Origin of the sequence: Microbacterium sp. NPDC056234, assembly GCF_042267585.1 — a bacterium.
In the GTDB taxonomy this organism is placed as follows: Bacteria; Actinomycetota; Actinomycetes; order Actinomycetales; family Microbacteriaceae; genus Microbacterium.
The window spans coordinates 557,742-612,880 of record NZ_JBHJTE010000001.1 but is presented as its reverse complement, the minus strand read 5'-3'; the positions used below and the strand labels follow the sequence as shown (position 1 = coordinate 612,880).

58 protein-coding genes and 1 tRNA gene (2 of these 59 cut by a window edge) are annotated in these 55,139 nt (G+C 68.8%); 36 read left to right on the top strand and 23 right to left on the bottom strand.

Annotation, left to right across the window (positions count from 1 at the left end; all coding sequences use genetic code 11):
- From fdxA to ACFCYE_RS02975, 13 genes are all read left to right on the top strand, one after another.
- A protein-coding gene (fdxA, locus tag ACFCYE_RS03035) for a ferredoxin (protein WP_376176125.1) crosses the window boundary here: on the top strand, nt 1-65 show its 3' portion. The gene continues 265 nt to the left of window position 1, outside the view; only the last 65 of its 330 coding nucleotides appear in the window; its start codon lies off the left edge, out of view; the stop codon is at nt 63-65.
- Entirely contained in the window at nt 58-984 is a 927-nt protein-coding gene (locus tag ACFCYE_RS03030) for an NAD(P)/FAD-dependent oxidoreductase (RefSeq protein ID WP_376176124.1), read from the top strand. Before fdxA ends, ACFCYE_RS03030 begins: the two co-directional genes overlap by 8 nt.
- A 230-nt stretch (nt 985-1,214) precedes the next feature.
- Nucleotides 1,215-2,522 (top strand): ABC transporter substrate-binding protein, encoded by a 1,308-nt coding sequence (locus ACFCYE_RS03025; RefSeq protein WP_376176122.1) that lies wholly within the window; start codon nt 1,215-1,217, stop codon nt 2,520-2,522.
- A gap of 9 nt (nt 2,523-2,531) precedes the next feature.
- A complete protein-coding gene (locus ACFCYE_RS03020) occupies nt 2,532-3,497 on the top strand; it encodes a carbohydrate ABC transporter permease (RefSeq protein WP_376176119.1) in 966 nt (321 codons plus the stop codon).
- Entirely contained in the window at nt 3,494-4,360 is an 867-nt protein-coding gene (locus ACFCYE_RS03015; protein ID WP_376176117.1) for a carbohydrate ABC transporter permease, read from the top strand. The genes ACFCYE_RS03020 and ACFCYE_RS03015 overlap by 4 nt, the downstream gene beginning before the upstream one ends.
- Nucleotides 4,347-6,395 (top strand): GMC family oxidoreductase N-terminal domain-containing protein, encoded by a 2,049-nt coding sequence (locus ACFCYE_RS03010; protein ID WP_376176116.1) that lies wholly within the window; start codon nt 4,347-4,349, stop codon nt 6,393-6,395. Before ACFCYE_RS03015 ends, ACFCYE_RS03010 begins: the two co-directional genes overlap by 14 nt.
- Nucleotides 6,396-6,502: 107 nt before the next feature.
- On the top strand, nt 6,503-7,219 hold the full coding sequence (locus tag ACFCYE_RS03005; RefSeq protein ID WP_376176115.1) for a DUF1684 domain-containing protein: 717 nt from the start codon (nt 6,503-6,505) through the stop codon (nt 7,217-7,219).
- A 62-nt stretch (nt 7,220-7,281) separates the two neighbouring features.
- Nucleotides 7,282-8,775 carry an ABC transporter substrate-binding protein gene (locus ACFCYE_RS03000; RefSeq protein ID WP_376176113.1) on the top strand — a complete coding sequence of 498 codons (1,494 nt, stop codon included), beginning with the start codon at nt 7,282-7,284 and terminating at the stop codon, nt 8,773-8,775.
- Nucleotides 8,776-8,834: 59 nt separating this feature from the next.
- A complete protein-coding gene (locus tag ACFCYE_RS02995) occupies nt 8,835-9,797 on the top strand; it encodes an ABC transporter permease (RefSeq protein WP_376176112.1) in 963 nt (320 codons plus the stop codon).
- Complete coding sequence (locus tag ACFCYE_RS02990) at nt 9,794-10,654, top strand: ABC transporter permease (RefSeq protein ID WP_376176110.1); 861 nt, start codon at nt 9,794-9,796, stop codon at nt 10,652-10,654. Before ACFCYE_RS02995 ends, ACFCYE_RS02990 begins: the two co-directional genes overlap by 4 nt.
- Nucleotides 10,651-11,469: an ATP-binding cassette domain-containing protein gene (locus tag ACFCYE_RS02985; protein ID WP_376176109.1), complete on the top strand. Its 819-nt coding sequence runs from the start codon at nt 10,651-10,653 to the stop codon at nt 11,467-11,469. The genes ACFCYE_RS02990 and ACFCYE_RS02985 overlap by 4 nt, the downstream gene beginning before the upstream one ends.
- On the top strand, nt 11,466-12,224 hold the full coding sequence (locus ACFCYE_RS02980) for an ABC transporter ATP-binding protein (RefSeq protein WP_376176108.1): 759 nt from the start codon (nt 11,466-11,468) through the stop codon (nt 12,222-12,224). The genes ACFCYE_RS02985 and ACFCYE_RS02980 overlap by 4 nt, the downstream gene beginning before the upstream one ends.
- A gap of 129 nt (nt 12,225-12,353) precedes the next feature.
- On the top strand, nt 12,354-13,250 hold the full coding sequence (locus tag ACFCYE_RS02975; protein WP_376176107.1) for a helix-turn-helix transcriptional regulator: 897 nt from the start codon (nt 12,354-12,356) through the stop codon (nt 13,248-13,250).
- 7 nt (nt 13,251-13,257) lie between these two features.
- Here ACFCYE_RS02975 and ACFCYE_RS02970 read toward each other — a convergent pair whose 3' ends face one another.
- Together ACFCYE_RS02970 and ACFCYE_RS02965 are read right to left on the bottom strand one after the other, a co-directional pair.
- On the bottom strand, nt 13,258-13,719 hold the full coding sequence (locus ACFCYE_RS02970) for a DUF3817 domain-containing protein (RefSeq protein WP_376176105.1): 462 nt from the start codon (nt 13,717-13,719) through the stop codon (nt 13,258-13,260).
- 49 nt (nt 13,720-13,768) lie between these two features.
- Nucleotides 13,769-14,962: an MFS transporter gene (locus tag ACFCYE_RS02965; protein ID WP_376176103.1), complete on the bottom strand. Its 1,194-nt coding sequence runs from the start codon at nt 14,960-14,962 to the stop codon at nt 13,769-13,771.
- Nucleotides 14,963-15,215: 253 nt separating this feature from the next.
- Here ACFCYE_RS02965 and ACFCYE_RS02960 point away from each other — a divergent pair, with 253 nt between their 5' ends.
- Nucleotides 15,216-16,049, top strand: coding sequence for a serine protein kinase RIO (locus tag ACFCYE_RS02960; RefSeq protein WP_376176101.1), 834 nt, complete (start codon nt 15,216-15,218; stop codon nt 16,047-16,049).
- A gap of 67 nt (nt 16,050-16,116) precedes the next feature.
- Complete coding sequence (locus ACFCYE_RS02955) at nt 16,117-17,526, top strand: MFS transporter (protein WP_376176099.1); 1,410 nt, start codon at nt 16,117-16,119, stop codon at nt 17,524-17,526.
- 15 nt (nt 17,527-17,541) lie between these two features.
- Here the strand turns inward: ACFCYE_RS02955 and ACFCYE_RS02950 are convergent, their stop codons facing one another.
- On the bottom strand, nt 17,542-18,051 hold the full coding sequence (locus ACFCYE_RS02950) for a MarR family winged helix-turn-helix transcriptional regulator (RefSeq protein WP_376176097.1): 510 nt from the start codon (nt 18,049-18,051) through the stop codon (nt 17,542-17,544).
- 88 nt (nt 18,052-18,139) lie between these two features.
- Here ACFCYE_RS02950 and ACFCYE_RS02945 point away from each other — a divergent pair, with 88 nt between their 5' ends.
- Nucleotides 18,140-18,895 (top strand): hypothetical protein, encoded by a 756-nt coding sequence (locus ACFCYE_RS02945; RefSeq protein ID WP_376176096.1) that lies wholly within the window; start codon nt 18,140-18,142, stop codon nt 18,893-18,895.
- A gap of 37 nt (nt 18,896-18,932) precedes the next feature.
- Here ACFCYE_RS02945 and ACFCYE_RS02940 read toward each other — a convergent pair whose 3' ends face one another.
- Nucleotides 18,933-19,703: a hypothetical protein gene (locus ACFCYE_RS02940; protein ID WP_376176094.1), complete on the bottom strand. Its 771-nt coding sequence runs from the start codon at nt 19,701-19,703 to the stop codon at nt 18,933-18,935.
- 158 nt (nt 19,704-19,861) lie between these two features.
- Entirely contained in the window at nt 19,862-20,509 is a 648-nt protein-coding gene (locus tag ACFCYE_RS02935) for a TetR family transcriptional regulator C-terminal domain-containing protein (RefSeq protein ID WP_376176093.1), read from the bottom strand.
- 73 nt (nt 20,510-20,582) lie between these two features.
- On the opposite strand from ACFCYE_RS02935, the gene ACFCYE_RS02930 reads away from it, so the two are divergent.
- The 3 genes from ACFCYE_RS02930 (at nt 20,583) to ACFCYE_RS02920 (ending at nt 25,247) form a co-directional block, all read left to right on the top strand.
- Complete coding sequence (locus ACFCYE_RS02930; protein ID WP_376176091.1) at nt 20,583-21,530, top strand: alpha/beta hydrolase; 948 nt, start codon at nt 20,583-20,585, stop codon at nt 21,528-21,530.
- 142 nt (nt 21,531-21,672) lie between these two features.
- On the top strand, nt 21,673-23,220 hold the full coding sequence (locus ACFCYE_RS02925; protein ID WP_376176090.1) for a pectinesterase family protein: 1,548 nt from the start codon (nt 21,673-21,675) through the stop codon (nt 23,218-23,220).
- Nucleotides 23,217-25,247, top strand: a complete 2,031-nt coding sequence (locus ACFCYE_RS02920) for a pectinesterase family protein (RefSeq protein WP_376176088.1) — start codon at nt 23,217-23,219, stop codon at nt 25,245-25,247. The genes ACFCYE_RS02925 and ACFCYE_RS02920 overlap by 4 nt, the downstream gene beginning before the upstream one ends.
- Nucleotides 25,248-25,307: 60 nt before the next feature.
- Here ACFCYE_RS02920 and dcd read toward each other — a convergent pair whose 3' ends face one another.
- Nucleotides 25,308-25,913, bottom strand: coding sequence for a dCTP deaminase (gene dcd / locus ACFCYE_RS02915; protein WP_376176086.1), 606 nt, complete (start codon nt 25,911-25,913; stop codon nt 25,308-25,310).
- 235 nt (nt 25,914-26,148) lie between these two features.
- Between dcd and ACFCYE_RS02910 the strand changes: the two genes are divergently transcribed.
- Both ACFCYE_RS02910 and ACFCYE_RS02905 read left to right on the top strand, forming a co-directional pair.
- A tRNA-Gly gene (locus tag ACFCYE_RS02910) sits at nt 26,149-26,222 on the top strand.
- A 160-nt stretch (nt 26,223-26,382) separates the two neighbouring features.
- The gene (locus tag ACFCYE_RS02905) at nt 26,383-27,099 is read left to right on the top strand and encodes a DUF3800 domain-containing protein (RefSeq protein ID WP_376176085.1); all 717 of its coding nucleotides are present in this window, start codon (nt 26,383-26,385) and stop codon (nt 27,097-27,099) included.
- 146 nt (nt 27,100-27,245) lie between these two features.
- Here ACFCYE_RS02905 and xerC read toward each other — a convergent pair whose 3' ends face one another.
- Nucleotides 27,246-28,334, bottom strand: coding sequence for a tyrosine recombinase XerC (xerC, locus tag ACFCYE_RS02900; protein ID WP_376176083.1), 1,089 nt, complete (start codon nt 28,332-28,334; stop codon nt 27,246-27,248).
- Between the two features lie 304 nt (nt 28,335-28,638).
- Between xerC and ACFCYE_RS02895 the strand changes: the two genes are divergently transcribed.
- The 5 genes from ACFCYE_RS02895 to ACFCYE_RS02875 all read left to right on the top strand — a co-directional run bounded on the left by ACFCYE_RS02895 (nt 28,639) and on the right by ACFCYE_RS02875 (nt 31,599).
- Nucleotides 28,639-28,866 (top strand): helix-turn-helix domain-containing protein, encoded by a 228-nt coding sequence (locus ACFCYE_RS02895; protein WP_376176081.1) that lies wholly within the window; start codon nt 28,639-28,641, stop codon nt 28,864-28,866.
- A gap of 396 nt (nt 28,867-29,262) precedes the next feature.
- Nucleotides 29,263-30,027: a hypothetical protein gene (locus ACFCYE_RS02890; protein WP_376176080.1), complete on the top strand. Its 765-nt coding sequence runs from the start codon at nt 29,263-29,265 to the stop codon at nt 30,025-30,027.
- Nucleotides 30,024-30,533 carry a helix-turn-helix domain-containing protein gene (locus tag ACFCYE_RS02885; protein WP_376176078.1) on the top strand — a complete coding sequence of 170 codons (510 nt, stop codon included), beginning with the start codon at nt 30,024-30,026 and terminating at the stop codon, nt 30,531-30,533. Before ACFCYE_RS02890 ends, ACFCYE_RS02885 begins: the two co-directional genes overlap by 4 nt.
- Before the next feature lie 173 nt (nt 30,534-30,706).
- Nucleotides 30,707-30,880 carry a hypothetical protein gene (locus ACFCYE_RS02880; protein ID WP_376176076.1) on the top strand — a complete coding sequence of 58 codons (174 nt, stop codon included), beginning with the start codon at nt 30,707-30,709 and terminating at the stop codon, nt 30,878-30,880.
- Nucleotides 30,877-31,599: a hypothetical protein gene (locus ACFCYE_RS02875; protein WP_376176074.1), complete on the top strand. Its 723-nt coding sequence runs from the start codon at nt 30,877-30,879 to the stop codon at nt 31,597-31,599. The genes ACFCYE_RS02880 and ACFCYE_RS02875 overlap by 4 nt, the downstream gene beginning before the upstream one ends.
- 133 nt (nt 31,600-31,732) lie before the next feature.
- Here the strand turns inward: ACFCYE_RS02875 and ACFCYE_RS02870 are convergent, their stop codons facing one another.
- The 4 genes from ACFCYE_RS02870 to ACFCYE_RS02855 all read right to left on the bottom strand — a co-directional run bounded on the left by ACFCYE_RS02870 (nt 31,733) and on the right by ACFCYE_RS02855 (nt 35,494).
- Nucleotides 31,733-32,839, bottom strand: coding sequence for an MrcB family domain-containing protein (locus tag ACFCYE_RS02870; RefSeq protein WP_376176072.1), 1,107 nt, complete (start codon nt 32,837-32,839; stop codon nt 31,733-31,735).
- A 434-nt stretch (nt 32,840-33,273) separates the two neighbouring features.
- Complete coding sequence (locus ACFCYE_RS02865) at nt 33,274-34,071, bottom strand: SDR family oxidoreductase (RefSeq protein WP_376176071.1); 798 nt, start codon at nt 34,069-34,071, stop codon at nt 33,274-33,276.
- Nucleotides 34,072-34,073: 2 nt separating this feature from the next.
- The gene (locus ACFCYE_RS02860) at nt 34,074-34,640 is read right to left on the bottom strand and encodes a Dps family protein (RefSeq protein WP_376177121.1); all 567 of its coding nucleotides are present in this window, start codon (nt 34,638-34,640) and stop codon (nt 34,074-34,076) included.
- A 77-nt stretch (nt 34,641-34,717) separates the two neighbouring features.
- Complete coding sequence (locus tag ACFCYE_RS02855) at nt 34,718-35,494, bottom strand: alpha/beta fold hydrolase (protein ID WP_376176070.1); 777 nt, start codon at nt 35,492-35,494, stop codon at nt 34,718-34,720.
- 120 nt (nt 35,495-35,614) lie between these two features.
- Here ACFCYE_RS02855 and ACFCYE_RS02850 point away from each other — a divergent pair, with 120 nt between their 5' ends.
- Complete coding sequence (locus tag ACFCYE_RS02850) at nt 35,615-36,964, top strand: DUF222 domain-containing protein (protein ID WP_376176069.1); 1,350 nt, start codon at nt 35,615-35,617, stop codon at nt 36,962-36,964.
- A 264-nt stretch (nt 36,965-37,228) separates the two neighbouring features.
- On the opposite strand, the gene ACFCYE_RS02845 is transcribed toward ACFCYE_RS02850, so the two are convergent.
- Nucleotides 37,229-38,398 carry a MalY/PatB family protein gene (locus ACFCYE_RS02845; protein ID WP_376176068.1) on the bottom strand — a complete coding sequence of 390 codons (1,170 nt, stop codon included), beginning with the start codon at nt 38,396-38,398 and terminating at the stop codon, nt 37,229-37,231.
- Nucleotides 38,399-38,547: 149 nt separating this feature from the next.
- Between ACFCYE_RS02845 and ACFCYE_RS02840 the strand changes: the two genes are divergently transcribed.
- From ACFCYE_RS02840 to ACFCYE_RS02820, 5 genes are all read left to right on the top strand, one after another.
- On the top strand, nt 38,548-38,712 hold the full coding sequence (locus ACFCYE_RS02840) for a hypothetical protein (RefSeq protein WP_376176066.1): 165 nt from the start codon (nt 38,548-38,550) through the stop codon (nt 38,710-38,712).
- Nucleotides 38,713-38,913: 201 nt separating this feature from the next.
- Nucleotides 38,914-39,825: an ABC transporter ATP-binding protein gene (locus ACFCYE_RS02835; RefSeq protein ID WP_376176065.1), complete on the top strand. Its 912-nt coding sequence runs from the start codon at nt 38,914-38,916 to the stop codon at nt 39,823-39,825.
- Nucleotides 39,822-40,649 (top strand): ABC transporter permease subunit, encoded by an 828-nt coding sequence (locus ACFCYE_RS02830; protein ID WP_376176064.1) that lies wholly within the window; start codon nt 39,822-39,824, stop codon nt 40,647-40,649. Before ACFCYE_RS02835 ends, ACFCYE_RS02830 begins: the two co-directional genes overlap by 4 nt.
- A 41-nt stretch (nt 40,650-40,690) precedes the next feature.
- Nucleotides 40,691-41,995, top strand: a complete 1,305-nt coding sequence (locus ACFCYE_RS02825) for a sensor histidine kinase (protein ID WP_376176062.1) — start codon at nt 40,691-40,693, stop codon at nt 41,993-41,995.
- Complete coding sequence (locus tag ACFCYE_RS02820) at nt 41,992-42,648, top strand: response regulator (protein ID WP_376176061.1); 657 nt, start codon at nt 41,992-41,994, stop codon at nt 42,646-42,648. Before ACFCYE_RS02825 ends, ACFCYE_RS02820 begins: the two co-directional genes overlap by 4 nt.
- A gap of 9 nt (nt 42,649-42,657) precedes the next feature.
- Here ACFCYE_RS02820 and ACFCYE_RS02815 read toward each other — a convergent pair whose 3' ends face one another.
- Nucleotides 42,658-43,338, bottom strand: coding sequence for a FadR/GntR family transcriptional regulator (locus ACFCYE_RS02815; RefSeq protein WP_376176060.1), 681 nt, complete (start codon nt 43,336-43,338; stop codon nt 42,658-42,660).
- A 4-nt stretch (nt 43,339-43,342) separates the two neighbouring features.
- Entirely contained in the window at nt 43,343-44,626 is a 1,284-nt protein-coding gene (locus tag ACFCYE_RS02810; protein ID WP_376176059.1) for a serine hydrolase domain-containing protein, read from the bottom strand.
- A 110-nt stretch (nt 44,627-44,736) separates the two neighbouring features.
- On the opposite strand from ACFCYE_RS02810, the gene ACFCYE_RS02805 reads away from it, so the two are divergent.
- Both ACFCYE_RS02805 and ACFCYE_RS02800 read left to right on the top strand, forming a co-directional pair.
- Nucleotides 44,737-45,054, top strand: coding sequence for a DUF2470 domain-containing protein (locus ACFCYE_RS02805; RefSeq protein ID WP_376176057.1), 318 nt, complete (start codon nt 44,737-44,739; stop codon nt 45,052-45,054).
- Between the two features lie 44 nt (nt 45,055-45,098).
- Entirely contained in the window at nt 45,099-45,746 is a 648-nt protein-coding gene (locus tag ACFCYE_RS02800) for a heme oxygenase (biliverdin-producing) (protein ID WP_376176055.1), read from the top strand.
- Nucleotides 45,747-45,748: 2 nt separating this feature from the next.
- Here ACFCYE_RS02800 and ACFCYE_RS02795 read toward each other — a convergent pair whose 3' ends face one another.
- Nucleotides 45,749-47,140, bottom strand: a complete 1,392-nt coding sequence (locus ACFCYE_RS02795) for an ATP-dependent RecD-like DNA helicase (protein ID WP_376176053.1) — start codon at nt 47,138-47,140, stop codon at nt 45,749-45,751.
- 73 nt (nt 47,141-47,213) lie between these two features.
- On the opposite strand from ACFCYE_RS02795, the gene ACFCYE_RS02790 reads away from it, so the two are divergent.
- Nucleotides 47,214-48,275 carry a hypothetical protein gene (locus ACFCYE_RS02790; protein ID WP_376176052.1) on the top strand — a complete coding sequence of 354 codons (1,062 nt, stop codon included), beginning with the start codon at nt 47,214-47,216 and terminating at the stop codon, nt 48,273-48,275.
- Nucleotides 48,276-48,390: 115 nt separating this feature from the next.
- Here the strand turns inward: ACFCYE_RS02790 and ACFCYE_RS02785 are convergent, their stop codons facing one another.
- The 3 genes from ACFCYE_RS02785 to ACFCYE_RS02775 all read right to left on the bottom strand — a co-directional run bounded on the left by ACFCYE_RS02785 (nt 48,391) and on the right by ACFCYE_RS02775 (nt 51,543).
- On the bottom strand, nt 48,391-50,385 hold the full coding sequence (locus ACFCYE_RS02785) for a cytochrome c oxidase assembly protein (protein WP_376176051.1): 1,995 nt from the start codon (nt 50,383-50,385) through the stop codon (nt 48,391-48,393).
- Nucleotides 50,386-50,480: 95 nt separating this feature from the next.
- A complete protein-coding gene (locus ACFCYE_RS02780; RefSeq protein WP_120230127.1) occupies nt 50,481-50,768 on the bottom strand; it encodes an HU family DNA-binding protein in 288 nt (95 codons plus the stop codon).
- 187 nt (nt 50,769-50,955) lie between these two features.
- Nucleotides 50,956-51,543, bottom strand: a complete 588-nt coding sequence (locus ACFCYE_RS02775; protein WP_376176049.1) for a TetR/AcrR family transcriptional regulator — start codon at nt 51,541-51,543, stop codon at nt 50,956-50,958.
- Between the two features lie 142 nt (nt 51,544-51,685).
- Here ACFCYE_RS02775 and ACFCYE_RS02770 point away from each other — a divergent pair, with 142 nt between their 5' ends.
- A complete protein-coding gene (locus ACFCYE_RS02770; protein ID WP_376176047.1) occupies nt 51,686-52,510 on the top strand; it encodes an alpha/beta hydrolase in 825 nt (274 codons plus the stop codon).
- A gap of 119 nt (nt 52,511-52,629) precedes the next feature.
- Here the strand turns inward: ACFCYE_RS02770 and rpsN are convergent, their stop codons facing one another.
- The 5 genes from rpsN to ACFCYE_RS02745 all read right to left on the bottom strand — a co-directional run.
- On the bottom strand, nt 52,630-52,935 hold the full coding sequence (rpsN, locus tag ACFCYE_RS02765; RefSeq protein ID WP_264156413.1) for a 30S ribosomal protein S14: 306 nt from the start codon (nt 52,933-52,935) through the stop codon (nt 52,630-52,632).
- A 3-nt stretch (nt 52,936-52,938) separates the two neighbouring features.
- A complete protein-coding gene (gene rpmG / locus ACFCYE_RS02760) occupies nt 52,939-53,109 on the bottom strand; it encodes a 50S ribosomal protein L33 (RefSeq protein ID WP_046014935.1) in 171 nt (56 codons plus the stop codon).
- Nucleotides 53,109-53,345 carry a 50S ribosomal protein L28 gene (rpmB, locus tag ACFCYE_RS02755; protein WP_120226966.1) on the bottom strand — a complete coding sequence of 79 codons (237 nt, stop codon included), beginning with the start codon at nt 53,343-53,345 and terminating at the stop codon, nt 53,109-53,111. The genes rpmG and rpmB overlap by 1 nt, the downstream gene beginning before the upstream one ends.
- A gap of 117 nt (nt 53,346-53,462) precedes the next feature.
- Nucleotides 53,463-54,119, bottom strand: a complete 657-nt coding sequence (locus ACFCYE_RS02750; RefSeq protein ID WP_376176044.1) for a DNA-3-methyladenine glycosylase — start codon at nt 54,117-54,119, stop codon at nt 53,463-53,465.
- Nucleotides 54,120-54,122: 3 nt separating this feature from the next.
- Nucleotides 54,123-55,139, bottom strand: partial view of a hypothetical protein gene (locus ACFCYE_RS02745; protein WP_376176043.1) — the 3' portion only. Its footprint extends 750 nt past the window's final position; only the last 1,017 of its 1,767 coding nucleotides appear in the window; its start codon lies off the right edge, out of view; the stop codon is at nt 54,123-54,125.

The window sequence follows — 55,139 nt, the reverse complement described above, 5'->3', positions numbered from 1 at the left end:
GCGTGTACACGTTCGACCACCCCGTCATCGCCGCGCTCCCTCCGCAGGGTGACGGACATGACTGACACCCCATACGACGTGCTCGTGATCGGCGGTGGCCCTGCCGGTCTCTCAGCCGCGCTGAACCTCGGGCGCTCGCTCATGCGCGTGCTCGTGATCGACGCCGATCGGCCGCGCAACGCAGCGACGCTGAACTCGCACGGCTTCCTCACTCGCGACGGCATCCCCCCGCACGAGTTGCGCCGCCTCGCCAGGGAGGAGCTCACGGCCTACCCCGACGTCGAGGTGCGCTCGCGGGTCGTGGTGGCCGGTCTCTCACGCGACGACGAATTCTTCACGGCCGGGATCGGGCGCCGCGAGGCGACGTCGACGGTCACGGCACGAACCGTGCTGCTGGCCACCGGGCTGCGCGAGACCCTGCCCGACGTCCCCAATCTGCGCGGCTTCTACGGCATGAGCCTGTTCAGCTGCGCGGCCTGCGACGCGTGGGACCTGCGGGACCGCCCTCTCGCCCTGATCGGCGAATCCGCCGATCTCGCCGATCGGGCACGGCTGATCGCCCGGTGGAGCCCTCGACTCACGGTGTTCACGAACGGCACCGACGTCGTGACGACCGCTGAGGAGGCGGAGCTGGTGGCATCCGGTATCGCCGTCGCGCGGCATCCGATCACAGAACTCGTCGGCGAGCGCGGGAAGCTCGAGGCCGTCGTCCTCGCTGACGGTACGCGCGTGGAAGTCGACGGCGGATTCGTGCGCCCCGAGTGGGACACGAACCTGTCGTTCCTCGAGGGCATATCCCCCGCCGTCGATGGATCGGGGCACCTCGTCACCGATCGCTCAGGCCGCACGGACGTGCCGGGGCTCTACGCCGCCGGGGATGCCGCGGCCCCAGGACCCCAGCAGCTCATCGTCGCCGCGGGCGCCGGCGCACGGGTCGCCGCGGTGATCGTGCACGACGCGATCGGGGTCGCGACAGCGCACTGACCGTCCGCCGTTCTGACCCGAGTCACTCGATCCGGTTTTCGACGGGATCTCGGTCATCATCGACCCGAGGTCGCAAAGCGCCTCGTTCATGAGCGCGCTTGCGCGGCTATATCCAATATTCAATATGTTGACGCCCGCCACAAAAGGGACTAGACAGGTCGTGTCCTCCTCAATGATGAGAGCGGTCGGCCAGCCCGGCCGCGGGAAATGGAGTGTTCTTCATGGATCGCATGACTTCACCTTCAGGTCTGACACGACGCGGTTTCCTGATGTTCTCGGGGGCCGCCGTCGCCACGATGACGCTCGCGAGCTGCGCCCCGAGCGAATCGGGAGGAGGCGGAGGCGGTGGAGGTGGCGGAACGCTCAAGTTCTGGAACATGCCATGGGGTCAGGCGGAGTTCGGCCCGCGGGATGCCGAGATCGCTGAAGCGTACGAGGGTGCCCTCAAGGTCGAGCACCAGGAGATCCAGTGGGCGAACTTCACCCAGACGTTCTCCTCCGCAGTGGCGAGCAACACGGGTCCGGCCGTCAGCTCGGGCGGTGGAACACAGGCCTTCCTCTTCGAATCGCAGGGGAAGATCGCCTACGCCGACGAATTGCTGGATTCGTGGAAGTCGGACGGCCTCTACGACGACTTCCTGCCCGGCCTGATCGACGCGATGAAGGTCGACGGCGGCTATGCCGCCGTCCCGTACAACCTCGACATGCGCGTCATGTGGTACAACACCGTGCTGCTCGAGCAGGCGGGGGTCGAGCCTCCCACCGATTGGCAGAGCTACCTCGACGCGAGCGAGGCGCTGAAGAAGATCGGAGCGTACTCGTTCGGCGTCGGCGCCGGTTCCGGCAGCTTCACCGGCAGCCACATCCTCACGAGCTTCATGATCAACAACGGCGGCGGCCTGTTCAACGCCGACCAGGAACCCGACTGCGTCACCGAGCGCAATATCGAGGCCATGGACTTCGTGCTCGAGATGGTCGCGAAGGGCTACGTGGACCCGGGCAGCGTCACGTACACGAGCGACAACGTGCAGACCCAGTGGCGCGAGCGCAAGTTCGGGATGGGCTGGGACGGCGGCGGCCTCGCGGCCAACGTCGCGGGCGAAGTGGGACCGGAGCTCGCCGTCAACAGCCCCCTCACCGGCCCTCACGGCGACCAGGGCGCGCTGTACTTCCCCAACAACATCATGATGTACACGAACACCCCCGATCAGGCGGAGTCGGAGGCGTTCCTCACCTACTACTTCCAGAACATGGCGCCGCTGTGGACGGAGAACACCGGCATCGGCCTGCCGCCGCTGAAGTCGATCACCGAGACTCCGGAATTCCAGGCCAACACCAACGCCGTGAAGATCATCGAGGAGTGGCAGCCGATCTCGCACACCTGGGGCGCCCCCGGCGGCGATGCGCTGTTCCTCGGCGTGACGGCGGTCGACGGCACGCCGGCCATGAACACCTTCACCCAGACGATCCTCGGCGGCCAGGGCACGGGGAAGGCTGCACTGGAAACGCTGCAGCAGACGCTCGAGGCGAACGCCTAGGTCGCCTCGATGACGACCTCCGCCTCCCTCTCCGAGTCGCTCAGCAAAGCACGACGAGGCGTCGGCGTCGGCGGACCGGGGCGAGCGCCCCGCGCCCGCCGTCGCGCGGTCCTGCCGGGCCGCGGCCTCACGCTGACCCTCCTCGTCCTGCCGTCGATCATCCTCGTCCTGCTCCTCAACGCCTACCCGGTCATCTACGCCGGTCTGCAGTCGGTCCGCGACGGAGATCTGATCCTGCCGGGGGACTTCATCGGTCTGCAGAACTACCAGACCGTGCTGTCGGATCCGGTGTTCTGGGCATCCGCCAGGTTCACGCTCATCTTCACTCTCGTCGGTGTGTTCGGCAGCTGGGCGGTCGGCCTCGGCATCGCGCTGCTGCTGCGCGGGCGCATCCCCGGCGGAGGGCTGTTCAAGGTCCTCCTCCTTCTGCCCTGGGTGGTGCCCACCGTCGTGTCCGCGACGTCGTGGAACTGGCTCGTGGCGACACCGCAGAGTCCGTTCCCCGTGCTCGCCGAAGCGCTCGGGTTCGGACAGGTGCTGTTCCTCGCGAATCCGCTCCTCGCCCAGATCACGGTCTGCGTGTTCAAGGTGTGGATCAGTTTCCCGTTCATGATGATGATGATGAGCGCCGCCCTCGCGGCCGTGGACAACACGGTCTACGAGGCCGCGCGTGTCGACGGCGCGACCGGATGGCAGGCGTTCCGCCACATCACCCTGCCGCTGACCGCGAAGTCGACGTACATCAGCTGGATCCTCATGACGATCTTCTGCGTTAACGACTTTCCGACGATCTTCCTGCTCACCGGCGGCGGGCCGGTCAACGCCACGCAGTCGCTGGTCGTGCAGGCGTACCGCACCGTCTTCCTGGAGTTCCGCACCGGCCCAGGTGTCGCGATCGCATTCCTGATGACGATCGTTCTCGTGATCATCTCGGTCGTGCTCTACCGACGCGTGCAGAAGGCGGATATCGAATGACGCTCACTCAGACCATCGTGACCGCCGACTCGAAGAAGCGGCGGTCCGGCACGGACGAGCAGCTGCGAGGACGGTGGTGGAAATTCACGCTCCTGCTGTTCATCACCGTCGTCGTGACCATTCCCATCGGCGCCGTGCTGTATCTGTCGTTCCAGCCGGCGCTCGGGAGCACGGAGACCGGATTCACGTTCGAGAACTACGCCAAGATCTTCTCCCAGACGAACGTGCTGACCTGGCTGCGCAACAGCCTCGTCGTGACCCTGTGCACCGTCGTGGTGTCCGTCGCCGTCGCTGCGCCGGCCGGATACGTGCTCTCCCGCGGCCGCAGCAAGCTCGTGTCCGGGTACTCGCTGCTGCTGTTCATCATCCAGTCGCTGCCGGTCGTCACCGCCGTGATCCCGCTGTTCATCCTGTTCGCCCAGCTGAACCTCGTCGACAACCTGGTCGGCCTGACGATCATCTACGTCGGCTCGACGATGTCGGTCGCGATCTGGATGATGGCCGCCTATTACGACTCCATCCCGATCACTCTGGAGGAGGCTGCGTGGATGGACGGTGCGAGCCTGTTCGGCGGATTCGTCCGGATCGTGCTGCGCAACGCTCTGCCCGGTGTCCTGTCGACGGCGATCTTCTCGTTCCTGCTCGCATGGAACGACTACCTCGTGGTGCTGGTCTTCATCCGCTCCGAGACGAGCTTCACGCTCTCCGTCGGCCTGCAGACCTTCTTCCAGCAGAACGCCACGAACTGGGGGCTCGTCATGGCGGTCGCGGTCATCGCGATGCTGCCGCCGGTGATCATCTTCGCGGTGCTGAACAAGTACTTCAGCGTCGGCGGGATCGGCGGTTCGCTTGCCGGCCGCTGACGCCGCAGCGCACCCGGCGGTGCGGGCGGCGGTCGCCAGGATCATCCCGGCCGACCGGTGGCGAGACGGCTGGGCGGGCGGGGTCGGCGCGTATCTCGCCGATCCGGTTTCCCGGCGGGACCTCGCGGGGGTCCTGCCGCGTCTGATCGCACTCGGCGATTGGCTGGATCGGCGATCGGGCGGCTTCGCCGAACTGGATCCCGACCGCCAGGATGCTCTGCTGCGGCAGGCCGAAGCCGATCCGGACACCGCGCCGGACTTCGCCGCGCTGCGACGCGTGTGCTGGGAGGGCTATTACGCCCTGCGCCCAGGGCACGAGCCGGACGGGCTCGCGATGGTCGGCTACCGCGCGCTGCCGGAGGGCGTCGTGCCGATCGAACCCGACCCCCTGCCCGACATCGGCTCGCACGGCCTGGCGCCCGCCTACGACGCGATCATCATCGGCGCAGGTCCGGGTGGCGGAGCCGCGGCACGCGTTCTCGCCGCTGCCGGCCGATCCGTCCTCCTCGTCGAGCGCGCCCCCGCACGGACGAATGCGCAGCTGCGCGGCGATCACCTGCACGGAAAGCGCAATGCGCTGTACTGGCCGACCCTCGGCCCAGGACCGGGGTACCCGCGCGAACTGCGCGGAGAGGAAGGGCCTGGTCTGCTGGTCGACAGCATCGGCGACGCGGGTCCGTACGGACTGAACGCCGACGTTCTCGGCGGCGGAACACGCGTGTGGCAGGGGATGTCCTGGCGGTTCCTGCCCGAGGACTTCCGCATGCAGACCGTCTACGGCAATCCCGACGCGGATGCCGCTCTGGCGGACTGGCCGTTCGACTACGACGAGCTCGAGCCGTTCTACACGCGTGCGGAGTGGGAGATCGGCGTCGCCGGCGAGGAGGGTCCGCTCACCGCACGCACCCCTCGCACGCGCGGCTATCCGATGCCGGCGATGGAGACCGAACCCGCCCGCGACCTGCTCGGCTCGGCCGCCGATCGGCTCGGCTGGGGCTGGGGTCCGATCCCGCTCGCGATCAACAGCATCGCCCACGACGGACGCCCGGCGTGCGCCCGATGCCCGCAGTGCGTCGGCCACGCGTGTCCCGTCGATGCGAAGAACGGTGCGCACAACACGCTCATCGCGCGGGCCGTAGCCGACGGATGCAGTGTGCTGCAGGATGCCGAGGCGATCGAGGTCCGCGATGGCGCCGCCCGCGCCGAGGTGACCCTCATGGTGGATGCCTCGACCGATCGCGCACGGGAGGTGACCGTGCGCGCCGACGTCGTGGTCGTCTCCGCGGGTGCCGTCGAGACGGCGCGCCTGCTGCTGGCGAGCGGACTCGGGAACGAGCACGTGGGCCGCAATCTGCACGACCATCGATTCGTGACCGTGCTGGGAGACGTCGTGGATCCGGTGAAGCCCTTCATCGGGCCCGGCCATTCGGTCGCGACGCTCGATCACGTGCATGCCGAGACCGTGCCGTACGGCGGCGGCGTGCTGGTCGACCTCATGGGGATGCTTCCCTTGACGTCGGCGGGGTCTCCGCCGCGGGGCGTCGCGTCGTGGGGCTCCGGGCACAAGGAATGGATGCGCGAAGGACGCGCCCACATCTTCGGCGTCTTCGGCATGGGGCAGGAAGTACCCCACCGCGGATCGGGCGTCGGGCTCAGCCGCCGGGCCAGGGACCGGTGGGGACGTCCTGGGGCGACGATGAGCAAACTGGTCCACTCCGCCTCGCGTGAGATCGATGCAGGGCTCGGCGTGCAGGGCGCCCGATGGCTCGAGGCCGCCGACGCGACGGGCGTGCACATTCCCCGGCGAGGCGGTGCGACCGCGTCGGCCGCCGGTGAGCACTCCTGCGGCACGGCGAGGATGGGCTCCTCTGCGTCCGCAGCGGCGACGGACCCGGAGGGTCGTGTGTACGGCACCCGTCGCATCGTCGTGTGCGACTCGTCGCTGCATCCGACGAACGGGTCCGTGAATCCGACCCTGACCATCGTCGCCAACGCGCTCCGCGTCGCCGAGCACCTGCAGGCGCGCTGGGTCTGATCGCACCGCCGCCCGTGGTCCCGGAATGCTGCGGGCGCTGCGCGTGTTGCCCCTGATGACGTCGCATCGCGACGCCTCTGCCGCGCACTCCTTACCCTGGAACGGTCATGTCTGCACCCGAAGAAGACCACGCCCGCTGGCGCAACGAGCGCCACGCCGCCGTCGCCGCGCCCACCGGCAACCTCGCCCTCGTCGAGACCCGCTGGGTCGGACCTGAGCGACCTGATGTCGACGCCGCGCAGGCATCCGCCCCGGCATCCGTGACGGTGACCCCCCTCCAGCGCACCGATATCTCCACCGGGGAGCCCGAATACGGCCTGCGGTTCTGGGATGCCTCCTCCCCCGCGATCCGCGCGTACGACCGCATCGACGTGTACGACTACGACCCCGCATGGGTCATCGAGGCCGAGTTCGCCCCGGTGGATGCCGGCCGCACCGTCCCGTTCGAGCACATCCGCGACAACGGCGGCACGCGCGACCTCGTCGTCCCCGGCGACATCACCTTCACCCTCGACGGCACCGAGCACCGCCTCGCCGCGTTCGACGACGGCGGCACACTGCTGCTCGTCTTCGGCGACCCGACCAATGGCACCGAGACGTACGGGTCAGGACGCTTCCTGTTCGTCCGGCGGGACGACGGCGCGGGCTTCGGCGACGCCGGTTCCGTCGTCCTCGACTTCAACCGCGCCTTCGTGCCGCCGTGCGGATTCTCGGCGCAGTACAACTGCCCGCTGCCGCCGCCCCAGAACCGGTTCACCCAGCCGGTCCGCGCCGGCGAGAAGAACGTCGTGTTCATGGACGACTTCGACATCTACTCGGCCTGATCCGACGCCGACCCGCGGCATCCGAAACCCGAACACCACCACCCGAACCCAGGAGACCCCCTGTGAGAACTCCGATCGCGCTCGCGGCGACCATCGTCGCCTCAGCCCTCGTCCTCGCCGGCTGCTCGTCGAGCACGCCGTCCGCCGAGGATGCCGCAGACGCCAGCATCTACATCGGCTCGCTGTACGAGCCGCAGAACCTCAGCAATACCCAGGGCGGCGGCCAGGGCGTGACCGAGGCCTTCAACGGCAACGTCTACGAGGGGCTGTACAAGCTCACCGACGACGGCGAGGTGGAGCCCCTGCTCGCCGCGAGCGAAGAGATCAGCGAAGACGGCCTGACCTACACGATCACTCTCCGCGACGACGTGTCCTTCCACTCCGGCAAGCAGCTGACCTCGGCCGACGTCAAGGCCAGCGTCGAGGCCGTGACGGCCGAGGACTCGAAATCCGCCCGCAAGTCGGCGTTCTCCGTGATCGCCGGCATCGAGACACCGGACGACAGCACGGTGGTGTTCACGCTGTCGCAGCGCTCGATCTCGTTCCTGTACAACCTCGCGTACATCTGGATCGTGAACGCGGATGCCGAAGATCTCACGACCGCCGAGGACGGCACCGGCCCCTACACGCTCGACGAGTGGAAGCAGGGCAGCACACTGACCCTGACCCGCTGGGACGACTACTGGGGCGAGCAGGCCGCCAACGGCGAGGTGGTCTTCACGTACTTCACGGATGCGACCGCGCAGAACAACGCGCTGCTCACCGGCGAGATCGATGTCATCACCAGCATCCAGAGCCCGGACGCGCTCGAGCAGTTCCAGTCGAACGACGACTACACGATCAGCGAGGGGACGTCGACGACGAAGGAGCTGCTCGCGTTCAACGACCGCGTCGCCCCGTTCGACGATGCCCTGGTGCGCAAGGCGGTGTACTCCGCCGTCGACACCGAGAAGCTGCTCACCTCGGTCTGGGGCGACTACGGCACCCTGATCGGTTCGATGGTCCCGCCGACCGACCCCTGGTACGAGGACCTCACCGACGTCAACCCGTACGACGTCGATCTCGCGAAGCAGCAGCTCGCCGAGGCCGGCTACCCGGACGGATTCGAATTCACCCTGGACACCCCGAGCTACGACCCGCACCCCGTCGTCGCCGAGTTCCTGCAGTCGCAGCTGGCCGAGGTCGGCATCACGGTGAACATCAACACCATCAGCGCCGACGAGTGGTACACGAAGGTCTTCCAGGATCGCGACTTCGAGGCGACCCTGCAGGAGCACGTCAACGACCGCGATGTCGTCTGGTACGGCAACCCCGACTTCTACTGGGGCTACGACGACGCCCAGGTGCAGCAGTGGGTGGCCGAGGCCGAGCAGGCGGCGACCACCGATGAGCAGACCGCGCTGCTGAAGCAGGTCAACGAGAAGATCGCCGCGGACGCGGCGAGCGTATGGTTGTACCTCTACCCGCAGATCGTGGTCGCCTCCAGCGACCTCAGCGGGTACCCGGTCAACGGTCTGAACTCGCAGTTCTTCGCCTACGACATCGTCAAGTCCTGATCTGCTCGGATCGCGGGGTGGGATGCTGACGCATCCGCCCCGCGATCCTCATGCCACCTATGCTCACGTATCTGCTCCGCCGCTCGGCCTTCCTCGTGGTGTCGCTCGTCGTCGCCATGATGGTCATCTTCGTGCTGCTCCGGCTGCTCCCCGGCGACCCGGCGAACGCCCTGCTCTCGGTCGACGCGACCCCGGAGCAGATCGCCGCTGCCAGGGCCCAGGTGGGTTCGGATCGCCCGATCTTCGAGCAGTTCGCGCTGTGGGCCGGGCAGATGGTGCGGTTCGACCTGGGCGAGTCGTACATCAGCACGCTGCCGGTCGGCCCTGAGATCGCGGCCCGCCTGCAGATCACTCTGCCGCTGACGCTGCTCGCCTTCGGGCTGGCTCTGCTGCTCTCCCTCATGATCGGCATCACCGCCGCGGTGAAGGCAGACACCTGGTACGGCACGGTGCTGTCCGGCTTCGCGCAGCTCGGCATCGCGGTGCCGGTGTTCTGGGTCGGCATCCTGCTCGTCTGGGTGTTCGCGCTCGGCCTCGGCATCCTGCCCTCCGGCGGGTTCCCCCGTGACGACTGGGAGGATCCGGCGGACGCGCTGCGGTCGCTGGCGCTGCCGGTCCTCACCATCGCGATCGTCATGAGCGCTTCGCTGTCGCGCTACGTCCGCGCCGCCACTCTCGACGTTCTGGGCAGCGACTACCTGCGCACCGCGCGCGCCGGCGGCTCCGGACTCGGCGAGGCCCTGCTGCGCCACGGGGTCCGAAACGGCGCCGTGCCGGTGATCGCCGTCCTCGGCATCGAACTGTCGACCACGCTGCTGGGCGCGGTCGTCGTCGAGAGCGTCTTCACGCTCCCCGGACTGGGCAGCATGCTGCTGACCGGCATCGAGCAGCACGACTTCGCGAACATCCAGGGCGTGCTCGTCGTCTCGACGCTGTTCGTCCTGCTCGTCGGCTTCCTCGCCGACATCGCGCAGCGTCTCATCGACCCGCGGCTGCGCGCACGAGTGGCCGGTGCACGATGACGGCCGTCGTGGAGCAGATCGAGGCTGCCGCGACCCGGCGCCGTCGCGGCAGCCACGCGACCCTGGTGATCGGCCTGTGCTTCACGGGTCTCATCGTCCTGCTCGCCATCGTCTCCCTGCTCTGGTTGCCCTACGCGCCGAGCGACGTCAGCGGCGGCCGACTCGAAGGCCCCAGCGGCACGCATCTGCTCGGCACAGACAAACTCGGGCGCGATCTGTTCACCCAGCTCATGATCGGCGCGCGGATCGCACTCATCGTCGGCATCGGATCCGTGGCGCTGGCGGCGCTGCTCGGCATCACGATCGGACTCATCGCGGCCTTCGCGCGCCCGTGGGTGGACGATTCGATGTCCGCGGCGCTGGACGTCATCATCGCCTTCCCCGTGCTGCTGCTGGCGATGCTCGTCGTCGCCGTGCAGGGCGCATCGCTGTGGTCGGCCATCCTCGCGATCGGTCTCGCGATGTCTGCGGTCGTCGCACGGCTCACCCGGATCCTCGCGCATCGTGTGCTGCACGAGCAGTTCATCACGGCGGCCAGGACGAGCGGCACGCGGTGGCCGGGCATCGTGTCCTTCCACGTGCTGCCCAACATCTGGCCGACGCTCAGTGTGAATCTCGCGCTGCAGTTCGGAGCGGCGGTCCTCGCCGAGGCGAGCCTGTCGTACCTCGGTCTGGGCGCTCCACCGCCGAACGCCTCGTGGGGGCGGCTGCTGCAGGAGGCGCAGGGCACGGTGCTCACCGCCCCGGTCGGCGCGATCGCACCGGGAATCGCCCTCGTGGTGCTCGTGCTCGGTGTGAACTTCATCGCCGACGGTCTCCGCGATTTCGCCGATCCGACCCGCAGGAGGACACGATGAGCCTTCTCGAGATCGCCGGCTTGACGGTGACGGCCGCCGGACGGCCCGTCGTCGACGACGTGTCCTTCTCCGTCGCCGCCGGCGAGCGCGTCGGCATCATCGGCGAGTCCGGCTCCGGCAAGTCCGTCACCTCGCTGGCGGCCACCGGACTGCTCGGTGCGGGTCTTTCGGCATCCGGCTCCGTCCGGCTCGACGGCACAGAGGTGATCGGCGCAACGGATCGTGCCCTGCGTCCGCTGCGCGGCCCCGTCGCCGCGCTGCTCTTCCAGGAGCCGCTGACGGCGCTTGATCCTCTGATGCGCGTCGGTCGTCAGATCGCCGAGCCGATGCGGCGCCATCTCGGGTTGCACGGTCGAGGACTGCAGCATGCCGTGCGCACCGCCCTCGCCGATGTCTCGCTCCCCGATGAGCGCATCGTCCGCGCGTATCCGCATGAGCTCTCCGGCGGGCAGCGGCAGCGGGTCGCCACCGCGATCGCGCTCGCCGGGCACCCGAAACTCCTCATCGCCGACGAGCCGACCACGGCGCTGGATGTCACTGTGCAGGACGAGATCCTCACGCTGCTGGATCGCCTCGTCGCCGAACGCGACATGGCGCTGCTGTTCATCAGCCACGATCTCGCTGTGGTCGCGCGCATGACCGACCGCGTCGTCGTGATGCAGCGCGGGCGCTCGGTGGAGCAGGGCCCGATCTCGCAGATCATCTCGGCTCCGGGCGACGCCTACACCCGGGAGCTGGTCGCGAGCGCCAGGGCGCTGGATGCCGCACTCGACGCACCGACGGCGTCCGATGCGTCGGAGGGGAGCGAGCGATGAGCATTCTGGAGCTGCGCGGCGCGCGCTTCTCGTACGGGCAGCGCACGGTCGTCGACGACGTCTCGCTGCAGGTCTCGGAGGGCGAGGCGGTCGGGCTGGTCGGCGAGTCGGGGGCCGGCAAGTCGACGATCTTCTCCCTGCTGCTCGGGCTGTCGGCGCCGCACGAGGGCGAGGTGCTTTTCGACGGTCAGCCGCTGAGTCGGCGCGACCGGGCGCTCATGCGGCGCTTCCGCGCCGACGTGCAGACGGTGTTCCAGGATCCGTATTCCTCGCTCGACCCTCGCCAGCGGATCGACCGCATCGTCGGCGAACCACTGCGTTCGCTCGGCATCGCCCGCGGCGAGGCCGCCCGACAAGCCGTGGCGGAGGCCGTGCGCTCGGTCGGCCTCGACGCCGACGTGCTCGGTCGGTACCCGCACGAATTCTCCGGCGGGCAGCGGCAGCGGATCGCGATCGCGCGCGCGATCGTGTCGAAGCCTCGTGTGCTGCTGGCGGACGAGCCGGTGAGCGCGCTGGACGTCACCACCCGCATCCAGGTGATCGACCTGCTGCGCTCGCTCCGCGCGGAGACCGGTCTGGCGCTGGTGATGGTGTCCCACGATCTGAGCGCGGTGGCGGCGCTGTGCGAGCGCACGGTCGTGCTCCGCGCGGGGGCCGTGGTCGAGGAGGGGCCGACCCGCGGCATCCTTAATGCGCCGCGGACCGAGTACGCGCGCACGCTGGTCGCCGCGATTCCGCGGCTGCCTGCGGCCTGATCGGCCGTCGCGCGCGGGGCTCCCGTCGCACGTGGTGCCGCTTCGCTCCGATCGGAGCGACACGAACGGCGACCTGAGCGTCCCCGCCGGTCCGGAATAGGGCCCGCAGGATCGGGGTTGCATTCAGGCATGACGACTGTCGATCCTGCTCGCCTGGCGGAGGTGCTCTCCTCCTTCGATGTCCGACTCGGTTTCGCGCGCCGCACGACACTCGCACAAGGAGGACTGCTCCCGTTACCGGCCGGTCAGGTCACGCTCGCCTACGTCGTCGAGGGCGAGATCACCGGCGACGTCGTGCTCGACACCGGTTGCACTCTCGATGTGCCCGGCGGATCAACCGGCACCGCCCGTGGCCCGCGCACGCTGCTCGCCGGCGATGCGTTCCTCAGCATGGGGCAGCGGCCGATCGTCCTGGAATCGACCTCCGGTGCGCGCCTGATGACGGCCGACCTGGAACTCGACTCCGCCGCCGTCGACGGCATCCCCGGCTTCGTGTTCGTGACCGGATTCGCAGACCTCGAACCGGCCGCCGCCGCGCTGGCCGCGAATCTCGGTCCCGTGGACCCCGACGTGCACGGACTGCGATCGGGCGATCCGCTCATCTGCCGGATGATGGTCACGACCGTGCTGCTGAGCGTGATCAGGGCGTGGGCGCAGAACGGCTGCGCTCCGCAGGGCTGGCCGTCTCGGGCCGGCGATCCCTTCCTCGACCGTGTCGTCGACGCCATCCACTCCGAGCCGGGGCGCGACTGGACCGTCGACCTGCTCGCCAGCCTCGGCGCGATGTCGCGGTCCGTGTTCGCCGAGCGCTTCCGCGCCGCCGTCGGCCAGTCGCCCGCGAGCTACGTCACGGACGTGCGGATGCGCCAGGCCAAGGAGCTGCTGGATGCCGGGCGCAGCGTCTCCGAGACCTCGCGCGAACTGGGTTATGCGTCGGACGAGGGCTTCAGCCGCGCGTTCCGCCGCCACACCGGCCTCGCCCCGTCGCTGTGGCGCCTGCACGGGCAGGCGGCGATCCCGGCCTGACCGCCGGTCATCTCCCGCCGGGCGGACCGACCAGCAGCAGGATCACGTACAGCGCGACGATCGCGAGCGCGAGCAACCCTGCGAGCACCCACGGCCGTCGAAGGAACCAGCGCATCAGCCGGTCGTACCAGCGGGCGTCGCGCGGATCGTCGCCGGCCTCGAGCCGCCAGTCGCCGCGCAGACGGCCCGTCCGGTGCAGCCAGATCTCGGCGGGGATCGTCGCGTACGGGATGACCGCGCTGGCGACGGCGAGCACGGCGACGCCGACGTGCCAGCGCTGGTTGAGGGCGACGAGGATGGCCGTCGCCCCGTAGGCGAGGAACACGAATCCGTGGATGCCTCCGCCGATCGTCACCACGATCGGCGGGCCGCCGACCGCTCGGGCGATGAGCGCCGCGATCAGGATCGTCCAGGTGATCGCCTCGGCGATCGCCAGGACACGGAAAAGGCGGGCGGGTACACGGAACACGGGTCTCCTCGGGTGGGGTGGTTCCAGCCTAGGAGACCCGCGTTCGACGTCAGGACCGTACGCGGTTCGATGCGCCGAACAGCACCGCGCCCAGCACGAGGATCGCTGCGCCGATGACGTAGTTCAGCTCGACCCCGAGCGCGTCGACGAGGATGCCGCCGACACCGGCCGCGAGCATGATCGCGCCCTGGAATCCGACGACGACCAGGCTGCCGCCGGCCTCCAGGCGGTCGGGCATCCGGTGCCCGACCCAGGTGTTCACGACGATCAGCCAGGACGAGAAGAAGAAGCCCCACGCGACCACGGCGATCGCGACGGCCGCGATCGAGCCGGGGAACAGGAGCGTGCCCAGCACGGCCGCCGCGATCGCGATCGGTCCGACGACGGCGAAGAGCGCGAAGGTCCGGTCGACGATGAGCCCGATCACGAGGTTTCCGACCAGGCCGCCGGCGCCGAACAGGGCGAGCAGGAGCACGATCGTGCCGGCATCCACATCCGGCATCCGCTCCAGAGCGAGGCGGATGTAGGTGTACGCGAGGAAGTGACCGAGCACCACCAGGACGTGGCCGGTGAACCCGAGCCCGACGCCGGGGCGGCGGATCGTGTCGACGAGGATGCGGAGGCTGGATGCCTGGGCGGCCGGAACCGACGGCAGGAGCGTTCGCAGCGCGATGGCCAGCAGCGTGGTGACGACGCCGGCGAGCGCGAACACGGCGCGCCAATCGAGAACCTCGCTGAGCATGACGCCGATCGGAACTCCGGCGACGGTGGCGAGCGACGTGCCGGCGGTCGTGAACATGACCGCCCGACCGATGCGGTCCGGCCCGGCGATGCGGGCTGCCACCGTGATCGACATGGACCAGAACGCACTGATCGCAGCGCCCAGCAGGAAGCGCGCGAGCAGGACGAGCACGAGGTTGGGCGCGATCGCGACGATGAGGTTGGATGCCCCGGCGGCGAGCGCCATCCAGACCAACAGGCTCCGCCGATCCAGCCGCGGGAAGATCAGGCCCACCGTGGGGGCGACGAGCAGTCCGACCAGCGCCGTCACGGTGACGGTCTGGCCCGCCTGCCCCGGCGTGACGCCGAGGCCGTCGGCCATCTCGGTCAGCATCCCGTTGGGGAGGAACTCTGCGGTGACGAGCAGGAAGCTCATGAGCATGAGCGCGATGAGTCCGCCGTAGCGCATGCGCTCGGCCGTCGTGGTGGGAACAGTCACGGGGACAGGGGCGGTCGTGGTCATGGTTCCAGGCTCGCAGGACGACGCAGGTCCCACCCGATCGGTCGTCCGCGGCATCCGACCGATCGTCCGGGGCTGGACGATCGCCCGACGTGTGGATAAGCTCGACCCCGCGCCGGGATCTCCCCGGAAGGTATCAGCGGAAGGAGCAAGCCATGACTGCTGTCGTCGTCGTGCCCTCATCCGCAACGCACCTTCCCCTCGAGGCCGCCCGCTCCTGATCCGCGCGTGGTCTCCCCTTCCCGGAGCAACCACCGTGACCGATCCCTTCGCGTCCTTCGACGCATCTCTCACCTTCGCCGACGTCGAACCCGGCGAGAACCAGCGCTGGACCACCTGGCCGGCCGTCACCCCCTCCGAACGCGGACCCGAACCACGACCGCCGTGGGTCGTGACGAACGCCGGTGCCATCGACACCGAACTCGGCATCCTGAAGACCGGCAAGGAGGCGGACGTCTTCCTCATCGAACGGGCCGTACCGGACGACCCCTCGCAGCGCACGCTGCTCGCAGCCAAGCGCTACCGCACCTCGCAGCACCGCACGTTCCATCGTTCGAGCATCTACACCGAGGGTCGTCGCACCCGGAACTCCCGCGACGCCCGCGCGACCGAGAAGAAGTCGCTCTACGGGCGGGAGGTCGCGGCGGCGGAGTGGTCCTTCGCCGAGTTCGAGGCCCTGTGCCGCGTATGGGAGCTCGGCGCACCGGTGCCGTATCCGGTGCAGGTCAACGGCACCGAGCTGCTGATGGAGTTCATCGGCACCGGCGCGGTCGCCGCTCCCCGGCTCGCGCAGGTGCGCGGTGATCGCGACGAGCTGACGGATCTGTTCCAGCAGGTCGTCGAGCTGATGCACGTGTTCGCCGCGGCCGGCTTCGCCCACGGCGACCTCTCGCCGTACAACCTGCTCGTGCACGACGGCCGTGTGCGGGTGATCGATCTGCCGCAGATCGTCGACGTCATCGCGAACCCGCAGGGCTTCGATCTGCTGCACCGCGACTGCGTCAACGTCTGCGACTGGTTCGCCAGGCATCGGGTCGATGCGGATGCCGAAGCGCTGTTCGCCGAGCTCATCGCGGCCTCGTACGGGTGATGTTCCACAGGAGGGCTTCCGGCGCGTCGCTACCTCGCGTTCACCGGACGCGGCCAGACTTCGAGACATGAGCACGTCGGATGAGACGCCCGTCCCGCCGCCCACCGCGAACAGCGGCGCGGTCGGTGTGATCGGGCTGGAGCTGCGCGGCGACACCCCCGCTCCGAAGAAGCAGGTGTACTCGTGGGCACTGTGGGACTGGGCGACCCAGCCGTTCAACACCGTCATCCTGACGTTCATCTTCACGGCGCTGTATCTGACGACCGAGCAGTTCCTTCCTGCCGAGGTCGCCGCCCTCGGTGACGAGGACCCGGTGCGTCTCGCCGCCGAAGCGGACCTCGCGAGCGGCCTCGGACTGGGCTCCACCATCGCAGGGCTCGCGATCCTCCTGTTCGCGCCGGTACTCGGCCAGCGGGCCGACGCCGCCGGCCGCCAGAAGCTCTGGCTCGGCATCGGCACCGGAGCGCTGATCGCGTGCATGTTCGGGCTGTGGTTCGTCGAGCCCACGCCGACGCTGTTCTGGCTGGGCGTCGCACTGATCTCGGCGGGCAGCGTGTTCGGCGAGATCGCGGCGGTGAACTCCAACGCGATGCTGATCGGCATCGCGAACCCGAAGACCATCGGGCGCATCTCGGGACTCGGGTGGGGATTCGGCTACATCGGCGGGATCGTCGCGCTCGTGCTCGTCGTCGTGTTCTTCTCGTTCGACTGGTTCGGGCTGCCGACGGAGTCCGGCCTGCCGTTCCGCATCATCGCGGTGGGCTGCGCGATCTGGGCGCTCGTCTTCAGCATCCCCATCTTCCTGAACGTGCCGGAGCCGTCGCTCGGACGACCCGAGCGCAAGGTCGGATTCTTCCGCTCGTACGCGCTGCTGGTGAAGGACGTCATCGGGCTGTATCGGACACCGGAGACGCGGCCGACGTTCTGGTTCCTGCTGGCGAGTGCGGTGTTCCGAGACGGGCTGGGCGGTGTCTTCGCGTTCGGGGCCGTGATCGCCGGCCAGGTGTTCGACTTCGATTTCCTGCAGCTCGTGATCTTCGGCATCGCCGCGAACCTCATCGCCGGTGTCTCCACGATCCTCGCCGGCCGACTCGACGACCGCTTCGGCGCCAAGCGGATCATCCTCTTCTCGCTGGCCTCGATGGTCGTCGCAGGTCTGGCGGTGTTCCTGCTCGTCGAGGCCGGGGCCGTCGTGTTCTGGATCGGCGGACTGGTGCTGTGCGCGTTCGTCGGACCGGCGCAGTCCGCGTCGCGATCGTTCCTCGCCCGGGTGACGCCGGCCGGACGCGAAGGCGAGATCTTCGGGCTCTACGCGACCACCGGCCGCGCGGCGAGCTGGATGGCCTCAGCGGCGTGGACCGCCCTGATCGTGCTGACCGCCCAGACGAAGTTCGGCATTCTCGGCATCGTCATCGTGCTGCTGGTCGGATTCCTGCTTCTGCTCCCCGTGCAGGAGCGCCGGGTCGCGACCGCCTGAGACCGGGGACGGAGATCAAGCTCCTGACGCCCAGTTGTCGGCGAGCTTGTTGAGCAGCCGGGCGAGCTCCGTGCGCTCGGTGTCCGTGAACGCCTCGAGGGCACGCGACAGCGCCTGACGCCGCTCGCCCCTGGCACCGCGCGCGACGCGCACGCCGGCATCCGTCAGGGCGATGCGGGTACGACGTCCGTCATCGGGGTCGGCCTCGCGCTGGACGAATCCGCGCTCGACGCCCTGCTGCACCAGCCGCGAGGCCCGCGGCTGGTCGACGCCGACCGCGTCGGCGAGCTCGCTCACGCTGAGCGGGGCGGATGCCGCGGCGAGCGCCTCCAGCATCCGCATCCATGCGGGGGCGGCGAAGCGGCCCCCGGGTCCGCCGGCCCAGGGGCCCGGCCGAAACGGTCGGCCCTCATGCGGTCCGCCGTGGTGCCCGTGCGGTCCGCCGTGCCCGTGCCCGTGCGGGCGCCGTCCTCGGAGACGCGCGAGCGCTTCGGCGATTTCGGCGGCGGGATCAGGTGTGCTCACACCACAGATTTTACATGTTATTTGACATGCTTCCCGGTTACATGTCACACTACATATACATGCACAATGACAACAAAAGGACTTCCCCATGAACACGCAGACATCACCTGAAGACCGTCCGCTCGGCTACTGGCTCAAGGCGGCCGACCGGCTCCTGGCCGCCGAGTTCGCCCGCGCTTTCGAGAACGAGGGCATCACCCGTCGCGATTGGCGGCGGCTCAACGCCGTCGACGGCACCGTCCCGACCCGCCGCCCCCTCGACGACCGCAAGCTCGCCCACTTGCACGATCTCGGCTGGATCACACCGTCCGAGGACGGGTGGGCTCTGACCGACGAGGGCCAGGCCGCCAAGAAGCGACTCGGCACGATCGTCGACGGCATCCGTGCGACGATCGCCGACGCCGTCAGCCCTGAGGACTACGCGACCACGATCGCGACCCTCACGCAGATCGCGCGAACGCTGGGCTGGGACGAGAACACGCCGTTGCCGCGCACGCCGCGCGACCACGGCCGGCATGACCGACACTCCGGTGGCCACGAGCACACGCGGCACCACGGCCGCGGGCGCTGGCGCCGCCACGGCTTCGCCCCTCGACCGGCAGAGTCCGATCGCCGGGCGCACACCGAGCACGGACACCCGGAGCACCGCTCATCCGATCGCGAACGCACCGATCGCCACGGCGGGTTCGGCCCCCACGGCGGCTTCGGCCCCCACGGCGAGTTCGGCCCCCACGGCGGCTTCGGCCCGCACGGCGGCGGCCACCGACGCGTCGCGCGCATGGCGCAGCATGCCTACGAGCGCGGCTTCGATGCCGGCTTCGAGCGCGGCAGCGTCACCCGCTGACCTCATCGCCCCGCAACCTCCGCGCGGCGGTGGACGGCTAGAAGGGCAGGACGAGAGGGAGGTCGACGACCGTGGAGTCGGCCCCCTGCGGCGCGGAGAACGTCGGCGGATTGTTCACGAGCACCACGATGCCGATCACGGCGGCGATCAGGAGCGCCCCCAGCAGCGCGAAGATCACGATCGGCCAGCTGCGGTAGGTGTCTCCGCCCCGCGGATTCGAAGGATCGGATGCCGGGGCTCCCGCCGCCGCGTCGAACGGCGCCGCCGTGGGCGCACCGAACGGCACGGATCGCGCGGGGGGTGCGGCTGACGACGGGTCGGCCGGGAGGGGCGTCGAATCCGCGGCAGGCCGCGCGCCCGGCATCCCCGGAGGCTCAGCCGCACCGCCGGATGTCCGCGCGCGCAGCTCGGAGCGCGTGGCCGGCGGGGGGACCTGGTCGGCCGAATCCGCCTCCACCGGAGAATCTCCGAACGCACTCGTCGACGCGGTCTCGTCCTCGAGCAGGACCACCGCCGTCGCGTCGAGCGGCGGGATCTCCGGCGGCTCCGGGATCGTGAACTCGGGGAGGGCGGCCTCGGCCGGAGGGATGTCGAGGTCCTCCACGCGCGACATCGCGAGATCGGCGCTCACCGCGAGGTCGTCGATCGCGTCGGGCTCACGCGCTTCAACCGCGGCGGACACCGAGGCCCCAGGGACCTCGCCGTCGAGCACGGGCTCGGATGGCTCCGGAGCAGGGGGCGGAGGCGGCGGGAACTCGCGCGCCTCGTCGTCGCGCGGAACTTCTGGATTCCCCATATCGCCGCTCACGCTCTGATCCTATGCCGCGCCGTGGCTCCGCGAGGGGGCTTTGTCGTCCGGACGGCCGACCGTCCGCCGCAGCATCCCCGTGAGACGTGCTTTCTGCGGCGAGCCCTGCTCTGCCCCGCTCTCTTTCATCCCGCAGAGCACGTCTCGCGACGGGTGCGCTACTGCAACGGCGCCAGCATCTTCTCGCTCGCCCCGGCCGCGATCAGCCGCCGCCGCATCGCACGGGCGGCGACATCATAGGCACGATCGTCGCCGAGCAGCAGCGAGCGGTTGTTCGCGTGCTCGTCGAGCGCGACGAGTTCGAAGGCGATGTCTTCGGCATCCGCGGGGTCTGCGGTCAGCTCGCCGGCCTCGATCGCGTACCGCACCTGGGCGGCGATGTACCCGTACCAGTCCGACTGCGCCGTGCGGACGGCATCGCGGACCGGCCCCGGCTTGGAGTCGATGTCAGCCGAAGTCGCCGCGAAGAAGCATCCCCCTGTGAAGACGCGGTCGCGGGAGTAGGCGAGCCCGTTGCGCATGAGCACCGCGAGACGCCGCAGCCCCCGGGGTTCGGTGCGCGCCGGTTCGACGATCGTGGCCATGAAGACCTCACGGGCTGCGGCAATCGTCGCCAGCTGAAGGGATTGCTTGCTGCCGAACAGGGTCGCGATGCTGCTCTTGCTGTGTCCCGACGTCTCGGCGAGGTGTCCGATCGTGAGCCCATCCAGCCCTTCGACCGACGCGAGATGCGTCGCTCGGGAGAGCACGCTGCGACGGGAGGCGTCTCCGCGCGCCCGACGTCCGTCCACGATCTGATCCGACATCCCTCTAGTTTACGCACGATCGTTCGTATATTCTACGTACGATCGTTCGTATTCATTCCGGATCGAGGAACCCATGCACCGCTCCGCCGCGTTCATCCCCACCGCCCTCCGCGTCGCCGACACGGTCTCGCCGGCCCTGGCCGGTGCGATCGCCTACCGACTGTTCTTCCGCACCCGACCACGCCTGCCGTTGCGGGATCGGGACCGCGCCACCGACCTCGCCGCGCGACGCGAACTGCTGCGCGTGCGCGGTCGCGACATCGTGACCTATCGCTGGGGCGAAGGAGATCGCACGGTTCTCCTCGTCCACGGCTGGAAGGGCAGGGCCATGCAGTTCGCTCCGCTCGTCCGCGAACTCGCGGCCGAGGGACTGCGAGTGGTGTCCTTCGACGCCCCGGCGCACGGCGCCTCGCCAGGGCGCAGCACGGACATCCGCGATTGGATGGCCGCGATCGAGGGGATGCAGGACCGATTCGGCCCGTTCGCCGCGATCGTCGGGCACTCCGTCGGCGCCGTGGCCGGCCTCGCCGCAGCGCGCACCTCGGCACCGACTCCCGTCGTCGTCACCATCTCGGGAGCCGCGGGCCCGACGGCGATGATCGACCGCTTCGCGCTCATGTTCGGCCTGTCCGAGGAGGCCCGCGTCGAGCTGGGCCGGCGATTCGCCGCGCGGATCGGCGAGTCGACGGCATCCGTCGCCGAGCGATTCGACTCGGCCGCGCACCCGCTTCCCGAACGCACCAGCCTGCTCGTCGTGCACGGTCGCGATGACCGCGGTCTGCCGGATGCCGATTCGGCCCGGCTGCACCGAGCGCACGCCGGACGCTCGAGGATGCTGCGGCCGACCGGACTCGGCCACAACCGCATCCTGACCGACGACGACGTACTGGACGCCGTCGTGGAGATCGTCACTCGCGGCGAGCACACGGCGTCGCCCTCCGCCGCCGGGGTCGCGCGAGCCGGAGGAGATCGCGCGAACCGGAGGACCGCGGCCGAGGAATCGATCCTCCCGATCGGATGATCCCCTCCGGTTCGGATGCCGCGGGCTCCCGCCACTCCGACGGAAATCGTCTCGCGCAAATACGTTGACATCGGCAACATTTCCTCACTAGGGTTCAGAAACCGGTTCCCCACACCGGTGTCCATCTGCGAGAGGAACGATGATGTCCTTCAAGCCCTCCCATTCCGTCGCGCGCGTTTCCGCGGGTTCCCCACCGGGATTCCGCCGAAACCGCGGCCGACACGTCACGGCGGCCGGGGTTCTCGGCGTCCCGTTGCTGGCGCTCGGCGCGTTCGTCCCGTCGGCCGCCGGTGCTGCTGTCCCGACCGCGGCAGGTTCCACCGGCTCCACGCTGCTGCAGCAGATCCAGGCGCCGTCCACGACGACCGCCGACGGCCCGGTATGGTCGCCCACCGCGACCGGCTTCGCCTCGACGCCGACCGCCGAGCTGCCCGCCGGCACCACCGGTGGTGCCGGCGGAGACGTGATCACGGTCGACGACGCCGCCGAACTCACGGCAGCCGCAGCATCCGCAGAACCCTTGACGATCCTCGTCGACGGCACCATCGACGTCGGCGACGGCAGCATGATCAAGGTCACGGCGAACAAGACGATCGCCGGCGGCCCGGACGGCGGCGAGATCGTCGACGGCGGACTGTTCGTCGACCGCGTCTCGAACGTGATCATCCGCAACCTCACGTTCCGCGACTCGTTCATCGGCGCGGACTGGGACGGCAAGTCGCCGGAGAACGACAACGACGGCATCCGCATCGACACCTCGCACCACGTGTGGGTCGACCACAACGAGTTCGCCCGGCTCGGCGACGGTCAGCTGGACATCCGCAAGGACTCCACCGCCGTCACGGCATCCTGGAACTACTTCCGCGACCACAACAAGACCCTGGGCGTCGGATGGACCGACAACGTCGTGACGACGCTGACGCTGCACCACAACCGCTTCTCGAACGTGCACCAGCGCAACGGCAGCCTCGACAACGTCGCGTCCGGCCACGTGTACAACAACTGGTTGTCCGGGGTGAGCTCGTACGGAATGAACGCCCGCGGTGCCGAGACCCAGCTCGTCGTCGAATCGAACGTGTTCGAGCACGCCCGCAACCCGCTGATCGGCGAAGGATCGGTCTTCCAGCAGGACAACATCTTCGTGGACGTCTGGGGCGAGCAGCCCCGCGACACCGGTGCGACCTTCGACGCGTCGGCGAACTACGCCTACACGGCCGATCCCGCGGGCGACGTCCGCAAGCTCCTCACCAAGGACGCCGGTCCTGTGCATCCCACGGACGACGACGCCGAGCGCCGCATCACCGTCGCACAGGACGGCAGCGGCGACTACATGTCCGTGCACGCGGCGGTGGGCGCGGCATCCCGCAGCTCCCACCCGGTCGAGATCGTCATCCAGCCCGGAACCTACCGCGAGGTCGTCTCGATCTGGCCGGATGCCGATCACCTGACGATCGTCGGTGCCACGGGCGACCCGGAGGACGTCGTCATCACGTACGACAAGTCCAGCAGCGAATGGCCGACCGTGAACGTCCTCGCCGATGACGTCACCCTGCAGAGCCTCACGCTCGAGAACCCGCTGGAGGTGTCGGCCCCCAAGAAGGCGCCGGCACTGCGGGATGCCGGGACGGGAACGACCCTCGATGATGTCGTCCTGCTCGGCGACGTGCTCACGGAAGGAGAGGCCCGATGAACCGCAGGAGACTGACCCGCGTCGCCGTCGTGGCGAGCGCACCGCTGCTCGCCCTGACCCTGATCGCGGCGCCCGCGCACGCGGACGACCTCCCCGCGACGCTCGACGGCGCAGGGCTCCTCGATCGCATCGAGGCGCCGACCACGACGACCGCCGACGGTCCGGTGTGGTCGCCGGTGGCGACCGGTTTCGCATCGACCCCGACCGCCGACCTGCCGGAGGGCACGACCGGTGGCGCCGAAGGGCGGGTCGTCGTGGCCGACGACGCGGCGGAGCTCGCCGAATACGCCGCGCTCGAGGAACCGCTGACGATCCTCGTCAAGGGCAGCGTCGACGTGGAGCCGTTCGGTTCGCAGATCGAGGTGGCGTCCGACAAGACCATCGCCGGTGCCGGAAGAGATGCCGAGATCGTGGGCGGCGGGTTGTTCCTCGACAGGGTGTCCAACGTGATCGTGCGCAACCTCACGTTCCGCGACTCATACGTTCCCGGCGACTGGGACGGGAAAGCGCCGGACAACGACAACGACGGCATCCGGATCGACACCTCGTCGCACGTCTGGATCGATCACAACGAGTTCACGCGCCTCGGCGACGGGCTCGTCGACGTCCGCAAGGACTCGACCGCGGTGACGCTGTCGTGGAACGTGTTCCGCGACCACAACAAGACGGTCGGCGTCGGCTGGACGAGCAATGTCATCACCACCATCACGATGCATCACAACGAGTTCTCGAACACGTACCAGCGCAATGCCAGCATCGACAACGTCGCCGCCGGCCATCTCTACAACAACTGGTTCGAGGGGCAGGCGCACTACGGCACGATGTCCCGCGGGGCCGCGCAGCTCGTGATCGAATCCAGCGTCTACGAGAACGGCGAGGACGCGATCGTCGCGAAGGACCCGGACTCCCGTGTGGAATCGCGCAACAACACCTTCTCCGGCATCCGAGGGCGCAAGGACGACACCGGCCCGACATTCGAGCCGTCGGCCCACTACGCCTACACTCCGGATGCCGTGGCGGATGTCGTCTCCATCGTCGACGCGAACAGCGGCCCGCTCGGCAACGACGAGAAGGTCAAGAAGGCGATCACGGTCGCCCTCGACGGCACGGGCGACTACGCCAGCGTGAGCGCGGCGGTCGGGGCGGCATCCCGCGCGAAGCACCCGGTCGAGATCATCGTCCAGCCGGGTGTCTATCGCGAAGTGGTGCGGATCTGGCCGGATGCCGACGGTCTGACGATCCGCGGAGCGACCGGCGATGCCGCGGACGTCGTGATCAGCTACGACCTCGCCGCCGGCCAGACGAAGTTCTACGGCGGGAACTGGGGGCACACCGGTTCCCCCGTGCTCTCGGTTCTCGCGGATGACGTCACCCTTCGGGACGTGACGATCGAGAATGCCTACGACGAGGCGCTGAACGGGGGCAGCCAGGCGCTGGCCCTGCGCGCGGCGGCCGACCGCACCGTGCTCGACGGCGTGCGGCTGCTCGGAAACCAGGACACGTTCCTGGTCGATCCGATCTCGAAGACCGAGGCATCCCGCGTCTGGATGACCGACTCGTACGTCGCCGGCGACGTCGACTTCATCTACGGCGGCGGCACGCTCGTCGCCGAGGACTCGGAGATCCACTCCCTCGACCGCGCATCCACCACCAACGGATACGTCGCTGCCCCCGCGACGGTGCCGGGCGGCAAGGGCTTCCTGTTCGTGAACTCGCGCTTCACCTCGGATGCCGCCGCCAGCACGGTCTTCCTCGGGCGCCCGTGGCACCCGAGCAGCAACCCGAACGTGGACCCGTCGATGGTGGTGCGCGACTCAGAGCTCGGCGCGCACGTGCGCACGCCCGCCTGGTCGGACATGAGCGGCTGGAGCTGGCAGGAGGACTATTTCCGGGAGTACGCCAACACCGGTCCTGGCGCGGTCGTCGGCGCGGACGCCGGCCGTCCGCAGCTGACGGATGACGAGGCATCCGCGCACACCCGCGAGGCCTACCTGTCGGGTGACGACGGCTGGAGCCCGTGGAGCTGAGCCGACACTTCGAGGGGTGTTCGATCCTGACGGGTCGGGCACCCTTCGTGTGCTGCCCCGTCAGCCGCCGAGCGAGCCGAGGTCCGTCGTTCCGACGTCGGTGCGGTGGAAGTTCTGGAACGAGCGGGATGCCGTCGGTCCGCGCTGCCCCTGGTAGCGGTTGCCGTAGGGTCCGGAGCCGTACGGGTTCTCGGCCGGGGAGGTCAGGCGGAAGAAGCAGAGCTGCCCGATCTTCATACCCGGCCACAGCTTGATCGGCAGCGTCGCCACGTTGGCGAGCTCGAGCGTCACGTGCCCCGTGAAGCCGGGGTCGATGAAGCCCGCGGTCGAGTGCGTGATGAGTCCCAGGCGGCCGAGGGACGACTTGCCCTCCAGTCGCGCGGCGACGTCGTCCGGCAGCGAGACCTGCTCGAAGGTGGCACCGAGCGCGAACTCGCCCGGGTGCAGGATGAAGGGCTCGTCCGGCGCGACCTCGATCAGACGGGTGAGCTCGGGCTGATCCTCTGAGGGATCGATGAACGGGTACTTGTGATTGTCGAACAGCCGGAAGTATCGATCCAGTCGCACGTCGACGCTCGACGGCTGCACCATCGCCGGGTCGTGCGGCTCGAGTCCGATCCGGCCGGAGGCGAGTTCTGCGGTGATGTCGCGATCGCTGAGAAGCACGGGTTCAGCCTAGTAGGCGCTGGATCCGCAGGAATGCTCGCGCTCCGGCGGCGACCACCGGCGGCCCTTGCCTCGTGGTGGCTGCTGATGGTCGGTGCACTGGTGGTCGGCATCGGAGCAGCCGTCCGCATCCGCAGTCAAGGCGCGCGGATGGACCACTGACGCTTCGGGTGCTTTGGCCATCCGGCGGCGGGCAGGTAGGCTTTCCGTTACCTGCCTCTTCGGATGCCGGTACGGGGCTGTAGTTCAATGGCAGAACTTCTGCTTCCCAAGCAGATAGCGCGGGTTCGATTCCCGTCAGTCCCTCCACAGGTTTATCCCCAGGTCAAACCGTTTTTCTGTCGACCGTCGGCAGTGCCCGTAGGATGCACTCCAGGCCCTGCCGTGCCAGAGACGTGCCAGTAGCGGGCGCCGTCAGTGCGGAACCGGCTCGATCCACGAGCCCCACCATCACCGCTAAGGTGCCATCATGCGCGCCATTTACCTTGACGAGTCCGGCAACGACGACTACTACTACTTCGGCGCGCTGATCGTTGAGAATCAGGCGATTCAAGCAATCGAGCATGGGCTTAATGGCATCGGCGCCCTAATCTCGCAGAATGTGCCAGGCTTCGATCCGCGGGCGGAGTTTCATGGGACAGACGTCTTTCACGGCCAACACGCATGGAAGTGCGTGCCCGTCGGGTGGCGGGTCAAAGCGTCGCATTTGGTAAGTAAGGTTCTGCTACGTTCCGGAGCAGAGTTCATATGGCGGGGACTGGACTTGAGCGCGCATCGTGCACGGTATGTCGATCCTTACCCGCCACATCTGCTCACACTCGCCCAGACTCTTGACCAAGTCGACAAGCGACTCGCGCGCGTCCATCGGGACATCGGTGTCGTGCTTGCGGACGATCACCACTCCGCCGTCACGAGCCGCCGCAACCTGCTCGACTTCAAGATCGCGCGCGTGCCTGGCTACACCGACCGCGTTTTTACGAACCTTGCGGACACCATTTACTTCGGCCCTTCTTACGCGAGCAGGCTGATCCAGGCCGCGGACATGGCGATGTACTTCACCAACCGCTTCCTCACGGTGCGGACAGGTGATGCTCGCGCACTGGCCGCCGTGGCGGCTTGCGCTGAGCGCTACTCGCAGATGACCGTGCACCACTACGTGTGGTCGCCGCGCAATAACTGGAGATAGCCGCAAAAACACAACGCCCCGACGAAGCGGGGCGTTGGCTAGGTGCGGGAGACCTCTCGGTGTCCTGCGATTCCAGTGTACATGCATCTGCCCCCGCGTCATCAGCCGACGCGGAACCGGAACCTGCGCGTCAAACTAGACACCAATCAGATGCCGGGTACCTCCAGCCGCAGAACGGCTTCTAGCCGGGACGACCGCGTGCCGATGGCCCCTCCGGTCAGCGCATCCATCGCGCCCGCGAGGACCGCGTTCCGCTCCTCCGCCGCGTGCTGGTAGATGAGCGCCGCGCGTGCAGTACGGTGACCGGCACGCGCCATGAGTTCCCGCGTGGTGCCCCCGGCCTGGGCGGCTAGGGTGAGCCCGGCGTGCCGGAGGTCATGCACGTGGAACTGTCCGAGCCCGATGCCGCGTGCGGCTTTCCGCCAGGCGTGGCTGAGGGCGTTGCCGGTGATGGCCTGGCCGTCGCGGCGAGGGAACATGGGGGACTTCGGGAATCCCGTGGTGCTGGCCAGGTGCGCCTCAACCTCCGCGGCGATGCTGGGCGGGAGCACAACGGTGCGGGCCTCCCCCGTCTTCGTGGGGGTGATGGCGCCCTGCCCGCGGACGTAGATGCGCTGGCGCTCCACCCGTAGCGCGCCGTTCGCGTAGTCCCCCCGCTGGAGCGCTTCCAACTCCCCGATGCGCAGGTGTGCGCCGAACGCCACCCGGATGGGCAGGTGCCACTTCTCCGGCATGGCGGTGACGATGGTGGCCAGGTTCTCCGGGGAGAGGTACGGGCGCTCCGGGTCGTTGACCTGCCCGGCTCCCTCGATCTGGCAGGGGTTCTCGCTGATGAGCCGGTCCTTCACCGCGGCGTTGAGGATGGTGCGGAGAAGGCTGTATGCCTGGCGGAGGCGAGCCTCTCCGGTGGCACCCGGGCGGTTCTTGACGGCTTTGGCCAGTGCTTTGCGGGTGCGGGCGTACCAAGTGCGCACGTCCGCGGGAGTGATGGCGGACAGAGCGCGGTCATGGAATCCGGCGAGGGGCCCGATGAGCAGGTCCTCGTACAGTGCCTGGGTCTTGGCGGCGAGGCGTCCGCGGGTGCCGCCGTTGGCCACCCACTCCGCGGCGTAGGGGCCGAAGGGCTGGAGCCCGGCGCGGTGGTCCCGGTAGGTGCCGCGCATGCGGTCTGCGCGGACCCCGGCGATGTGGTCCAGCGCCTCCCGCTTCGTGGAAAACGTGGTAGGCGCGGTCATGGGCCGTCCGGCGGGGTCAGGGTAGCGGGCTTGCCACCTGCCGGAGGGCAGTTGCCGGGTGCTCCCGAACGCCTGTCGATTCGCCTTCTGCCGCCGCTCTACCATGGCTTTCTCCCGTCCGGTCCAGGTGGTTATACATTGTAACTAAACCCCTGTTCAGAGGGTCAATCCGTGTTGCTATCCACTCTACAGCCTGGTACCGTCTTGCACAGCGACGGGTGGAGCCCGCGCGGCGCATCCAGCGCCCCACAGGGTGGAGCCCGGTGGAACGACATGACAGAAATCTCGTTCCCCGGAGGCACCCATGCCCACCAGCACCGCACCCACGACCACGCCCAGCGCCGCCCTGGCCGCCGTCCGCGAGAACCCTCCCGCGTTCCTCAGCGTTCCCGAGGCCGCCGTCATCTTGGACCGCGCGCCAAGCCGGGTGTACCAGTTGATCGCCGCTGGCACTTGCCCCGTCCAGCGGTTCGGCCGCGCCGTCCGCATCCCGACCGCCGCGTTCCTGGCCTTCATCGACGGCGAGGGCTGAGATGCCGCTCCACAGGGACGAGCAGACAATACGAGCACGGACGTATGACGGGGTGCACAAGGCCCTGAAACGCGTCCGTGGCCGTGCCGCGGGTCGGCCATGCGCACACCCGATGTGCGACCGTCCCGCCACCGGTTGGGGCCTGTACGGGCCTCCCACCCACATCGGCCGCGACTCCCACGACAAGCGGGTGCGCTGGAGCATCCGTCTCGACGCGTACCGCCCCATGTGCTCTACGCACAATGCCCAGCGGGATCACGGCGGCAACTGGAGCACATGCAATCGGGGGCATGCCCGCGCCGCGTGGGGGGTGGACTCGCGCGGGACCTGCAAGGGGTGCCAGCGCGACCGGGCACGAAGCCGAAGGTCCTGATGGGATTCATAACCTTGGATCGCATGAAGGACGCGCTCCTCTCCGTGCCCGTGTCCCCGCTGGAGCGGATCGTGCTTCTCGACATGGCCGTGGCCGTGCTGGATGACGCCCCGGTTTACACGTGGGGGCAGGAACGGCTGGCGCGCGCGATTGGCAAGGTGCCCGGAACGAAGGCCGCGCGCAGCGCCACTGACCGAGTGCTGTCCGGGCTCACCCGCCGCGGGCTCATCCACCTGGTGGCGAAGCCCCACCGTGGCCGGAGCGCGGAGTACGCGCTGGCCGTGCTCGACGGGAATGCGCCCCGGTCTGACCGAGGTCCTTTCTCGGCCCAGCCTGTGGATAACTCCGAGGTGGCCGCTGATAATGCGCCCCGGTCTAGAGCGGAATGCGCCCCGGTTTCGGATGTAATGCGCCCCGGTCTGACCGGGGCACCACTGACAACCACTACCAATTCACTGACATGTAACAGCACGCTGGCGCGCGCCGCCGCCCCAATGACGGGTGCACAGCGGAGAAACGTCACGGAGGCCGTGGAGGCCGCTGATGACCGGTGTGACTCCATCGACGTGCTGGCATTCCTGCCTGGAGAACTCGCCCTCCTGGACACCCTTCCCGCTGACACCCGCCGCAAGCGCATCGCCGCATGGACGGGGCTCCGATCCCGTGCTGAACAGCCGGGCAACGGCCTGGAGGACGACGAACGACTGCACGACCTTCTCGCCGCTCACGGCCACGTGTGCGACGACTGCACCGGCCCATGGGCCACCTACCGAGAGGAGACGGCATGAGCGCCGCCTACAGCACCATCCCGCACCCGGGGGTCGCGGCCCTGCCCGCGATCCAGGTGCCAGCCCTGCCGCCTGACGTGAGCCCAGAGGAGTACGCCCTCGGGGACGCCCCACGGCCACGCCGCCGCGCCAAGCGCCTGGACCGGCTCACCCGCCGCGCCGAGGCCTTCATGCTCCACCGCGCGGGCGTGGATATGCCCACCATCGCCCAGCGAATGGACGTGCACCCGAAGACGGTCCAACGGTGGATTCGTGAGGAGGTTCAGCGCATCCCCGAGGAGGCGGCCGAAGCCATCCGCGCCATCGAACTGGCACGCCTGGACGCCATCCTCGTGCCGCAGATGCGCCTGGCCCTCGCCGGGGACGGCTACGCGGTGGACAGGGTGCTGAAGATCATGGAGCGCCGGGCCCGCTACCTGGGCCTGGACGACGCCAAGCCCGGCGGCTTCGAGCAGGTCGGGAGCCTCCTCGACCGCCTGGTGTTCGGACTGGATGGCCAACCGTGACCGCCGGGGAGAGCACACGTGCCGGTCAGCGGCCGTCACCGGCCGGTCAGCGCCTCAGTACACTATCCGGCCACACCGGGCACCCCCGGCCCCTGAGGAGCGCTGAGCCGTGGTCTACGCCGCACCCCGCCACACGCCCCTGAGCACGGGCCCGGGACCGTCAGCGCGACGGCATGCCCGCCTACCAGGCCGCGCTTGACACCATGCCGCCACGGCACGCCGCCGCGGTGCGCGAGTACGTCGCCGCGGTGCACGCGGAGGCCGCCGCCCGCCGCATCGAAACCAACCGCCTCCAGGCGGCTAACAACCCCCGCAATAGCGGGAACCACCACAAGAACGGAGCATGACCATGACCGCCACCGAACGCATCACCGTGTACGTCCAGGCCCGCCGTGCACTCGGGACCACCGCCACCCTCCAGGACCCGCACCTGACACCCGAAGGCCTCCGTGCCCGCCAGCGTGCCGACGTGGAGAGCATCCGTGCCACCGTCCGCGCCGCCATGCCCGCCGAGACCACCGCGCCGAACCGCGCGCCCATGCTGGACACCCTCCGCCCGCAGACAGCGGACGACCACGCCACCCTGACCCGGGAGCGGGAGAAGGTCCGCGCCCTCGTCTACGCCGGACAGGACCCCTCGCAGGGATTCGAGCGTGAGCCGGGCATGCGCCTCCAGGACGTGATCGCGAACGCGGATCGCACCCGCCTGGCCGCCATCCTCGACGACCTGGAGGTCATGCCGCACCTGCTGGTGCACGATGACCGGGACCGGCTCCTCGCCGCCTATGAGGGCCTGATCTGGGACCGCCTCACCCAGGTGGACCCGGCGGCCCTCACGGTCGCTGAGGAGGAGCGTGCGGCCGCGGAGCCCGCGGCATGGCGTGCCGTCCTCTCGGACCTCGCGGACCACGGGGAGGCCACCCAGGAATCGCTGTCACTCCTGCACCGCGCGGACCCGGACGCCTACCGGCTCCTCATGGACGGGGACCGGGTGCACATCGACGTGCCCGGCTCCCAGGGCGGCATCCCGCTCCTACTGGAGGACCTGACGCCTTCCGATGCGTAGTCCATCCCACAGACTGGGGCGGTCCGGGTGGTGGAACCGGACCGCCCCTTCTTCGTGCCCTCCAGGAACGAAACGCAACCCCATGTCGGAGTGCTCTTCGAGCCCCGACGCAATCCGGCCTAGGCTCAGGCGTCTAAACGCTCGGACGCCTGAGCGACGCAGGTGCGTAGGTGTAGGCGAGGGGTTGCAAAGCATCATCCTCGATCTGCCAAGGGCTCACGACCGCCAACCTACCGCCCGAAGCGACCGGAGAATCAGCAGATCGGTCCAACTCGATCTCTGAGACAACGACAAGCGCGTTGGCCGGGTATTTCTCGCGATGTAGTGCGACTTCGTTCTTCGTGAGGATCACGGCTTCGCCGAGCGAGGTCGTGCCTTTGACCTCCACCCAAAGCCGTTCATCACCCCTCCTGCAATCCAGGTCGTATGACTCGGTAGCGCCCACGTCCTTCACCGTCCAACCGGACGCGATCAGCATGGCGCTTGCAACGGCGACCGCCCGCAGTTCCACCGCGCGCTGCTCAACCTTCGTTATCCGAAAGCCCTGCCCGGACCGTGCGCGTGGAACGTCGGATGAGTTTGTCACCGCCGCTATCTGTTCCTGTGCCAGTGAGACCTCGGCCGGCTCCCGGCCAGGCACCGTTGGGTCGGACGCATCGGCGCGGTAGACCTGGGCTAGAACATCAAGCATGTCCCCTAGGTCCGACAGCAAGATCTCGTTCGCAGGAACCGCCCTCCGTTCGTACTCAATCGCGACGGCTACCGTCCCCGCATAGGACGCACCGGCGGTGCCGGGTTGCGCCGCCAGGTCTACATCGAACGTGAAGTTCCGTCCCGACGGCAGAGATATGGACGCGCGCGCCCACTCCCGGAGGAGCCGCATCTCCTCTGACCCCCGCGGTCTGAACGCACTCCCGTCCCACGTAAACGAACCGTGCGACAACGACAGATAACAACGGTCGCCGTCCCCCGAGAACAGATAGACGACGTACCATCCCTCAGTTGGCCGGGAACTCAGTTCTGGGTCGTAGATGCGGACCCACGGTACTTGGGACTTTCGGCCCACGGCATCCTGACCACGCACCGCGTAAGCGGAACCCACTCCAAACGCGGCGGCATTCTCGTTCAACCAATCGGGTATTTCGCGGCGGATGAGGACGCCTCGCACCTGCATCTCCTCGGTGTTCTCGACAGACCAGTCGAGTTGCAGATCCATCACGTCGGAGAGCAGTTGGCGCACCTGCCCATCATGGCCGACAATCGTGCCAGATTCGTGCCATTAGGGGGCTACTCGTGCCAGTAGATGGCTATACGTCGCTAGACGAGTGAGCCGCAGTGACCTACCATTTCGCGGGTGGCGGAGAGCGTGCAACCTGCTTCCCAAGCAGATAGCGCGGGTTCGATTCCCGTCAGCCCCTCCACATGTGGCAACGCAGAGACTGAGTCGATCGAGGCACTGGAGCTGCAGAAGCTCGAGGCAGTCCGCCTCGAACCGACTGTTGCGTCCCGACCTATCGTTGGTATCGGCATCGCCGTGCTCTCGGCCAGAAGATCGCGCGCACGACACCGAACGGGGTCGTTCCTGCGGTCGGCTCGATCGAGGGCGCCGTCCCTCCGCCAACGCGGATGCCACCCGGTGCCGCTACGCGCGCCGGGCGGCCTCGTCATCCACTCTCACGGCGTCCGCCAGTCATGTCGTGTGATCGCGGCACCGGCCTGCGGGCCCATCTGCAGCATCCCGCCGTCGATCGCGATCGAGGTGCCGCTGATGTACGCCCCGCCGGGGGACGCCAGAAAGGCGATCAGCGCCGCCACCTCGCGCGCGTCTCCCGGCCGTCCGAGCGGGATGCCGGGGCGATCCACCTCGCGTGGGTCTGTGTCCTCGTTCCCGGTCATGCCGGTGGCGATCTCGCCCGGCGCGACGCTCACCGCCGTGATCCCGTGCCCGCCGAGCTCGAGGGCGATGTTCTTGATCAGACCCTCGAGCCCGTGCTTGGCCGCGTCATAGGCGCTGGATCCGACCATCGGCTGATGCCCGTGCACGCTGGTCACGGCGATCAGCCGCCCGCCGTTCCCGGCAGCCACCAGGTGCCGCGCCGCGCGCTGCAGGCAGATGAAGGCTCCGGTCAGGTCCACGTCCACGACGCGCCGCCACTCGTCGATCTCGACCTCGAGGAACGGCGTCGACAGCCCCATGCCCGCGTTGTTCACGAACACGTCCAAGCCGCCGAGCTCGGCGACGAGGTCGTCGACGACGTCGCCGCAGGCCGGGATCTCGGACGTGTCCAGCCGCGCGACGATCGCTCTCGCGCCGTGCGAGCGGACCTCTTCGGCTGTCTCCGCTGCGCCGGCGGCATCCGAATGCCAGGTGATCGCCACGTCGACGCCTTCGGCGGCGAGCGCGACCGCTGTGGCTCGGCCGATTCCCGAGTCGGCACCGGTCACGATCGCGCGGCGGGGCTCAGCATCCATGATCAGCGCGCTGCCGGGGTGCGGTTCTCCGCGCTCACCATCCAGGCGAACTGCTCCAGCTTCTCGATGACCGCGTGCAGGATGTCTGCACTGGTGGGGTCTTCCTCGTCCACGTCGTCGTGCACCTCGCGAATAGTTCCCACGACCGCTTCGAGTCGCACCGTGATGAGGTCGACCGTCTCGCTCGTGTCGACCTCGCCCTGCGGGTACTCCGGCAGGGTGGTGCTCGACGCGACGGTGTCGCTGCGCCCGTCGGGCACAGCGTGCAGGGCGCGCATGCGCTCGGCGACGGTGTCACTGAACTCCCGAGCCGCCTCGATGATGTCATCGAGCTGTCGATGCGTGTCGCGGAAGTTCTTGCCCACGACGTTCCAGTGCGCCTGCTTTCCCTGCATCGCCAGTTCGAGCAGGTCGACGAGCACCGCCTGCAGGTGCGCGCTCAGCTCGGGCGACGCCACGAAGCCCTTCTCGGCGTTCTGCCGACGGGTGCGCTTCTCGCCGCTTCCGCCGCGTGCGTTGCGCGAGTTCGAAGCGGATGCCTTGGTGGAGGATGTCTTCGTCGTTGCCATCATGCGGCGACCGTAACCCCGAGCGGGCAGCCGGTCGGAGGGGGTTGACAGGCTCGGCGCCTCTGGGCCAGAAGGGATCAGCGCAGACGCTCGGCGACGGTGCGCGCGGTCGCCGCCGGGTCCATACGATGCGCGACCGACTCGGGCACCTCGACGGACTCGGCCTGCGGCATCGCATCGGACAGGCGGGATGCCGCCGCCACGAGGATCGGCATCGTGTCGGACCCGCGCAGGATCGTGACCGGCATCGCCACTCCGAGCATGGCTGCCGTCGGCGTCGATGTGCGCTGCGTCACCAGGGTGTCGTACACCGCGGAGCGTCCCAGCCGTGCGACCTGACCGAACGCCGGCGATGCACGGAACTGCTCGATGAACGCGTCGGGGAGCCCGACGGCCTCCCTCTGGAACAGGACGACCGCGTCACCGGGGCGGCCGTCGTCCACGAGCGCTTGAATCCGGTCTGCGAGATCGGAAGCCGGGTCGTCTTCGCCGAATCGGAACGGCGGCTCGGAGAGGAAGAGGTGCGCGGTCGACACTCCCTCGCCTGCCGCATAGAGGGCGAGCACCGCGCCCGAGGAATGCCCGATGACGGCTGCATCGGATCCGGATGCTGCGATCACCGCCGCCAGATCGTCCACCTCCCGCAGTGGTTCGGCCGGCGAGGCGTCGCCGCTTTGACCGCGCGCCCGCCGGTCATAGGTGACGGCGCGCATCCCGGCATCCGCGAAGGCCCGCGCGACCTCGCCGGCGTCACGCGCCGTCGAGAGTGCGCCGTTGACGATCACCACCGTCGGGCCGTCTCCGGTCGTGTACGTGGCGATGGGTGTGCCGTCCGCAGACGTGACGATCTCCATCCCCTCAGGCAACACCCGCCGTCGCGGGCCCGTCAAGAGACGCTGGCTCGTCCTCGCACATTCGAATATTTCTTTCGAACCTTTCTTCCCTTTTCGTGGTTGGGTCGGTATTCTGGAGGCATGTCGACGACGCATCTGGATGCTCTGCACGAGGCGGTTTCCCGCCTGGATGCAGTGTGGGCGGATGCCGGGCATGCGAGTGATCTCGACCGGGCGGGTCTGGTCGCGGCGAACGCGGCGTTGGGGACTCTGCACCGGCTCGTCGATGCCCTCGAGTCCGAGGTCGCGGCGGGGATCGCCCGGGAATCGCGGGTCGAACTCGGGTCGGGGTCGTTGGCGAAGGAGCAGGGGTTCCGCAACGCCACCCAATTCGTGGCGACGGTGACCGGACGTTCGGCGGGGGAAGCGTCCCGGCTGGTGAAGGTCGGTGAAGCGACCGCGCCGCGCAGCGATCTGCTCGGGGCGGCGTTGCCGGCGAAGTACCCCGCCGTGCAGGCGGCATTGGGCGCGGGCGCGATCGGGGCGCCGGCGGCCGGACTGATCATCGACCTGTTGGACCGGGTGCGGGTAAAGATCGACGCCGACCGGCTGGGTCAAGCCGAAGCGCTGCTGGCCCGCAAGGCGGCGGAGTTGTCGCTCAACGAAGTTCGCACCCTCGTCACCCGCGCCGAAGCGTTCCTCGACCCGGACGGTGTCGCCCCGCGGGAAGAAGCGATCAGGGCGCAGAACTCCCTGGTCATGTACGAGCGCGACGGACGGTTGCACCTGGACGGAGACTTCGACGTGGCCACCGGAGCACCCATCAAGGCCGCCCTGGAGGGGTACGTCACCGCGGTGTTCGCCGCTCGCGCCCACGCGCTCGACCCGGATGCCCCGGACGCCGACCGCCGCACCGTCGCGCAGATCCAGGCCGACGGGCTCGCCGAACTGTGCGCGCACGGCCTCGGCTGCGACACCAACGCCCCTGTGATGGCGGGAGCGACGGTGGTCGTCCGGGTAGGGCTCGAGGACCTCACCACCGGGACCGGATACGGCACGATCGACGGCATGGATCAGCCGGTCAGCATCGGCACCGTAAGGCGGATGGCCGCGAACGGTGGCGTCATCCCCGCCGTCCTCGGCACCGACAGCGAACCCCTCGACTGGGGACGCGAGAAACGCCTCTTCACCCGCACCCAACGCCTCGCCCTCGTCGAACGAGACGGAGGCTGCGCCATGTGCACCCTCCCCCCATCCATGACCCGCGCCCACCACATCAACTGGTGGCACCGCGACAACGGCACCACCGACCTCAACAACGGTGTACTCCTCTGCGAAAACTGCCACCACCGCATCCACGACAACGCATGGGACATCCACACCACCGGCACCGGCGCGGCCGCGCGCGTCTGGTTCATCCCACCCCCACACGTCGACCCCACCCGTACCCCACGCCTCGGCGGCACCGCCCGCTACACCCTCGCCGCCTGACCACACGCACGCGAGCGCGCCGAGCGAATCCGCGCGGTGAGGTGACGTGCTCATCGCCCGCCGTGAGAATCTCGCGGCGGCGAGGAGGGTCCGGCGAGACATGGATGTGAACCGATCGATGTGGCACCTGGGCACCACGCGTTCTCGACGATGGATCGGGATTTCATAGCGCCGGCCGTCCACGCCGGCGAATCAGGCGCAGCGCTCTGGCCCATGAAGAACATCGGCGCGTTGCGCCTGCGCCAGGTCGAGCAGGTCGCTGGCTCAGGCGATGAGCGCCTCCGCCAGCGCCCGCTTGATCCGCTCGACGGCGTCGACCATGACCGGTCGCGGTGTGGCGAACACGAAGCGCGTGTATCCGATCCCCGCCTCGCCGCACGCCGACCCGTCTGTCATGGCGACCCCGGCGTGCTCACGGAACCAGGCGCCGAGATCGCCGGACAGTCCGGTCTCCCGGAAGTCGAGCAGCGCGATGTACGTCCCTTCCGGCACCACGACGCTGACACCCGGGATCTCATCGATCAGTTCCGCAAGCAGCCGCCGGTTGCCGTCGAGGTATTCGACGACGTCGTCGAGCCACGGCTCCCCACCCGTGTACGCCGCGATGTTGGCGATGACGCCGACCGTCGCCGTGCCGTGCCCGGCCCAGCCGCCGTCGTCCTCCCACTGCTGCACGGACTCCTCGTTCGAGAAGATCAGCTGGGCGCACTTGAATCCGGCGAGGTTGAATGCCTTCGACGCGGATGCCGCGGTCAGCGTGTGCGCAGCGGCGACGTCCGACACCGACGCGTAAGGGATGTGAGTGCCTGGTGCGAACACGAGCGGAGCGTGGATCTCGTCGCTGAAGACGCGCCCTCCCGCGGCATCCACCGTCGCAGCGATCTCGAGCAGTTCGTCCCTGGTGGCGACCGTACCGAGCGGGTTGTGCGGGTTGCAGAGCACGAGCAGCTCCCCACCTTCCGCGAACGCAGCGGTCACCCCGGCGTGGTCCATGACCCAGCGCCCGTCGACGAGGATGCTCGGCACCTCGATCACCCGACGACCAAGACGGCCGGGCACCGTGAGGAACGGCATGTATGCCGGGGTCGGCACGATCACGGCGGCACCGGGAGACGTGTTCGACGTGATCGCGAACTCGAAGGCCGCGATCACATCCGGCACGGCGTGCACCCGCTCGGCCGGCACGTCCCACCCGTACTTCTCGGCGTACCAGGATGCCGTCGCCTCGGCGAGCTGCGTCGTCAGTCGTGTCGGCAGGTACCCGGTGAGCCCGGTATCCAACGATGCGGCGACCGCATCGGCGATGGCCGGGGCGACCCCGAAGTCCATCTCGGCGACGAACGCGCCGATCGTGTCGGGGAACGCCGTCCACTTCACGCTGCCGGCCTGGCGAAGATCGTCCGCGGTGATCGCGTCGAAGGGGTGCGCTGCCATGTCTCTCCTCAGAACTCGTCCTTCCATTCTCCCTGCACCGGAGCGCGTGCGGGCGCGGCTAGCACTGCACAAGAGCGCGCGTCAACCCTCCAGGCCGATCTGCGATGACGCGCAATGATGGATACACAACCCGACCGAAGGAGTCGTCCATGAATATCGCACTCGTGCTGATCATCGTGATCGCCGTCATTCTCGCGATCGTCGGCGGACTGAACACAGCACTGAACTGGCTGCTGTGGGTAGCGCTGATCGTCGGCGTCATCGCACTGATCGCGTTCCTGTTCCGTGTGATCGGTGGACGCAACAAAGTCTGATCGCGACAGCGCACTCGCTGCGCATCGCCGAAAGGGCCGCGACGGGGAACCGTCGCGGCCCTTTTCGTGCGCCACGCCATCGCCCTGAGCAGAGCTGCGTAGCGCACGTACACGGAATGGTCCCGCAGTGCCGACGGTTCGACCACGGACGGTACCGCAGGAGGACGCGCCGAGGCCCCCGTCCTCCGTAGCGTCGAAGCCATGATCACTGCAGAAGGCCTCACGAAGAGATTCGGCGACAAGACGGCTGTCCAGGACGTGTCGTTCACGATCCGCCCCGGGAGCGTCACCGGCTTCCTCGGCCCCAACGGCGCCGGCAAGTCCACCACGATGCGCATGATCGTCGGGCTGGACCGCCCGACGGCTGGGCGCACCACGATCGACGGCGTCGAGTACCGTCGGCTGCCCGCACCGCTGACCCATGTCGGGGTGCTCCTCGACGCGAAGGCCGTGCACACCGGTCGAACCGCGCGGAACCACCTGCGCGCCATGGCCGCCACTCACGGCATCGGGTCCGCCCGCGTCGACGAGGTCATCGACCTCGCCGGGCTCACTCCCGTCGCCCGCAAGCGCGCCGGGAAGTTCTCCCTCGGGATGGGCCAGCGCCTCGGCATCGCCTCCGCGCTGCTGGGCGATCCCCACACGCTCATCCTCGACGAGCCGGTAAACGGTCTCGACCCCGAGGGAGTGCGCTGGGTGCGCCAGTTCGTGCGGCACGCGGCATCCGAGGGGCGAACCGTGCTTCTCTCGAGCCACCTCATGAGCGAGATGGCGCAGACCGCCGACCACGTCATCGTGATGGGCCGCGGCCGGGTGCTCGCCGACGCGTCGCTGGACGACCTCGTGCGGGCATGGACGGCCAACACGGTCCGCGTGCGCACACCGCAGGCAGCGGCCCTGGCCGAAGCCGTCTCGCACGCCGACGTCGAGATCGTCAGCACCGAGCCCGACCTCCTGGAGATCGTCGGTCTTCCGGCATCCCGCATCGGAGACATCGCCGCAGACCGCGGCATTCCCCTGCATGAGCTCACCCCCACCACCGGATCGCTCGAAGACGCCTATCTGGCGCTCACCGGCGACTCGGTCGAGTACCGGACCAAGGAGATCGCATGAGCACCCTGACCGCCCCGACGCCGAGCCGTGCCACGCACGTCACGTCGCCGCACCGACTGAACTTCCTGCGGATCCTGCGCAGCGAATGGATCAAGGTCGCCACGCTCCGATCGACCTGGTGGTCGATCGGGATCACAGCTCTGCTGACCGTCGGGATCGCCACGTTGATCGCTTCGACGGTCAGCGCCGCAGACCAGTTCCCCATGATCCAGGCCGTCGTCTCGCCGATCCAGTTCACCATGCTGCTCGCCGGCATCCTCGGCACGATCTCGGTGACCGGCGAGTACTCCACGGGAATGATCCGCTCCACTCTCACAGCCGTGCCCGTGCGCGGCATGGTGCTGGCGGCGAAGGCCGTCGTGCTCGCCGCGCTGCTGTTCGTCGCGTCGCTGGTGATCTTCTTCGGCGCGGCTCTCGTCATCAGCCCGATTGCGGAGTCCAAGGGTCTGGGTCTCGATTGGGCCGACTTCGATGTCACCATCCGACCGATCCTGCTCGCCTCCGCAGCGATGGCGGTCTTCGCTCTGATCGGCGTCGCGTTCGGGTTCATCCTGCGCTCGGGCGCCGGGGCGATCGCGGCGACCGTCGCATTGCTGTTCGTGCTGCCGATCGTATCGATGACGTTCAACATGGCAGGGGAGGCCTGGCAGTGGATCGCGGAGGCCTCGCGCTACCTGCCGATGTCCGCGGCACAGTACGCCATCAACCCCGTGCCGGAAGGCGCCGACGGCCTGTCGCCGGAGGTCGCGTATCTCACGCTGGCCGGATGGGTCGTCGCCGGGATGCTGGGAGCCTGGGCCGTACTGCGCACCCGCGACGCGTGAGAGCACGCCACCGCAGACCGGTGACGCGTAGAGTCGAGCCCGTGTCGAGCACGCGTGGTCGGAGCTCCTCCGCCGGCCGGATCCCCGCACAGGATCCGGCCGCGGAGGAGCTTCGTTTGCCGCGACCGCCGGGCATCATCCGGCGGTTCTGGGCGCGGCATCCGCTCTTCGCCGACATCCTGATCGCGCTCGTCTGCCTGGTGATGTCGATCACCCCCGCGGTGATGTACACGACCGACCGCGTCGGGTCGGACGGCGAGATGATCGCCTCCAGCCCGCCACCGCTGTGGGCGAGCATCACGATCTCGGTTCTCGTGTTCGCAGCGTGCGCGCTCCTGCTGCGCCGCCGACGCTGGCCGACGACCGTGCTGATCGCGTCTTACGTCGTCGCCGTCGTGTACCTGCTGGTGCTGGACCCCGCCGGGGGGCCGCTGCTGCTCGTCGCGAGCTACGGCATCGCCGTCTACCGCTCATCACGGGCCGCCTGGACGGCGTTCGGGATCGGGATCGGCGGGCTCACACTCCTGGCCGCCGCCCTGCAGCTCGCGGGCGCGATCACGCTACAGGCGGCGGCGAACGCCGTGCTCGGTCAACTGACGCTCGCCCTCATCGGCACCCTCATCGGCACCAACGTCGGCGGACGCAAGCGCTACGTCGAGGCGATCATCGATCGCTCGCGTCAGCTGCTGAACGAGCGCGACCAGCAGGCGCAGATCGCCGCAGCCGCCGAACGTGCGCGCATCGCCCGCGAGATGCACGACGTGGTCTCGCACTCGCTGACCGTCATCGTCGCGCTGTCCGAGGGCGCTGCGGCGACAACGGATCGCGATCGCGCCAGGGACGCCGCCACGGCCGCAGCCGCGACCGCACGCGGAGCGCTGACCGAGATGCGCTCCATGCTCGGCGTGCTGCGTGACGGAGAGTCCGATGCACCTCTGGCTCCCACCGCTCCCGTCGATCCTCGGACCACGGTCACGGCAGCGCAGCGCGCCGGATTTCCGGTGACGCTCTCGGTCTCCGGCGACGCCCGCGTCGCCGAGCCGGTCGAATTCGCCATCGGCCGGATCGTCCAGGAGGGCATCACGAATGCCATGCGCCATGCTCCGCAGGCGACGGCCGTGTCGGTGCGCATCGATCGCGCGAACGATCCGACCGTGGTCGAGATCGTGAACGACGGCGCCTCGGCGGACGCCACCGCCGACTCCGGCGGTTTCGGCATCCGCGGGCTGGCCGAGCGGACGGCGCACCTCGGCGGCGCACTCGACGCGGGGGCCGCACGCGGCGGACGATGGGTGCTGCGCGCGACGTTTCCCGCGGCCGATCCGATCGAGAAAGGAGACGCATGAGCGAGCAGATCCGCCTCCTCCTCGTCGACGACCAGGAACTCATCCGGGTCGGCTTCCGGCTCGTGCTGGAGGCCGAGGAGGACCTCGTCGTCGTCGGAGAGGCCGGTGACGGCGCCGCTGCCATCGCGCGCGCCGCGGCGCTCGCTCCGGACGTCGTCCTCATGGACGTGCGGATGCCGGGTACGGACGGCATCGCCGCCACTGACGCCATCGTGCGCGCCCATCCGCAGACCCGCGTGCTCGTTCTCACCACCTTCGACCTGGACGAGTACGCGTTCGGTGCGATCAGAGCCGGTGCGAGCGGATTTCTCCTCAAGGATGCGCAGCGTCAGGAGCTGATCGCCGCGGTCCGCGCCGTCCACCGCGGGGATGCCGTGCTCGCGCCGCGGGTGACCCGCCGTCTTCTGGAGCACGTGGGGCCACGGCTGACGGGCACGCAGCCGGAGGACGACCCGACGGTGACCCTCACCGAGCGCGAGCGCGACGTGTTCGTCCAGATCGCTCTCGGATCGTCCAACGCCGAGATCGCGCAGGCGCTGTTCCTCAGCGAATCCACGGTGAAGACCCATGTCGGCCGGGTGCTCGCGAAGGTCGGCGCCCGCGACCGCGTGCACGCCGTGATCCTCGCCCACCGACTGGGTCTCGTCGACTGACGGTGCGGCTCACCCCACGACGACGAGATCGTGATCCAGGTGGGCGGCCATCGCGACGGCGGCGGCGACGGCATCCTGTTCCTCGATCGCGCCGAGGATGGCCGCGTGGTCGGCGTCGAAGACGCCGAGATCTGCACCGTGCCGCAGCCGACCGGCACGCACCGCTCCCCGGATCACGGGCATGACGGCGACGTAGAGGCCCGCCAGCAGACGGTTGCCGGACGCTTCGAAGACGAGATGGTGGAAGCTCCCCGGCGTCTCGCCGAGCTCCTTCGCGAACGGCGTACCCGCGGTGATCCGGAGGTCGCGCTCGCAGACGGCCCGCAGCAGATCCAGGTGCTCATCGGTGCGGCGGACCGCCGCCTGTCGGACGGCCTCCATCTCAAGGGCCCGACGGTAGACGAGGACCTCTTCGAGCGAGTACTCGGCGAGATGGTCCGTCACGACGGACGCCACCGGTGTGCGCGAACGCACGAAGGTCCCGACCCCTTTGATCGGCTCCAGCATCCCTTGACTGGCCAGCGCGCGAACCGCTTCGCGCACCGTCGACTTGCCGACCCCGATCAACGCCATGAGCTCGGGTTCGCGCGGGATGCGGCTGTTGATCGGCCAGTCGCCGCGCGCGATGCGCGCCTTGAGGAAATTCAGGGTGTCGACGGCCTTGTGCGAGCCCGTCGGACGATCCGGCATGTCGTCAGCCGGCCGGGGGTGCCGCGCACGTGACGATGCCGGCGATGGTCGCGTGGTACTGGTCCGCGGTGAACGGCAGCCCGAACTCAGGAGCGGTCTGCCCCTCGGCTGCGGGGACCTTGGACGCGATGGCGGCCAGCTCCCACGCGAGATACGCCGCGATGCTGCTGCCGGATGCGGAGTTGTTCAGCGTGACAGCGACCGTGAAACCCGTCGCCGGGTCCGAGTACGCCGATGTGGCATATCCCGCCGTCCACCCCTGCTGACCGATCATCGATCCGACGAGGAACGCGCCACCGGTCGCCTGGTACCAGGACGGCGCGCCGGCCGCCGCCGGAAGCGGTGCGCCGAAGCGAGCGGGCTCGGCCCCTTCGGCGCGCAGCGCCTGCGCGGCCGTGGCCTGGATGTACGTGCCGAGCTCCTCGATGGTGGATACCGCGCCCGAGTCGGTGAAGCCCATGCTCGCCGAGGCGACGCTGACATCGATCGGTGCGGTGCAGTCGTACCCGCCCTCGACGGCGGGGAGGTGGTTGCCGCGCATGACCGGTCCATCCGACGCCGCAGCCGCGGTGGCACCGGGCAGACGCGTCCGCTCGAGCTCGAGCGGATCGGTGACGTACTTGTCGATGAGCGCCGACGCGCTCATCCCGGATGCGCGCTCGAGCGCGAGACCGAGCAGAAGATAGCCGGAGTCCGAGTCCTGGTACGCGGTGCGCGGCGCCGACGCCTGCTGACCGATGCCGAAGGCGGCGAGCTCCAACGGGCTCCACACGCGCTCGGGCGTCGTGAGCCAGGCGTTCTTCAGCTTGGCCTCGGAGGAGCCGATGCCACCGGCGCCGTTGCAGAGGTCGACCAGCGTGATGTCCTTCAGATCCGCCACGCCGGAGACGTAGTCGGGCACGGACGCGTCGAGTTCGATGAGGCCGTCGTCGGCCATGCCGTACAGCACGTCGCAGGTCATCAGACGGGTGACGTCCGCGACGCGGAACGACATGTCGGTGCTGACAGGGGTGTCGTCGCCCTGCGCCTGCGTCCCCGTCGCGGCCACCCACTCGCCGCGCCACGGCACCCACACGCCGACGATCGCGCCGGAGGAACCCGACGCAGCGATGGCGTTGTCGACGGCGGCCTGCATCTGCGCCACAGTGTCTTCGGGGAGGGCGCCATCGACCTGCGGCGGCGGCGTGTACGTCACATCCGCTTCACCGGAACAGCCGACCAGGACAAGCGCGAGCGCCGTCGCTGAGGCGGCTGCTGCGCCCCAACGGCGCGACGACAGAAGGTGCATGGATCCACTCCCGGGGTATCTTCAGAGAGTCTAGAGGCCGCATCCTGAAAGTCACCCCGGATGCCGCCGCTCGCCGCTCCGGCACCCATCGGCGCTCTACAGTTGGGGGCGTGTCCCACACCTTCGACGCCGATGTGGTGGCAGCCGTGCTGCGCCACATGAACGGCGATCACGCCGACGACAACCTGCTGATCGCCCGCGCGTTCGCCGCGGCATCCGGATCCCCGATCGTGGATTCGGTGATGACCGGGTTCGACGGCGGAGCGGGGACCTGGCGGCTCACGCACGCCGACGCGACCGCCGAGGAGCTACGTGTGCCGTGGCCGGGTGGCGCGATCTCCGAGCGAGCGGCTGTTCGCCGCGAGATCGTCGCGCTCTACGACGCGGCCTGCGCACGGCTCGGCGTCGCGCCTCGCCCGCACGCCTGACAATCGTCCTTCACGCCAGGTTAGGTTGCCCTTACACTGGGGGCATGTCCGAAATCCTGTCGTTCTCCGCAGCGCTGCGTGAGCGGTCCTCCGGGTCGCACTCCCGCAGCGAGCACGCCGGATTCATGGGCGACCTTCTCACCGGCGAGGGCTCCCGCGACGATTACATCGCGCTCGTCACGCAGCATTACTTCATCTACGAGGCGCTCGAGGCGGCCGGCGAACGGATGCGCAAGGACCCCGTCGCCTCGGTCTTCCTCAGCGACAAGCTCACCCGTCTCCCCGCGCTCGAGGCCGACCTCGAGTTCCTCCTCGGCCCGGATTGGCGCGCGCGGATCCGAGCACTGCCGACCACACGGCGCTACGTCGAGCGGATCGAACAGGTCGGCGCCACGTGGCCGGGAGGCTTCGTCGCCCACCACTACACGCGCTACCTCGGCGATCTGTCCGGCGGAGTGTTCATCGGGCGTGTGATGCGGCGGCGCTTCGGATTCGAGACGAACGGCATCGGCTTCTACCTCTTCGACGACATCGCGGACCCCAAGGCGTTCAAGGAGGTCTACCGCGACCAGCTGGATGCTGCGCCGTGGGACGACGCCGAACGCGAGCGCGTCATCGACGAGGTGCTGCTGGCCTACCGATTCAACACCGAGCTGTTCGAGGACCTGGACCGCGCCCGCGCAGCGGCCTGAGCTCAGCCCGTCACCTCGGGAGTCGAGTTGCGCTCCCATGCCGCGCGCATGAAGCGGCGGACATCCTCGTCCACGCGGATGTCCCGCGGCCGCAGCGGTCGCGACAGGTACAGCCCGTCCAGGGACGTGAGCCGGCTCAGCGCGACATAGGTCTGACCGGGGGCGAATGCGCCGGAACCCAGATCGATCAGCGCGCGATCGTACGTCTTGCCCTGCGACTTGTGGATCGTCACCGCCCACGCCAGACGCAGCGGGAACTGTGTGAATTCGGCGACCACGTCGCGGGACAACGTCTTGGTCAGGGGGTTGTAGGCGTACCGGTACCTCTCCCACACCGCCGGCTCGACGTCGACCTCCTCGCCGTCGATGTCGACGCGCACCGAGCCGCCGAGGATGCGGGTGACCGTGCCGATCGTGCCGTTCACCCACCGAGGCGGCTCCCCCGCCATCGCCGTGTCGTTTCGCAGGAACATCACCTGGGCTCCGACCTTCAGCTTCAGCTCGGCGTCCGCGGGGAAGTTCGACTCGCCGCGCCCGAAGTCGCCGTTGATCTCGGCTTTGGCGGTCTGTTCGCGGCCGCCGAGTGCCATGAGATGACGGCGATTGATGCTGTTGACGATGTCGTTGCGGGTGGCGAGCGTGATCATCGGCACCTCACCGGGCTCTGGGTCCGGCTGGGGGCGCGCGCCCTGGGTGTTCAGCACGTCGGCGATCTCGGCGGTCACACGCCCGTAGCGGACCGCATTCAGCATCGCCTTGAACCCGTCATCCGACTGGCGATGGATCTCGACCAGCTCGCGGACATGCAGCTGGGCGCCGTGCCGACCGAGGTCGAGCAGACCGTCGTCATCACCGGGCGCAGAGCCCGCCCACACCTTCGCGTCGAAGAACCAGAACGATCGGTAGTGGTCCTCGACGTAGCGCGCCTCATCGCCGCGGGGAGGGACGGGCGCGAGCTGATACGGGTCGCCGAACATGACGACCTGCACGCCGCCGAAGGGTTGCGCACGACGCCCTCGAGCCTGCCGAAGTGCACGGTCCATGGCGTCCATCAGGTCGGCGTTGACCATCGAGACCTCATCGATCACGAGCGTCTCGATCGCGTTCAGGATGCGCCGGGTCGGATCGCTCTGATCGATCTCGCTGTCCGCGATGAGGCCGATCGGCAAGCGGAACAGCGAGTGGATCGTCTGACCCTCGACGTTGAGCGCGGCGACGCCGGTCGGCGCGCAGATCGCGATCTGCTTCTTGGTGTTCCACGCGAAGTGCTGCAGCAGCGTCGACTTGCCCGTCCCCGCCCGACCGGTCACGAAGACGTGCTCATCGGTGTCCTCGATCAACCGGAAGAGGGCTTCCTGTTCGGCGGAGAGAGGGGGGAGAGACACGGCATCCATGGTACGTCGCGCGACCCCGCTACCTCCGGCAATGCTCGGCTTCATCTCAGGACGCCCCTCATAGACTGACGCCATGGAGCAGCCTGCGGCCGGGTCGCCCCGGCGCGCGCGCCTCGGGGCCGATCTGTCGATCCTCGTGCTGATCGGCGTTCTGCTCCTGGCCGCGCTGGGCGCCGGAGGCGCAGCGCTGTACCAGCAGTTCTACAGCCCCGCTTCATTCGTCACCCGATATCTCGACCTGCTGGCCGCCGGCAGAGCAGGTGACGCTCTGCTGGTCCCCGGCGTCGCGGTGGACCGCGCGACGCTCGAGGATGCCGGTGTGGATCCGACCGCGTCCGAGGCGCTGCTGCGCCAGGCCGCCCTGGCACCGTTGACCGATGTCGAGGTCGTCTCCACCACGCAGAAGGACGGCATCAGCGACGTCACGGTCTCGTATTCGGCGAACGGCCACACCGGCGAGAGCACGTTCCGTGTCGAGCAGGACGGCTGGGTCGGAGTCGCGCCGCGCTGGCGCTTCAGCGCGAGTCCTCTCGCGGCCGTCGAGCTTTCGCTGCTCGGCGCCGACAGGTTCGCCGTCAACGGTTTCACGGTCGAGCGCGGCCAGGTCTCGGCATCCGGCGCCGAAGCGGACCCGACGACGCCCATCTCGCTGCTGGTCTTCTCTCCCGGCCTGTACTCGGTCACCGTCGACACCGCAATCTCGGAGTCACCCGGCGTCAGCGTCCTCGCCGACGCCCCGCTCACGTCGACGCCGGTCGGGGTGAACGCCACGGCGACGGACGAGTTCGTCGCCGTCGTGCAGCAGCGCGTCGAGGAGTTCCTCACCGGCTGCACCACCCAACGGGTGCTCAAGCCCACCGCATGCCCCTTCGGCTACGACGTCGCGAACCGCATCGACGGCGAGCCCACGTGGTCCATCGCCCAGCAGCCTCAGGTCACCGTGGAGCCGGACGGCGGTTCGTGGAAGATCCCCGCGACGGATGCCGTGGCGCACATCGAGGTCGACATCCGCTCCCTCTTCGACGGGTCGATCGAGCATGTCTCGGAGGATGTGCCGTTCCAGGTGAACGGGACGATCACGATCCTCGCCGATGGCTCGGCATCCATTCTGGTCGGATCCCCGGCGGACGGGTAGCCGGGAGACGGCCTCGAGCCGCGACGAGGAGACGGCATGAGACCGGCCGGATGCGACCGTCATCGACGGTGACGTGCACGACGCGCTGATCCTGGATGCGGAAGAGGTCGAGGTTCTAGCGACCTTCGCGCGCCGCCGTCCTCGCGTCTTTCGCAGCGAGTTCGGCGAGGCGGGCGTTGTAGTCCTCGAGCTCCGCCTCCCCGGTGCGGTCGGCGTGCCGATCGCGGCGGCGCTGCACCTTGGAGTCGTTGCGGCTCCACTGGATGGCCACGGTGATCGCGAGGATCAGCGTGGGGATCTCTCCGACGGACCACGCGATGCCGCCGCCGATGTACTGGTCCTCGAGCGGGGTCGGCCCCCACGTGCGGCCCATCGCTCCGAACCACTCGGAGACCATCAGGCCGCTCTGCATCATGATCGCGATGCCGAAGAACGCGTGCATCGCCATGACCGCGATGAGCGTGATCAGACGCCCCGGATACGGCAGCCGGTACGGCACGGGGTCTGCGCCGATCAGGCTCATCACGAACAGGTAGCCCGAGATCAGGAAGTGCGCGACCATCCACTCGTGCCCGAGGTGCTCGTACATCGACCAGCGGAAGAGGTCCGTGAAGTAGAACGCCCACAGCGAGCCGATGAACATGCCGGCCGCGACGAACGGGTGCGTCACGACGCGGGCGAACGGGGAGTGCACGGCCCACATGATCCATTCGCGCCCGCCGCGCGTGCCGTCGTCGCGCTTCTCGATCGCGCGCAGCGCGAGGGTGATCGGGGCGCCGGAGACCAGCAGCAGCGGAATGGCCATCGACAGCAGCATGTGGCCCATCATGTGCACGCTGAACAGGTAGTCCTGATAGGCATTGAGAGCACCGCTGGTGACCCAGATGAGCAGCAGGACTCCGAAGACCCAGAACACCGTGCGGTGGATCGGCCAGCGGTCCCCGCGGCGCCGCAGCCGGAGGACCCCGGCCAGGTAGAACACCAGCCCGAAGCCACCGGCGACCAGCCACAGCACGTCGATGTTCCACTCGGTGAACCAGCGGTCGATCGTGAACTCGGGCGGCAGCGGCGAGTCGGTGAGGATCTCCGCGGGCGTGCGGACGGCCGGCGGTGCGTCTCCCGCCGGCGGCTCGGTGCGCGCGAGCGCCGCCGCGGCTCCCGAGGCCAGGCCCATGAGGGCGACCTCGCACAGCACCAGCATCCAGAACCAGCCTCGGTTCCCGTCGATCCTGGGGATGAGGCGTGCGCGGTACCAGGCACCGAGGATGCCCATCCCGACCAGCAGCACGACCTTGGCGATCAGGATGCCGCCGTACGGCGTCAGGAGACCACCCCAGTCGCCCAGGGCGATGATCGAGCGCGCGAGACCCGACACCGCGACGACGACGAACGCGGCCAGCGCGAGCGTCGAGTAGCGCTGCACGAGGGAGGTGACCTCGAGATCCGGCGTGCGCCGCAGCAGGACGACGAGCAGGAGCCCACCGAGCCACACCGCCGCGCCGACGGTGTGCAGCAGGATCGAGTTGACGGCGATGTTGTGGCCCGCGACGTCGCCGGAGTGCCCCTGCGTCGCCAACGGGAGGAACGAGGCCGCAGCGAGGATCGCGGTGAGCAGCACCGGCGTCCAGGTGCGCCAGGCGAAGGCCAGAACGGTGACGGTCGCGCCCATGAGGGTGGTGATGAGCCAGGACTGGCCGAGAGCCGTGTTCAGCAGGAAGCTCCCGAGCTGCTCGCCGAACAGAGGATCTGCGCTCAGCGCCGGGTTGAACACGGACATGAACGTGAGGAACGCGCTGGTTCCGGATGCCACGGTGAAGGCCGCGGCACCGGCCGACGCGGCATCCAGCGCCCGCTCGAAGGGCTTGGTGCCCGTGCGGAGCGCGAAGAGCGCGAGCACGAGTGAACCGAGCATGACGGCAGCGGTGACGTTGGTCAGCATCTTGACCAACGGCAGCCCCCAGCGCACCACGGGGCCCGGATCCAGCAGTCGCGGCGCGTCGGCCGCCCCGCCGTAGATCAGGGCGAGAACGGTGGCGACGACACCGGCAGTGAGAAGGATCGCAGGCCCGGCGATGCGATACGCCGAGACCCGCTGCGCTGGCGTGGTCACCCTGCCAGCCTAATCGGCGCCCGGGAGGGCGATTCCCAGGTGGGAAGCACAAAGGCCGCCCCCTCGACGGGAGCGGCCTTCGAAAGGAAGCGGTCTTACTTGACGGCGGCCTTGAGCTTGGAACCGGCGGTCACCTTGACGCGCTTGCCGGCCGGGATCTTGATCTCGGCACCGGTCTGCGGGTTGCGGCCCGTGCGGGCGGCCGTGTCGACCTGCTCGAACGAGATCCAGCCCGGGATCGAGACCTTGCTGCCCTTGGCAACAGCGTCGGAGACCGAGGAGAACAGAGCGTCGAGCACACCGGAGACGGTGGCCTGGCTCTGGCCGGTGGCGGAAGCGATGCTCGCGACGAGCTCGGTCTTGGTGATGGACTTGTCAGCCATGTCATCCTCCAGCGACGAGGATCCCGTCGCATCGTTGGTGTGACGGAGAGCGTCTGCCCTCCGTTGGTCGTTCGACCGCCTCGAATGTACCAACCATGGCCGACATTTCCGCGTCATTTCGCGGGTTTTGACGTTTTCGGCGGCGTGTCGGGCCACATTCGTCACTTCCGTCACAGCATCCGACGGGTCAGCGTCGGCGATGGGCGGCGATCAGCGCCCGCGCGCTCCGCTCGAAAGCGGGCGTCACACGCTCGTCGCCGTCGAGATATCCGCCGACGAGAGCGGCATCTCTGAGCAGGACGAGGGATGCCGCGGCATCCGCCGGATCGTCGAGTCCTGCCGCTTCGGCCAGCGATTCGAGCGTGGAGCGGAACCACTCGCGATGCTCGGAGATCAGCATGCGCACGGCGCCGTCCGCATCCGGATACTCCGCGGCCGCATTGATGAACGGGCACCCACGGGTGTGACGGTCGCGGACGTCCGCGGCGATCCCGTCGACGGTGGCGTTCAGGAGGACCTCCGGGTCGTCGCTCACTCCCGCGGCGGCGGCGAACAGCCCTTGCAGCACCTCGTCCTCTCCACGCAGGTACGCGAGCACGAGGTTCTCCTTTCCGGCGAACTGCTTGTAGAGCGTGGCGCGGGTGACGCCGGCTTCCTCGATGATGCGGTCGATTCCGACCGCATGGATGCCCTCCTCGTAGAAGAGTCGGGTCGCAGCATCCAGCAGCCGCGTGCGTGCCGCGCTCGGCCGGGGCGTCGTGTTCGAAGTGCTCATCGGATCCTTCCTCTCTCATCGTGTCACCCCGAACGTGATTTCTCGGATCGTCGGGAATATCTTGCGGTAGACCGATCGTTCTGTCTACTATCAGCTTACAACGATTCGGGTGGACCGGATCGCAGACAAAGGAGAAGAAGAGATGAGCAGCACAACCCCGATCGTCCTGATCCACGGCCTCTGGATGACCCCCGAGAGCTGGAACACCTGGGCGGACCGATTCCGCGACCTCGGCCACGAGGTCATCGTCCCCGGCTGGCCGGGTATCGACGACCGCAGCGTCGAAGACGTCCGTCGCGATGCCTCCGCGCTGAAGGGCATCGGTCTGAAGCAGATCGTCGATCACTACGAGCGCATCATCCGCGCCCTGCCCGAGAAGCCGATCATCATGGGGCACTCGTTCGGCGGGGTGATCACGCAGATGCTCGCCGACCGCGGCGTCGGCGCAGCGTACGTCGCCGTAGCCCCCGGACAGACCGCCGGCATCACGACACTCCCGCTGTCCACACTCTGGACCGGCACGCCGATCCTGGCGAACCCGTTCGGTCGCAACGGCGCCAAGCCGTTGTCGAAGCGGCACTTCCACTTCACGTTCGGCAACGACCTCTCTCGCGCCGAGTCCGACCGCCTCTGGAAGCAGTACGCGGTGAACTCGTACAACCGCGTGTTCTTCGAAGGCGTCGCGTCGGCGTTCAACGAATCCGGCGGCGTCACGCACGTGAACTACGCCCGTGCCGATCGCGCACCGCTGCTCGTGCTCACCGGCGAGATCGATCACGTCGTACCGCCGGCCATCGGCCGCGCGATCGTGAAGAAGTACCGCGGCACGGGCAGCCCCGCCGTGGTGGACTACAGGGAATACCCCGGACGCACGCACCGGCTGGTCAGTCAGGACGGGTGGGAGCAGATCGCCGACGACGCCATCGCCTGGGCCGAGAAGCACGCGACGGCGCCCGTCACCTGGTGAGTCGGCGGCGTGCGGCGACGCGAATGAGCACGCCCGGTCCGCAGGAGCACCATCCCAGGGCACACGAAAAGGGCGAGGTTCCGAAGAACCCCGCCCTTTTCAGAACTGCTGGAGAGTGCTTACCAGCTGGACTTGGTCACACCGGGCAGCTCGCCACGGTGTGCCATGTCGCGGAAGCGGACACGCGAGATGCCGAACTTCGTCAGCACGCCACGGGGGCGGCCGTCGATGGCGTCACGCGAACGCACGCGAGCCGGCGACGCGTTGCGCGGCAGCTTCTGCAGGCCGACGCGGGCGGCCTCGCGGGCCTCGTCGGTGGCGTTCGGGTCGACGAGCGTCTTCTTCAGCTCGGCGCGACGCTCGGCGTAGCGCTCGACGATGACCTTGCGCTGCTCGTTGCGAGCGATCTTGCTCTTCTTAGCCATGGATCAACGCTCCTCTCGGAATTCGACGTGCTTGCGGACCACCGGGTCGTACTTCTTCAGCACGAGGCGGTCGGGGGTGTTACGACGGTTCTTCTTGGTCACATAGGTGTAACCGGTGCCCGCCGTCGAGCGGAGCTTGATGATCGGACGGACGTCCTGTGCCTTCTTGGCCATTAGAGCTTCACACCCTTCGCCTTGAGGTCGGCGACAACCTTCTCGATGCCGCGCGCGTCGATCACCTTGATGCCCTTGGCGGACACGTTGAGCGTGATCTTACGACCGAGCGACGGGACGTAGTAAGTCTTCTTCTGCACGTTCGGGTCGAAGCGACGCTTCGTCCGGCGGTGCGAGTGCGAGACGTTGTGACCGAAGCCGGGAACAGCTCCTGTCACCTGGCACACTGCTGCCATGTGATTACTCCTTCAATACCGTGAGACCGGACGGCCTCACCCAAGATCCCTTGTCTGCGTGCCGTCCTTGCGGGCCCGGCATGCGAACTGCGCACAGGAGTGTGCGCAGACAAAGAGTCAGTCTAGCATGGATGCCGCGGCTGCCCCGCGCCCCCAGCGGAACGCCGAGACGGTCGGGTCCCCCGGGATCCAGAAGCGCCAGGGGAAGGCATCCGTCCCGGCAGCGCCGGCGACCCCGACCCGCGGACCGCTCGCGATGTCGCTCAGCGGATCATCGAGCCACAGCTCGGCGTGCGCGCCGGCCCACTCCGCCGCGGTCACGGCGTCGATGCCGTCGTGGTGCGGGTGCCTCAGCCCCGACACCTGCCCGAAGCGCCCTGGGCCTCTGGCCAGGTCGCGTCCCGTCCGCCCGGATCGGGATGCCGCGGCATCCCGCCCTTCGACCACTTCACCCGCGCGCAGCAGCACACCGCCGGCGACGCCGTCCGGTCCGCTGACCACGTTGACGCAGGAGTGGATGCCGTGACTCAGGTACACGTAGAGGTGACCGGGTTCGCCCCACATCGTGGCGTTGCGCGCCGTGCGGCCCATGCGCGCGTGCGAACCGGGGTCGGGAACGAGCCCTGTTCCCTGCCCGTGATAAGCCTCGGCCTCGGTGATCCGCAGGGTCACCGGCTCACCATCCACGACCGTCCGCAGCCGCCCGCCGAGCAGCCGCGGGGCGACTTCGAGCGGGAGCCCTTCGAGCTCCTCGCGCGCAGCCCTGTGCAGCACGGGTCAGAACACCGGCCCCACCGGACACCACGAGATGTCGAACCCGGTCACGGGAACGATCTCCTCGCCCGTCTCGGTGTCGAGCACGTGCGTGTGCAACGTCTGCGGGAGCGGCGCGAGCAGGTCGTCGTACGGATTGTTCGCGAGATCGGGAGCGACGGTGACGGCGGTGTACTGCCCGCTCGGCGATGCGCACACCTGCAGGATCGTGTCGGTGCTCGGCACCTCGATCAGCGGTGTCGCCGCGCCGTCCTGATCGACGCGGATCACGGCCTGCCCGGTGGGGAGGCCGTTCTCGTCTCGTGCGACGATGTGCCGGAGCGTGCCGTCCGGATACGGCGCGATCGTCGTCGCGATCCCGTAGTCCGGATCGGATGCGGGCAGCGGCGCCTCGGATCCATCCGCGAGATTCAGCTCGACGATGCTGCCGTCGGTGCGCTCGATGACCGCCGTGTACGTCCCGCGGGACACGCCCATGATGCTCATCGCATTGCCCAGGGCCTGCGTCCCGGCATCCGAGGAGAGGTCCTCGAGTGCGAGCGCACCCGCCCAGTCGATGAACAGCACCGCGGCCGAGTCGGGGACGAACTCCCACTCGGCGATGCTCGCCTCGGCGTCGGCGACCTCGACGATGCGTGGTTCGCCCGAGCCGTCGAGCGGCTGCGTGACGAGCACGCTGGCCCGACCGCTCGTGTCGGTGAGGTCGCGATCGGAATAGGTGTAGCCCACGAGTCCGCCGCGGTCGGACACCTGCACCCCGGTGACGAAGCCGTCTCCGGGAAGGGTCAGCTCCCGCGGCTGCGAGCCGTCGCGGTTCATGACGAGCACGGAGGATCCGTCCTCGTCCTCGACGGCGACGACGAGCTGCGTCGTGGTCGCGCGGAAGTCGTCGATCCGCTCATCGGTGAACACCGGCACGGCCTTCTCGCCGGTGAGGTCGGTGCGGAAGATGCTGTCTTCCCCCTCGGCATCCCGCTTGAGCAGGAACACCTCGGATGGCGGCGTGGTGAACGTCGTTGT

Coding starts and splice junctions, on each gene's coding strand:
- ACFCYE_RS03030 (WP_376176124.1), top strand. CDS start 58: ATGACTGACACCCCATACGACGTGCTCGTGATCGGCGGTGGCCCTGCC.
- ACFCYE_RS03025 (WP_376176122.1), top strand. CDS start 1,215: ATGACTTCACCTTCAGGTCTGACACGACGCGGTTTCCTGATGTTCTCG.
- ACFCYE_RS03020 (WP_376176119.1), top strand. CDS start 2,532: ATGACGACCTCCGCCTCCCTCTCCGAGTCGCTCAGCAAAGCACGACGA.
- ACFCYE_RS03015 (WP_376176117.1), top strand. CDS start 3,494: ATGACGCTCACTCAGACCATCGTGACCGCCGACTCGAAGAAGCGGCGG.
- ACFCYE_RS03005 (WP_376176115.1), top strand. CDS start 6,503: ATGTCTGCACCCGAAGAAGACCACGCCCGCTGGCGCAACGAGCGCCAC.
- ACFCYE_RS02995 (WP_376176112.1), top strand. CDS start 8,835: ATGCTCACGTATCTGCTCCGCCGCTCGGCCTTCCTCGTGGTGTCGCTC.
- ACFCYE_RS02990 (WP_376176110.1), top strand. CDS start 9,794: ATGACGGCCGTCGTGGAGCAGATCGAGGCTGCCGCGACCCGGCGCCGT.
- ACFCYE_RS02985 (WP_376176109.1), top strand. CDS start 10,651: ATGAGCCTTCTCGAGATCGCCGGCTTGACGGTGACGGCCGCCGGACGG.
- ACFCYE_RS02980 (WP_376176108.1), top strand. CDS start 11,466: ATGAGCATTCTGGAGCTGCGCGGCGCGCGCTTCTCGTACGGGCAGCGC.
- ACFCYE_RS02975 (WP_376176107.1), top strand. CDS start 12,354: ATGACGACTGTCGATCCTGCTCGCCTGGCGGAGGTGCTCTCCTCCTTC.
- ACFCYE_RS02965 (WP_376176103.1), bottom strand. CDS start 14,962: ATGACCACGACCGCCCCTGTCCCCGTGACTGTTCCCACCACGACGGCC.
- ACFCYE_RS02955 (WP_376176099.1), top strand. CDS start 16,117: ATGAGCACGTCGGATGAGACGCCCGTCCCGCCGCCCACCGCGAACAGC.
- ACFCYE_RS02945 (WP_376176096.1), top strand. CDS start 18,140: ATGAACACGCAGACATCACCTGAAGACCGTCCGCTCGGCTACTGGCTC.
- ACFCYE_RS02935 (WP_376176093.1), bottom strand. CDS start 20,509: ATGTCGGATCAGATCGTGGACGGACGTCGGGCGCGCGGAGACGCCTCC.
- ACFCYE_RS02930 (WP_376176091.1), top strand. CDS start 20,583: ATGCACCGCTCCGCCGCGTTCATCCCCACCGCCCTCCGCGTCGCCGAC.
- ACFCYE_RS02925 (WP_376176090.1), top strand. CDS start 21,673: ATGTCCTTCAAGCCCTCCCATTCCGTCGCGCGCGTTTCCGCGGGTTCC.
- ACFCYE_RS02920 (WP_376176088.1), top strand. CDS start 23,217: ATGAACCGCAGGAGACTGACCCGCGTCGCCGTCGTGGCGAGCGCACCG.
- ACFCYE_RS02905 (WP_376176085.1), top strand. CDS start 26,383: ATGCGCGCCATTTACCTTGACGAGTCCGGCAACGACGACTACTACTAC.
- xerC (WP_376176083.1), bottom strand. CDS start 28,334: ATGACCGCGCCTACCACGTTTTCCACGAAGCGGGAGGCGCTGGACCAC.
- ACFCYE_RS02895 (WP_376176081.1), top strand. CDS start 28,639: ATGCCCACCAGCACCGCACCCACGACCACGCCCAGCGCCGCCCTGGCC.
- ACFCYE_RS02890 (WP_376176080.1), top strand. CDS start 29,263: ATGAAGGACGCGCTCCTCTCCGTGCCCGTGTCCCCGCTGGAGCGGATC.
- ACFCYE_RS02885 (WP_376176078.1), top strand. CDS start 30,024: ATGAGCGCCGCCTACAGCACCATCCCGCACCCGGGGGTCGCGGCCCTG.
- ACFCYE_RS02880 (WP_376176076.1), top strand. CDS start 30,707: ATGCCCGCCTACCAGGCCGCGCTTGACACCATGCCGCCACGGCACGCC.
- ACFCYE_RS02875 (WP_376176074.1), top strand. CDS start 30,877: ATGACCATGACCGCCACCGAACGCATCACCGTGTACGTCCAGGCCCGC.
- ACFCYE_RS02865 (WP_376176071.1), bottom strand. CDS start 34,071: ATGGATGCTGAGCCCCGCCGCGCGATCGTGACCGGTGCCGACTCGGGA.
- ACFCYE_RS02860 (WP_376177121.1), bottom strand. CDS start 34,640: ATGGCAACGACGAAGACATCCTCCACCAAGGCATCCGCTTCGAACTCG.
- ACFCYE_RS02855 (WP_376176070.1), bottom strand. CDS start 35,494: ATGGAGATCGTCACGTCTGCGGACGGCACACCCATCGCCACGTACACG.
- ACFCYE_RS02850 (WP_376176069.1), top strand. CDS start 35,615: ATGTCGACGACGCATCTGGATGCTCTGCACGAGGCGGTTTCCCGCCTG.
- ACFCYE_RS02845 (WP_376176068.1), bottom strand. CDS start 38,398: ATGGCAGCGCACCCCTTCGACGCGATCACCGCGGACGATCTTCGCCAG.
- ACFCYE_RS02840 (WP_376176066.1), top strand. CDS start 38,548: ATGAATATCGCACTCGTGCTGATCATCGTGATCGCCGTCATTCTCGCG.
- ACFCYE_RS02835 (WP_376176065.1), top strand. CDS start 38,914: ATGATCACTGCAGAAGGCCTCACGAAGAGATTCGGCGACAAGACGGCT.
- ACFCYE_RS02830 (WP_376176064.1), top strand. CDS start 39,822: ATGAGCACCCTGACCGCCCCGACGCCGAGCCGTGCCACGCACGTCACG.
- ACFCYE_RS02820 (WP_376176061.1), top strand. CDS start 41,992: ATGAGCGAGCAGATCCGCCTCCTCCTCGTCGACGACCAGGAACTCATC.
- ACFCYE_RS02815 (WP_376176060.1), bottom strand. CDS start 43,338: ATGCCGGATCGTCCGACGGGCTCGCACAAGGCCGTCGACACCCTGAAT.
- ACFCYE_RS02810 (WP_376176059.1), bottom strand. CDS start 44,626: ATGCACCTTCTGTCGTCGCGCCGTTGGGGCGCAGCAGCCGCCTCAGCG.
- ACFCYE_RS02800 (WP_376176055.1), top strand. CDS start 45,099: ATGTCCGAAATCCTGTCGTTCTCCGCAGCGCTGCGTGAGCGGTCCTCC.
- ACFCYE_RS02795 (WP_376176053.1), bottom strand. CDS start 47,140: ATGGATGCCGTGTCTCTCCCCCCTCTCTCCGCCGAACAGGAAGCCCTC.
- ACFCYE_RS02790 (WP_376176052.1), top strand. CDS start 47,214: ATGGAGCAGCCTGCGGCCGGGTCGCCCCGGCGCGCGCGCCTCGGGGCC.
- ACFCYE_RS02780 (WP_120230127.1), bottom strand. CDS start 50,768: ATGGCTGACAAGTCCATCACCAAGACCGAGCTCGTCGCGAGCATCGCT.
- ACFCYE_RS02775 (WP_376176049.1), bottom strand. CDS start 51,543: ATGAGCACTTCGAACACGACGCCCCGGCCGAGCGCGGCACGCACGCGG.
- ACFCYE_RS02770 (WP_376176047.1), top strand. CDS start 51,686: ATGAGCAGCACAACCCCGATCGTCCTGATCCACGGCCTCTGGATGACC.
- rpsN (WP_264156413.1), bottom strand. CDS start 52,935: ATGGCTAAGAAGAGCAAGATCGCTCGCAACGAGCAGCGCAAGGTCATC.
- rpmG (WP_046014935.1), bottom strand. CDS start 53,109: ATGGCCAAGAAGGCACAGGACGTCCGTCCGATCATCAAGCTCCGCTCG.
- rpmB (WP_120226966.1), bottom strand. CDS start 53,345: ATGGCAGCAGTGTGCCAGGTGACAGGAGCTGTTCCCGGCTTCGGTCAC.